This is a genomic window from Alkalihalobacillus sp. MEB130 (assembly GCF_032335535.1).
Classification (GTDB): Bacteria; Bacillota; Bacilli; order Bacillales; family Bacillaceae_D; genus Halalkalibacter.
This window is the reverse complement of record NZ_JAOANA010000017.1, coordinates 1-57,671: the sequence shown is the minus strand read 5'-3', so window position 1 is coordinate 57,671 and position 57,671 is coordinate 1. Positions and strand designations below refer to the sequence as shown.

The 57,671-nt window shown below is 37.1% G+C and carries 58 protein-coding genes and 1 pseudogene (1 of these 59 running past the window's edge); 47 read left to right on the top strand and 12 right to left on the bottom strand.

Annotation, left to right across the window (positions count from 1 at the left end; translation table 11 throughout):
- Positions 1-2,773: the 3' portion of an SNF2 helicase associated domain-containing protein gene (locus N0O92_RS16720; protein ID WP_315615804.1), read on the top strand. Its footprint begins 410 nt before the window's first position; only the last 2,773 of its 3,183 coding nucleotides appear in the window; its start codon lies beyond the left edge, outside the window; it ends in the stop codon at positions 2,771-2,773.
- A gap of 448 nt (positions 2,774-3,221) precedes the next feature.
- Positions 3,222-4,889 carry a dihydroxy-acid dehydratase gene (gene ilvD / locus N0O92_RS16715; RefSeq protein ID WP_315615803.1) on the top strand — a complete coding sequence of 556 codons (1,668 nt, stop codon included), beginning with the start codon at positions 3,222-3,224 and terminating at the stop codon, positions 4,887-4,889.
- A 169-nt stretch (positions 4,890-5,058) separates the two neighbouring features.
- On the opposite strand, the gene N0O92_RS16710 is transcribed toward ilvD, so the two are convergent.
- The gene (locus tag N0O92_RS16710) at positions 5,059-5,325 is read right to left on the bottom strand and encodes a DUF1292 domain-containing protein (protein WP_315615802.1); all 267 of its coding nucleotides are present in this window, start codon (positions 5,323-5,325) and stop codon (positions 5,059-5,061) included.
- 250 nt (positions 5,326-5,575) lie between these two features.
- Between N0O92_RS16710 and N0O92_RS16705 the strand changes: the two genes are divergently transcribed.
- The gene (locus tag N0O92_RS16705; RefSeq protein ID WP_315615801.1) at positions 5,576-6,676 is read left to right on the top strand and encodes a 5-methyltetrahydropteroyltriglutamate--homocysteine S-methyltransferase; all 1,101 of its coding nucleotides are present in this window, start codon (positions 5,576-5,578) and stop codon (positions 6,674-6,676) included.
- 218 nt (positions 6,677-6,894) lie between these two features.
- Here the strand turns inward: N0O92_RS16705 and N0O92_RS16700 are convergent, their stop codons facing one another.
- The gene (locus N0O92_RS16700) at positions 6,895-7,176 is read right to left on the bottom strand and encodes a hypothetical protein (RefSeq protein ID WP_315615800.1); all 282 of its coding nucleotides are present in this window, start codon (positions 7,174-7,176) and stop codon (positions 6,895-6,897) included.
- 340 nt (positions 7,177-7,516) lie between these two features.
- Between N0O92_RS16700 and N0O92_RS16695 the strand changes: the two genes are divergently transcribed.
- The 3 genes from N0O92_RS16695 to N0O92_RS16685 all read left to right on the top strand — a co-directional run bounded on the left by N0O92_RS16695 (position 7,517) and on the right by N0O92_RS16685 (position 8,470).
- Positions 7,517-7,825 carry a hypothetical protein gene (locus N0O92_RS16695; protein WP_315615799.1) on the top strand — a complete coding sequence of 103 codons (309 nt, stop codon included), beginning with the start codon at positions 7,517-7,519 and terminating at the stop codon, positions 7,823-7,825.
- A gap of 272 nt (positions 7,826-8,097) precedes the next feature.
- The gene (locus N0O92_RS16690; RefSeq protein WP_315615798.1) at positions 8,098-8,259 is read left to right on the top strand and encodes a hypothetical protein; all 162 of its coding nucleotides are present in this window, start codon (positions 8,098-8,100) and stop codon (positions 8,257-8,259) included.
- Positions 8,252-8,470 carry a type II toxin-antitoxin system PemK/MazF family toxin gene (locus N0O92_RS16685; protein ID WP_315615797.1) on the top strand — a complete coding sequence of 73 codons (219 nt, stop codon included), beginning with the start codon at positions 8,252-8,254 and terminating at the stop codon, positions 8,468-8,470. Before N0O92_RS16690 ends, N0O92_RS16685 begins: the two co-directional genes overlap by 8 nt.
- A gap of 426 nt (positions 8,471-8,896) precedes the next feature.
- Here the strand turns inward: N0O92_RS16685 and N0O92_RS16680 are convergent, their stop codons facing one another.
- Positions 8,897-9,259 (bottom strand): TetR family transcriptional regulator C-terminal domain-containing protein, encoded by a 363-nt coding sequence (locus tag N0O92_RS16680; protein ID WP_315615796.1) that lies wholly within the window; start codon positions 9,257-9,259, stop codon positions 8,897-8,899.
- A 125-nt stretch (positions 9,260-9,384) separates the two neighbouring features.
- On the opposite strand from N0O92_RS16680, the gene N0O92_RS23850 reads away from it, so the two are divergent.
- The 17 genes from N0O92_RS23850 (at position 9,385) to N0O92_RS16595 (ending at position 25,343) form a co-directional block, all read left to right on the top strand.
- Positions 9,385-9,561, top strand: a complete 177-nt coding sequence (locus N0O92_RS23850; RefSeq protein ID WP_396334537.1) for a hypothetical protein — start codon at positions 9,385-9,387, stop codon at positions 9,559-9,561.
- Positions 9,562-9,754: 193 nt separating this feature from the next.
- Positions 9,755-10,699 carry an ABC transporter ATP-binding protein gene (locus N0O92_RS16670; protein ID WP_315615795.1) on the top strand — a complete coding sequence of 315 codons (945 nt, stop codon included), beginning with the start codon at positions 9,755-9,757 and terminating at the stop codon, positions 10,697-10,699.
- A gap of 3 nt (positions 10,700-10,702) precedes the next feature.
- Entirely contained in the window at positions 10,703-11,437 is a 735-nt protein-coding gene (locus N0O92_RS16665) for an ABC transporter permease (RefSeq protein ID WP_315615794.1), read from the top strand.
- On the top strand, positions 11,434-12,120 hold the full coding sequence (locus tag N0O92_RS16660) for an ABC transporter permease (RefSeq protein WP_315615793.1): 687 nt from the start codon (positions 11,434-11,436) through the stop codon (positions 12,118-12,120). The genes N0O92_RS16665 and N0O92_RS16660 overlap by 4 nt, the downstream gene beginning before the upstream one ends.
- Before the next feature lie 81 nt (positions 12,121-12,201).
- On the top strand, positions 12,202-13,296 hold the full coding sequence (locus tag N0O92_RS16655) for a sensor histidine kinase (protein WP_315615792.1): 1,095 nt from the start codon (positions 12,202-12,204) through the stop codon (positions 13,294-13,296).
- A 24-nt stretch (positions 13,297-13,320) separates the two neighbouring features.
- Entirely contained in the window at positions 13,321-13,929 is a 609-nt protein-coding gene (locus N0O92_RS16650; protein ID WP_315615791.1) for a response regulator transcription factor, read from the top strand.
- 139 nt (positions 13,930-14,068) lie between these two features.
- Positions 14,069-14,788 carry a polysaccharide deacetylase family protein gene (locus N0O92_RS16645; protein ID WP_315615790.1) on the top strand — a complete coding sequence of 240 codons (720 nt, stop codon included), beginning with the start codon at positions 14,069-14,071 and terminating at the stop codon, positions 14,786-14,788.
- 291 nt (positions 14,789-15,079) lie between these two features.
- Positions 15,080-15,469, top strand: coding sequence for a cytochrome b5 domain-containing protein (locus tag N0O92_RS16640; RefSeq protein WP_315615788.1), 390 nt, complete (start codon positions 15,080-15,082; stop codon positions 15,467-15,469).
- Positions 15,470-15,879: 410 nt separating this feature from the next.
- Positions 15,880-16,086, top strand: coding sequence for a hypothetical protein (locus tag N0O92_RS16635; protein ID WP_315615787.1), 207 nt, complete (start codon positions 15,880-15,882; stop codon positions 16,084-16,086).
- 724 nt (positions 16,087-16,810) lie between these two features.
- Entirely contained in the window at positions 16,811-17,452 is a 642-nt protein-coding gene (locus N0O92_RS16630) for a GntR family transcriptional regulator (RefSeq protein WP_315615786.1), read from the top strand.
- A 238-nt stretch (positions 17,453-17,690) separates the two neighbouring features.
- Positions 17,691-18,575: a DUF6282 family protein gene (locus N0O92_RS16625; protein WP_315615785.1), complete on the top strand. Its 885-nt coding sequence runs from the start codon at positions 17,691-17,693 to the stop codon at positions 18,573-18,575.
- Between the two features lie 19 nt (positions 18,576-18,594).
- Positions 18,595-19,323 carry a PIG-L deacetylase family protein gene (locus tag N0O92_RS16620; protein WP_315615784.1) on the top strand — a complete coding sequence of 243 codons (729 nt, stop codon included), beginning with the start codon at positions 18,595-18,597 and terminating at the stop codon, positions 19,321-19,323.
- Positions 19,323-20,021, top strand: coding sequence for a 4-carboxy-4-hydroxy-2-oxoadipate aldolase/oxaloacetate decarboxylase (locus tag N0O92_RS16615; RefSeq protein ID WP_315615783.1), 699 nt, complete (start codon positions 19,323-19,325; stop codon positions 20,019-20,021). The genes N0O92_RS16620 and N0O92_RS16615 overlap by 1 nt, the downstream gene beginning before the upstream one ends.
- 21 nt (positions 20,022-20,042) lie before the next feature.
- A complete protein-coding gene (locus N0O92_RS16610) occupies positions 20,043-21,023 on the top strand; it encodes a TAXI family TRAP transporter solute-binding subunit (protein WP_315615782.1) in 981 nt (326 codons plus the stop codon).
- A gap of 80 nt (positions 21,024-21,103) precedes the next feature.
- Positions 21,104-21,982, top strand: a complete 879-nt coding sequence (locus N0O92_RS16605; RefSeq protein ID WP_315615781.1) for a DUF1932 domain-containing protein — start codon at positions 21,104-21,106, stop codon at positions 21,980-21,982.
- A gap of 19 nt (positions 21,983-22,001) precedes the next feature.
- Complete coding sequence (locus N0O92_RS16600) at positions 22,002-23,888, top strand: TRAP transporter permease (protein WP_315615780.1); 1,887 nt, start codon at positions 22,002-22,004, stop codon at positions 23,886-23,888.
- Between the two features lie 699 nt (positions 23,889-24,587).
- Positions 24,588-25,343 (top strand): GntR family transcriptional regulator, encoded by a 756-nt coding sequence (locus N0O92_RS16595; RefSeq protein WP_315615779.1) that lies wholly within the window; start codon positions 24,588-24,590, stop codon positions 25,341-25,343.
- A 47-nt stretch (positions 25,344-25,390) separates the two neighbouring features.
- Here the strand turns inward: N0O92_RS16595 and N0O92_RS16590 are convergent, their stop codons facing one another.
- Positions 25,391-27,034 (bottom strand): SLC13 family permease, encoded by a 1,644-nt coding sequence (locus N0O92_RS16590; protein WP_315615778.1) that lies wholly within the window; start codon positions 27,032-27,034, stop codon positions 25,391-25,393.
- Positions 27,035-27,476: 442 nt separating this feature from the next.
- On the opposite strand from N0O92_RS16590, the gene ttdA reads away from it, so the two are divergent.
- The 5 genes from ttdA to N0O92_RS16565 all read left to right on the top strand — a co-directional run bounded on the left by ttdA (position 27,477) and on the right by N0O92_RS16565 (position 30,840).
- Complete coding sequence (gene ttdA / locus N0O92_RS16585; protein ID WP_315615777.1) at positions 27,477-28,415, top strand: L(+)-tartrate dehydratase subunit alpha; 939 nt, start codon at positions 27,477-27,479, stop codon at positions 28,413-28,415.
- On the top strand, positions 28,412-29,023 hold the full coding sequence (gene ttdB / locus N0O92_RS16580) for a L(+)-tartrate dehydratase subunit beta (RefSeq protein ID WP_315615775.1): 612 nt from the start codon (positions 28,412-28,414) through the stop codon (positions 29,021-29,023). Before ttdA ends, ttdB begins: the two co-directional genes overlap by 4 nt.
- Before the next feature lie 19 nt (positions 29,024-29,042).
- Positions 29,043-29,840, top strand: a complete 798-nt coding sequence (locus N0O92_RS16575; protein ID WP_315615774.1) for a fumarylacetoacetate hydrolase family protein — start codon at positions 29,043-29,045, stop codon at positions 29,838-29,840.
- A 413-nt stretch (positions 29,841-30,253) separates the two neighbouring features.
- On the top strand, positions 30,254-30,631 hold the full coding sequence (locus N0O92_RS16570; protein WP_315615773.1) for a YmaF family protein: 378 nt from the start codon (positions 30,254-30,256) through the stop codon (positions 30,629-30,631).
- A gap of 116 nt (positions 30,632-30,747) precedes the next feature.
- Positions 30,748-30,840, top strand: coding sequence for a YjcZ family sporulation protein (locus N0O92_RS16565; RefSeq protein WP_315615764.1), 93 nt, complete (start codon positions 30,748-30,750; stop codon positions 30,838-30,840).
- Positions 30,841-31,110: 270 nt separating this feature from the next.
- Here the strand turns inward: N0O92_RS16565 and N0O92_RS16560 are convergent, their stop codons facing one another.
- Positions 31,111-31,302 (bottom strand): hypothetical protein, encoded by a 192-nt coding sequence (locus tag N0O92_RS16560; RefSeq protein ID WP_315615772.1) that lies wholly within the window; start codon positions 31,300-31,302, stop codon positions 31,111-31,113.
- A 502-nt stretch (positions 31,303-31,804) separates the two neighbouring features.
- Here N0O92_RS16560 and N0O92_RS16555 point away from each other — a divergent pair.
- Together N0O92_RS16555 and N0O92_RS16550 are read left to right on the top strand one after the other, a co-directional pair.
- On the top strand, positions 31,805-32,623 hold the full coding sequence (locus tag N0O92_RS16555) for a MerR family transcriptional regulator (RefSeq protein ID WP_315615771.1): 819 nt from the start codon (positions 31,805-31,807) through the stop codon (positions 32,621-32,623).
- 74 nt (positions 32,624-32,697) lie between these two features.
- Positions 32,698-33,903 carry an MFS transporter gene (locus N0O92_RS16550; protein ID WP_315615770.1) on the top strand — a complete coding sequence of 402 codons (1,206 nt, stop codon included), beginning with the start codon at positions 32,698-32,700 and terminating at the stop codon, positions 33,901-33,903.
- Between the two features lie 225 nt (positions 33,904-34,128).
- Here N0O92_RS16550 and N0O92_RS16545 read toward each other — a convergent pair whose 3' ends face one another.
- From N0O92_RS16545 to N0O92_RS16535, 3 genes are read right to left on the bottom strand one after another with little or no spacing between them, the layout of a single operon-like run.
- Positions 34,129-34,314 carry a hypothetical protein gene (locus N0O92_RS16545; protein WP_315615769.1) on the bottom strand — a complete coding sequence of 62 codons (186 nt, stop codon included), beginning with the start codon at positions 34,312-34,314 and terminating at the stop codon, positions 34,129-34,131.
- Positions 34,315-34,336: 22 nt separating this feature from the next.
- Positions 34,337-34,519, bottom strand: a complete 183-nt coding sequence (locus N0O92_RS16540) for a hypothetical protein (protein WP_315615768.1) — start codon at positions 34,517-34,519, stop codon at positions 34,337-34,339.
- A 20-nt stretch (positions 34,520-34,539) separates the two neighbouring features.
- Entirely contained in the window at positions 34,540-35,346 is an 807-nt protein-coding gene (locus N0O92_RS16535; protein ID WP_315615767.1) for an MFS transporter, read from the bottom strand.
- 177 nt (positions 35,347-35,523) lie between these two features.
- On the opposite strand from N0O92_RS16535, the gene N0O92_RS16530 reads away from it, so the two are divergent.
- The 4 genes from N0O92_RS16530 to N0O92_RS16515 all read left to right on the top strand — a co-directional run bounded on the left by N0O92_RS16530 (position 35,524) and on the right by N0O92_RS16515 (position 37,250).
- Positions 35,524-35,676 (top strand): MerR family DNA-binding transcriptional regulator, encoded by a 153-nt coding sequence (locus N0O92_RS16530; protein ID WP_315615766.1) that lies wholly within the window; start codon positions 35,524-35,526, stop codon positions 35,674-35,676.
- A gap of 51 nt (positions 35,677-35,727) precedes the next feature.
- Entirely contained in the window at positions 35,728-36,282 is a 555-nt protein-coding gene (locus N0O92_RS16525) for a MerR family transcriptional regulator (RefSeq protein WP_315615765.1), read from the top strand.
- Between the two features lie 381 nt (positions 36,283-36,663).
- Positions 36,664-37,041 (top strand): YmaF family protein, encoded by a 378-nt coding sequence (locus N0O92_RS16520; RefSeq protein ID WP_315615773.1) that lies wholly within the window; start codon positions 36,664-36,666, stop codon positions 37,039-37,041.
- A gap of 116 nt (positions 37,042-37,157) precedes the next feature.
- On the top strand, positions 37,158-37,250 hold the full coding sequence (locus N0O92_RS16515; RefSeq protein ID WP_315615764.1) for a YjcZ family sporulation protein: 93 nt from the start codon (positions 37,158-37,160) through the stop codon (positions 37,248-37,250).
- Between the two features lie 243 nt (positions 37,251-37,493).
- Here the strand turns inward: N0O92_RS16515 and N0O92_RS16510 are convergent, their stop codons facing one another.
- On the bottom strand, positions 37,494-38,702 hold the full coding sequence (locus N0O92_RS16510) for a helix-turn-helix domain-containing protein (RefSeq protein ID WP_315615763.1): 1,209 nt from the start codon (positions 38,700-38,702) through the stop codon (positions 37,494-37,496).
- Between the two features lie 196 nt (positions 38,703-38,898).
- Here N0O92_RS16510 and N0O92_RS16505 point away from each other — a divergent pair, with 196 nt between their 5' ends.
- The 3 genes from N0O92_RS16505 (at position 38,899) to N0O92_RS16495 (ending at position 45,747) form a co-directional block, all read left to right on the top strand.
- Positions 38,899-40,296, top strand: a complete 1,398-nt coding sequence (locus tag N0O92_RS16505) for an MFS transporter (RefSeq protein WP_315615762.1) — start codon at positions 38,899-38,901, stop codon at positions 40,294-40,296.
- A gap of 237 nt (positions 40,297-40,533) precedes the next feature.
- Complete coding sequence (locus N0O92_RS16500; protein ID WP_315615761.1) at positions 40,534-43,434, top strand: alpha-L-rhamnosidase; 2,901 nt, start codon at positions 40,534-40,536, stop codon at positions 43,432-43,434.
- Between the two features lie 66 nt (positions 43,435-43,500).
- Entirely contained in the window at positions 43,501-45,747 is a 2,247-nt protein-coding gene (locus N0O92_RS16495; RefSeq protein ID WP_315615760.1) for a glycoside hydrolase family 3 protein, read from the top strand.
- Between the two features lie 101 nt (positions 45,748-45,848).
- On the opposite strand, the gene N0O92_RS16490 is transcribed toward N0O92_RS16495, so the two are convergent.
- The gene (locus N0O92_RS16490) at positions 45,849-46,238 is read right to left on the bottom strand and encodes a cytochrome b5 domain-containing protein (RefSeq protein ID WP_315615759.1); all 390 of its coding nucleotides are present in this window, start codon (positions 46,236-46,238) and stop codon (positions 45,849-45,851) included.
- Positions 46,239-47,155: 917 nt separating this feature from the next.
- Here N0O92_RS16490 and N0O92_RS16485 point away from each other — a divergent pair.
- The 3 genes from N0O92_RS16485 (at position 47,156) to N0O92_RS16475 (ending at position 48,719) form a co-directional block, all read left to right on the top strand.
- Positions 47,156-47,587, top strand: coding sequence for a hypothetical protein (locus tag N0O92_RS16485; protein WP_315615758.1), 432 nt, complete (start codon positions 47,156-47,158; stop codon positions 47,585-47,587).
- A 43-nt stretch (positions 47,588-47,630) separates the two neighbouring features.
- A complete protein-coding gene (locus tag N0O92_RS16480; RefSeq protein WP_315615757.1) occupies positions 47,631-48,095 on the top strand; it encodes a UPF0158 family protein in 465 nt (154 codons plus the stop codon).
- 375 nt (positions 48,096-48,470) lie between these two features.
- Positions 48,471-48,719, top strand: coding sequence for a hypothetical protein (locus N0O92_RS16475; RefSeq protein WP_315615756.1), 249 nt, complete (start codon positions 48,471-48,473; stop codon positions 48,717-48,719).
- A gap of 208 nt (positions 48,720-48,927) precedes the next feature.
- On the opposite strand, the gene N0O92_RS16470 is transcribed toward N0O92_RS16475, so the two are convergent.
- Complete coding sequence (locus tag N0O92_RS16470) at positions 48,928-49,716, bottom strand: histidinol-phosphatase HisJ family protein (protein WP_315615837.1); 789 nt, start codon at positions 49,714-49,716, stop codon at positions 48,928-48,930.
- A 306-nt stretch (positions 49,717-50,022) separates the two neighbouring features.
- On the opposite strand from N0O92_RS16470, the gene N0O92_RS16465 reads away from it, so the two are divergent.
- The 6 genes from N0O92_RS16465 (at position 50,023) to N0O92_RS16440 (ending at position 55,737) form a co-directional block, all read left to right on the top strand.
- Positions 50,023-52,029, top strand: a complete 2,007-nt coding sequence (locus N0O92_RS16465) for a BglG family transcription antiterminator (protein WP_315615755.1) — start codon at positions 50,023-50,025, stop codon at positions 52,027-52,029.
- Positions 52,019-52,468 (top strand): PTS sugar transporter subunit IIA, encoded by a 450-nt coding sequence (locus N0O92_RS16460; protein WP_315615754.1) that lies wholly within the window; start codon positions 52,019-52,021, stop codon positions 52,466-52,468. Before N0O92_RS16465 ends, N0O92_RS16460 begins: the two co-directional genes overlap by 11 nt.
- A gap of 25 nt (positions 52,469-52,493) precedes the next feature.
- Positions 52,494-52,805 (top strand): PTS fructose transporter subunit IIB, encoded by a 312-nt coding sequence (locus N0O92_RS16455; protein WP_315615753.1) that lies wholly within the window; start codon positions 52,494-52,496, stop codon positions 52,803-52,805.
- A 35-nt stretch (positions 52,806-52,840) separates the two neighbouring features.
- Positions 52,841-53,896, top strand: coding sequence for a PTS fructose transporter subunit IIC (locus N0O92_RS16450; protein WP_315615752.1), 1,056 nt, complete (start codon positions 52,841-52,843; stop codon positions 53,894-53,896).
- A 96-nt stretch (positions 53,897-53,992) separates the two neighbouring features.
- Positions 53,993-55,276 carry a class II D-tagatose-bisphosphate aldolase non-catalytic subunit gene (locus tag N0O92_RS16445; RefSeq protein WP_315615751.1) on the top strand — a complete coding sequence of 428 codons (1,284 nt, stop codon included), beginning with the start codon at positions 53,993-53,995 and terminating at the stop codon, positions 55,274-55,276.
- 176 nt (positions 55,277-55,452) lie between these two features.
- On the top strand, positions 55,453-55,737 hold the full coding sequence (locus N0O92_RS16440; protein ID WP_315615750.1) for a phosphocarrier protein HPr: 285 nt from the start codon (positions 55,453-55,455) through the stop codon (positions 55,735-55,737).
- 209 nt (positions 55,738-55,946) lie between these two features.
- On the opposite strand, the pseudogene N0O92_RS16435 reads toward N0O92_RS16440, so the two are convergent.
- Positions 55,947-56,365: pseudogene (locus tag N0O92_RS16435) on the bottom strand (class II fructose-bisphosphate aldolase); the annotation flags it as partial.
- 348 nt (positions 56,366-56,713) lie between these two features.
- Here N0O92_RS16435 and N0O92_RS16425 point away from each other — a divergent pair.
- Positions 56,714-57,151, top strand: a complete 438-nt coding sequence (locus N0O92_RS16425; protein ID WP_315615747.1) for a hypothetical protein — start codon at positions 56,714-56,716, stop codon at positions 57,149-57,151.
- Positions 57,152-57,671: the final 520 nt, after the last annotated feature.

Genomic DNA, 57,671 nt, shown 5'->3' with positions numbered 1-57,671 from the left:
GGAAGTTCTGAATGTCAGGTTTACCATTAAACCTGTTTTGATCGGAAGAAATCAGCTCTTCCTTGGAATGGAAGTTGAGATCGGGAAGACCAAAGTACAAAACATACGAGAGTTTCTAGAAAATGTGAAACAAGGTAAACCTAGTGTAGGTATCTATGACCCGAGCATTCACTGTTTCTCCGAGGAAACAGATGCCGTTATACAACAGCTTATTAAGATTATTCATGATGAAAAAGCCTTTCTCGAAGCAATGCCTGCTGATACGAATCAGACATTACTGATTCCGCCATCCTCTAGGGAGGACCTTATCGCTTTATTCTCAAAAGCCCCATTCATTTCGCTTATGCATGATGGTCATGCATTTGAACGATTCAAACTGGTGGAAGGGGCACCTCCTATCCAGTTTACACTTAAAGAAACCGAGGGTCTCGATTATCAATTGGCAATCAAAGGGTTTGAGCGAATGAGTGTTTTACCACTTTATCGTTTGGTGTTGTGTGGAGGGGACGTGTTTTTGCTAGAGGAAAAAGATTGCGATCGATTATTTGAGTTAAAACAAATGCTATCGTCCCCAGATAAAAATATCGTTCCAATTCCACAGGGAAAAATTGAACTTTTTCTTACAGAAATTGTGCCTGGTCTGAAAAAAATTGGTGAGGTCCACCTTTCAAAAGTGGTGTCTCAGAAGTTGTTGAAAGCCCCACTTGTTGCCAAGCTCTACTTGGATCGTTTGAGAAATCGACTTCTTGCAGGACTGGAATTTCATTATGACAATATTCTGATTCAACCATTAGAAAGTCGAGACATTGCTAGAGGACCGATGGTGATTAGAGATGTGGAAAAAGAAGGGGAAATCTTGCAATTAATGGAGCAAAGCGGGTTTTCCAAAACAGATGGTGGTTATTTCATGCAAAATGAAATGCTTGAGTACGAATTTTTATACCATGTCGTTCCGAAGCTTAAACAACAAGTCCAAATTTATGCGACAACGGCTGTGCGAAACCGTATCTTTAAAAAGAATGCTTTTCCAAAAATAAGAGTGAAGGTCAATCAAAAAGATAGAACCAATTGGCTGGCATTTACATTCGAGATGAACGGGGTGGCAGACAAGGAGATTAAGGAGATTTTAGCGGCATTAGAGGAGAAGCGTAAATATTACCGCCTTCAAAATGGGTCGTTATTGTCGCTGGAGACAAGGGAAATGGAAGAAATTCAACATTTCTTGAATGCCGTTCCGTCTCAAGATCAAGATTGGGAAGCTAGTCTGAATGTGCCTATCATACAAGGGCTCAAATTTCTTGATTCAATAGGGAACAGCGATGTTTATAAGCCAGAGGAATCATTTCGTCAATTTCTTAATCAGCTGCAGAATCCTGGAAACGTAGAATATGAGGTACCTCAAAACTTAGATTCTGTATTACGAGACTATCAAAAAAGCGGGTATCAATGGATGAAGACACTTGCAAGCTATGGCTTTGGAGGTGTTCTGGCCGATGACATGGGGCTGGGGAAAACAGTGCAGAGCATTACCTTCATCGTTTCAGAGCTTCCGCGTATTCGCGAAAGCGGCAAACCTGTGCTCATTGTTTGTCCATCGTCCTTAACGTATAACTGGTTGAGTGAACTCATGAGATTTGCACCGGAACTAGAGGCGGTTGTGATCGATGGAAAGAAAGAAGAAAGAGAACGGCTTCTAACGGATACGAAAGAAGATATCATTATTACGTCCTATCCGTTACTCCGGCAGGATATCAATTGGTATGAAAGGCAACTGTTTCATACGGTTTTCTTTGACGAAGCTCAGACGTTTAAAAACCCGGTAACCCAAACCGCTCGAGCTGTTAAAAGACTTAAGGCCGAACAGCGGTTTGGATTGACGGGAACACCGGTGGAAAATTCAATTGAAGAACTTTGGTCGATTTATCATGTCGTCTTTCCACAGCTATTCCAAGGGTTAAAGCAGTACAGTGAGCTAACGAGGAAACAAATTTCTACAAGAGTTCGCCCGTTTCTACTGCGTAGAATGAAAGAGGATGTGCTTTCTGAGTTACCTGAGAAAGAGGAATCACTTGTATCAGCTGAACTGTTCCCTGAGCAAAAGAAGCTCTATATGGCATACTTAGCAAAGCTCAGGCACGAAACCGTCAAGCACCTCGATAAGGATACGCTGCGAAAAAATAGGATAAAAATATTAGCAGGAATCACGAGGTTGCGTCAAATTTGTTGTCATCCTGCTTTGTTTGTAGACGGCTATAAGGGAAGCTCAGCGAAATTCGAGCAGCTTCTGCAAATGGTTGAAGAATCGAGGCTTTCTGGAAATAGAGTGCTGATCTTCTCCCAATTCACAAAAATGCTTGAGATAATTGGCAGAGAGCTCACATTAAGAGGGCATACGTATTTCTATCTAGATGGGCAAACTCCGTCAGATAAACGGTTGGATCTTTGCAATCGATTTAATGATGGGAAGAGAGAGCTATTCCTGATTTCCTTGAAAGCAGGGGGAACAGGATTGAACCTAACAGGAGCGGATACCGTGATCTTATATGATCTTTGGTGGAATCCGGCGGTCGAGGAACAAGCAGCAGATCGAGTGCACAGAATGGGACAGAACAAAAGGGTGAAGGTGATAAAGCTAGTGGCTCGTGGAACGATTGAAGAAAAGATGAATGAGCTACAAGAGAAAAAGAGAGATCTGATTGCGGAGGTTGTGGATTCACAAGAACAAGGATCAGTTGCCTTAACGGAAGAGGATATTCGAGAGATATTAATGTAGAGTTTGGTAAAAAGGCAGGGGTAACCCTGTCTTGTTTATGTTAGTCCTGACCTGATTTAAAAAAGGGATTATTTTTTATTCCATAAAGAAAAATTAGAAATCTTGAAAGCGTGTGAGGTTGGACAAATATGTTACGCTAAGTAATTTTTAATCTATCCATATTCCATTCAGGATTGAAACATAGGAAGAAGGTGATCTGAACCCGTGATTCACGCCATCGCTAGTAATAGAGTGGTTCTTGACAGTCCGGTTCATAAACAATAATATAGTAGATAAGATCATTTTTTCTATACTAGGTAGACGTTCAAAACACGACTTGGTGAGTTGAAGAGTAAACCGACAATTTTTTAATAAACAATAGTTTTCAGTGCCTATTGTTATTAAAAGATTGTCGGTTTTTTTATTAAATAAATCTACCAATCTAATCATCTTAAGGGAGGAAGACAAAGTGAACAATCAATCTAAAATTCGCAGTAACGTATTTAGTGATATAAATCGAGCGCCCAATCGTGCCATGATCCGGGCAATGGGAGTAACAGATGAAGACTTTGAAAAGCCCTTTGTTGGAATAGCCAGTACGTGGAGTGAGGTAACTCCGTGTAATATGCATATTGATGAGTTAGCGAGGAAAGCAAAAGAAGGAGCTTTAAAAGGCGGAGGAACTCCTTTTATCTTTAATACCATTACCGTTTCTGATGGGATTTCAATGGGGACGCAAGGCATGCGATATTCATTGCCAAGCAGGGAAGTTATAGCTGATTCCATTGAAACCGTCATGGGAGCACAAAGTTATGACGGGGTTGTAGCTATTGGTGGGTGTGATAAGAATATGCCTGGGTGTATGATTGCCATAGGTCGTTTAAATTTACCGGCTGTTTTTGTTTATGGAGGTACAATTCGAGCTGGAAAGGCAGATGGAAAGGATTTAGATATTGTTTCTGCTTTTGAGGCAGTAGGGAAATATAACAATGGAGATATTGACCGTCAGGAGCTTCATAAAATTGAGTGTCATGCTTGCCCAGGGGCTGGATCTTGTGGAGGAATGTATACAGCTAATACAATGGCCTCAGCGATCGAAGCAATGGGGATGAGTTTGCCTGGCAGTTCATCCAATCCAGCAGAATCAGCTGAAAAAATGCAAGATTGTCTAGACGCTGGTAAAGCGGTAATGAATTTATTAGATAAAGGCATTTACCCGAAGGATATTATGACGAAAAAAGCTTTTGAGAATGCAATTACAGTCGTCATGGCCCTTGGGGGATCAACCAATGCGGTTCTTCATTTGTTAGCACTGGCTCACACGATAGATGTTGATCTTGACTTAGATGATTTCGAACGAATTCGTCAACAAGTGCCTCATATTGCTGATTTAAAACCAAGTGGACGTTATGTAATGGAGGACTTATCTAAAGTTGGCGGTGTGCCGGCTGTCATGAAGCTCCTACTTGAAAAAGGACTGCTGCACGGCGATTGTTTAACAGTGACGGGCAAAACGCTCGAGGAAAATCTGGCTGAGGTTCCTCACTTAACAGAGGGTCAGAAAATTATTTCCTTTGATAACCCGAAACGTGAAACAGGACCTCTCGTAATATTAAAAGGAAATTTAGCACCAGAAGGCGCATTGGCAAAGATGTCAGGTTTGAAAATTAAAAGGATTACAGGACCTGCTCGTGTATTCGATTCAGAGAAGTTGGCCACTGATGCGGTCTTAAAGAATGAAATTCATCCAGGAGATGTCATTGTTATCCGCTATGTTGGACCAAAGGGTGGACCAGGAATGGCTGAGATGTTATCGATTACGGCTATCGTAGTCGGAAAAGGCTTAGGTGAAAAAGTAGGGTTAATCACAGATGGCCGCTTCTCGGGCGGGACTCATGGATTAGTCGTAGGTCACTTATCTCCTGAAGCGCAAGTAGGTGGGCCTATTGCCTTAATTCAAGAAGGAGATTTAATTACGATTGATAGCGAAACACAGGAGCTTGCGGTGAATGTGTCAGAAGAAGAATTCCAAGAAAGAGCTAAGGATTGGACTCCTCCAGAACAAAATTTAAGAGGGATTTTGAAGAAATATGCTAGATCCGTTTCTTCTGCGTCTAAGGGAGCTATCACAGATTAAGTGACGAGTCCTCAGGACAGGCCCTCGCCCCAAAAGTAACATTTCTACCAAAAAGGTGGATAACCTCCTGTTTATACAGAGGGTTATCCACCTTTTGTTACATAGGAAGCGTTCGGGATTGGTGAAAAAGATTCTTGCACAGGTCCTCATGCTCTTCCTCCTGTATGGATTAATCTTCTTTCATTATTTCATCAAGAGCTGCGGAAACTTTATCGAATTCCTCGTCGCTTTCAATAGCTGCAAAGTCACCATCTTCGTCTACCTTTAAAAAGAAGATATCGATGTTTTCCCCTTCATCTTCTTGAAGGTCCTCGACAAAACTAACGGCAATGTATTGTGTTCCTTCTAAATTAATCTCCGCTAGCACTTCAACTTCCTGTTCTTGATCATTCTCGTCACTAATCGTGAAAATTTCGCCTACTTCAATTTTAGCCATGCTATCGCCCCTTTTCTGTCAAAAAAACAAACTGAATAAAAATATACATACTTATCTTTATTCCCAAAGAGCCAAAGATTCATGCATAGGTTGCAACGCTAGTGAGGAGAACTCGGCAAATTATCAAGCCTCTTCTATATAGTTTTTTGTTATAACAGACTATTAATTTTAGTAGTTACGCTATGTTTTAGCTCCCGTGCTATGATACAGACACAAATAAAAAATAGCTACAGAAAAGGGAGATGTAGAGATGACCGTAAAAACAAAAGCGCCATTTCGTGCTGACCATGTAGGAAGTTTTTTAAGACCTGAACGTTTAAAAGAGGCGCGATTAAAAAAACAAAGAAATGAAATAACAGCTGAGCAACTACGAGCAATTGAAGATGAGGAAATTATTCGCTTAGTTGAGAAGCAAAAGGAGATTGGATTACAGGCAGTCACAGACGGGGAGCTAAGACGTGCATGGTGGCACTTTGATTTTCTTGCTGAACTAGAAGGTGTCGAACTATTCGAAACAGAGTCTGGTATTCAGTTTAAAGGAGTTCAAACAAAGGCCCATGGTATTAAGGTTTCTGGAAAAGTGGACTTCACAAATCATCCGATGATTGAAGACTATAAATTCTTACATAATATTGCTGGTGAACATGTAGCGAAATATACGATTCCAAGTCCGAACATGTTATTTTTCAGAGGACAAATTGAAGAATCTGCTTACAAAAATGATGCTGAATTATTTGACGATCTAATTGTAACCTATCAAAAAGCAATTCAAGCCTTTTATGATGCAGGGTGCCGTTACCTTCAATTAGACGACACATCATGGTCTGTCTTCTTTTCTGAAGAGGGACAAAAACTAATTGCTGCTAAGGGACAAAAGCCTGAAACACTTGCTACATTATTTGCGCGGGCGATTAATGAATCAATCGCTAAAAAGCCAGATGATATGGTGATTACGATGCATATTTGCCGTGGGAACTTTAAATCAACCTATGTAGCCAGTGGTGGTTATGATAATGTCGCTGAAACCATTTTTGGAGGTTTGAATGTGGATGGGCTGTTCTTAGAGTTTGATGATGGGCGTTCAGGCGGGTTTGAACCGTTACGTTATGTGAAACGTGATGACCTTCAGCTTGTACTTGGTCTCATCACATCTAAATTTGGTGAACTAGAAAACCCTGAAAGTGTAAAAGCACGAATTAAGGAAGCAGCTGAATATGTTGGTTTAGATCAAATCTGTTTAAGCCCGCAATGTGGCTTTGCTTCAACGGAAGAGGGCAACCTCTTAACTGAAGAGCAACAATGGGAAAAGGTCCGTCATGTGGTTCAGATCGCAGAGGATATTTGGAAGTGAAAAGGAATTTCTAGTCAATATTGTGCCGACTTAGCTCATTGTTTCGAGGCTGTCTCAAAGGTGAAAGTACTAACCTTTGAGACAGCCTCTTACTTTTTAGGAAGTTAAACAGTTTGGAGAGAGCATCAGCCTTTTCGGACAATATCACGGCGACTCGCAAAAAAAACAGGAGCGAGCATCTGATGCCCCTCCTGTCTTCCGATCAATTTGGTAAAAAGTTAACTAGTTGCTCCTGTTATTTTATTTACAGCATCTTGAATAGTTGCAATGAGGTTGTTCATGCTTTCTTTAATTGATTCTGTTACTTGTGTTTGTTCTTCGATGGCCTCTGTTTGACTTTGGATGGACTCGTTCATATTAGAAACTTCATCTGTTAAGCCAGAAAGAGCGAAAAAGAGAACGCCAATCCCAATGGCAGCAACAATCAGCCACATCCAGCCTTGATTGTACCAAGGCTTTTTATTATTTGAATGTCTCGTTTCGTTTGTATTATGATCCATATCAATCACACCTTTGTTAAATTGATTAGGAGCGCTCGTCATCTGTTTTTTATATACCCTCAATTGATCTATATAAACACCTCTCCAAGAATAGAAGAGGTGGTATTGTCTCTATATCTTATTCGATCCTAGAAAAAAGTATAGTGAATCCACGACATCTACATTCTTCTTGTAGAGTTTTACACTGTTTACAAGCTGTATTTTAAAGTTTCTGAGATTGTTGTAGAATCGGTTATAGTTTCCAGTAGCTCGCTGTCATATGCCTAATTTACCAATAGGATAAGCTCTTATCCCGTCCTTGTTCAATAGGATATAGAAGATCTTAGGAAAAGGTGATGATATGTTTGTACATGCAAGTCACAGATTTGCTCCAGTAGCACCGGCGGGGTACGGGTATGGTCAAAATTGGCACCACCCTGCCTTTTATCCAGGTTATTATGGGAATGGATATGTTGGACATTATCCGGGGTATCACTATGGACAGGAGCAGCAACAATGGCAGCACGGATATGAGCAACCTCAATATGAAGCATTAGCTGAGCCAAAGCCTGCTCAAAAGAAGAATGTTCATGATTATCACACGCAGCATGGATACGCGTTCGGACAAGGTTCGGGTCAGTTCCCAGATTACTATAATCATAACTACTAAGTTAAAAGGAATGAGGGCTGATTAACGAAGGTTCTTGTTCCTTTTTTTTGTGAAAATGACGAATCGAAAAGCGAGCCAAGTCGTGTTCGAAGGGGAAGGTTGTTAAGAATATGGGGAGAGTAGCTCAAAATCGTTTGGTTTTGTTGAGGAGGAGTGAGAGTGAGAGGGTGAAATTAGAGTAGAGTATGGGGCCCTCGCTGTAGTTTTATTGAAATTTATTTCTATTGTATAATTGAATTAAGTAAATTTAATATTAGATGAGGTGGTTCATGATGACTGCTGATGAGATTATGGAAGCGATTGAAGAAATGGATAACGGAGAACGAATCAAATTACTTAATAAGTTGTTTGATACTTATTTTGATAGCAGACCGCCAAAAGAACAAATTATTAAAGAGAAAGAAGAAATGTTTTGGGGAAAAGAAGATGAATAAAACAGGAAAACGTGGTGAGGTTTGGACGGTTGAGATAAATGGAAAGAGAAGACCAGTCGTAATTGTAAGCAATGATAACGTAATAGTAGAATTAGATCATTTAATAGCGACTGTTACAAGTCAACATGTAAGAAATGAATTTGATGTTGTGATTGAATACTGGGAAAAGCAGGATTGGAAAAACCGTCTATTGTTAGATGTTCAAAATTAAACACCGTGCATTTTAAAGAGTTACTATTTAAAATCGGAAAGTTACATGATCATGATCTAGAGAGAGTATTGACATCTATTCGAAACTACTTTTAATTGTTTGTGTATGTCGTAGAGAACAGCCCGCCAGTTCCATTAAAGTAGGTTAAGTTAATAAAGAATTAATTACTCAGAGATGTTGATCAACGTTTCTGAGTTTTTTATTTATTAATTACGGGGAGTGAAAGAATTCACTAAAGCTAACGACCAGAAGCGTTGAATAAGCTAAATGCAATTCTATAAAATAATGAAAGAAAAAACCGGCGAGAAATGCAGGAAAAATGTCCTTCATAAAGCCGATGAAAGACAAACCGGTGAGAAATGCAGGGGAAATGTCTTTCATAAAGCCGATGAAAGACGAAACCGGTGAACAGCAAAAAACAATGTATCACTTCATTCCAATTCCGTTGATAACCGTGTCTATAGCCGTTTTATAAAGAGCCTCTTTAGCTTCTTCGGTGTTGAACGCTAATAATGCTGTGTCGTATAACCCGGAAATGAGTGCTAGTAGAATGTTACTTATCTCTTCAGCATGTAAATCCGGATTAAATTCTCCATTATGAATACCCTCTTGAATGATCTCCGAAATGACATCCAATTCAGGTTTGAACAGTTCTACGACAAAAGATTTTTCTTTCTTTGTTGTTATCATATACTCTGCTAATGATTTGAGTAACGGGTTGTGAGCTTCTAAACTACATAACCGTGCCCACAAGTGTAACTTTTCAGTAGCTCTCTCTTCTTTTACCATCAGTTTTTCCAATTCTGGAAGAACTGCCTCATTGGTATCATGGGCGAGTCACTTTTGTTGGTGATGCTCTTCATGCCACCAACCCGATGCTAGGAATTGGGGCATCATGGGCTTTAGAAGATGGGATGTATTTAGCAAAAATGTTAAAGGAACATGGATATCGAGATGCCTTTTATTATTTTGAGAATGACCGCAAACCACTGATTGAACCTGTAAAAAAGGCAGCCGTTAATGTACTTGATAAAATATTTGAACTAAGAGGAATGACAAATACCATTTATGATAATCGTATTGAGTGGTAAAAGATAGAAGCGATAAGGAGACGAAGAGTATGTATATTCCTATACATGCTCTTTTTATCGTTTTTTCAGAAGGTAAAGCGCAAGAATCATCACCAGGGGGCTGACCCCTTTCTAAACGTTACATTTGTAACTACTCGATTGATACATCCCCCATTTATGATAATACTATCGAGGATCGCAAGGAGGAGAAAACATGGCAATTGTGCATATGAAAAATATAGTGAAGCGTTACGGCTCACATGTAGCTTTAGATCATGTCGATTTAGATATAGGAGAAGGAGAAATCCTCGGTCTTTTAGGACCGAATGGGGCAGGTAAAACAACGTTGATCCATGCTTTAGCTGGAATAGTTGGCTTCGATTCTGGAGAAATAAATGTATTTGGTAAAGAGCAGCAAACGAACTTAATGGATATTAAACGGCAAATCGGACTCGTCACACAGGAAATTACTTTGTTTACCGACTTAAGTGCACGAGAAAACTTAGAGTTCTTTGGGGGCATTTATGGTCTTAAGGGGGAAACGTTAAAAGAGCGAATAGATGAAACGTTAGCGTTTGTTGGGCTCACAGAGCATGCGAGTAAGCTTCCTACGAAATTTTCCGGTGGGATGCAAAGAAGGCTTAATATCGCCTGTGCCCTTGTGCACGAACCAAAATTTTTGATTATGGATGAGCCAACAGTGGGGATTGACCCTCAATCCCGTAATCATATTTTAGAAGCGATTCGCAAATTAAACGAGCAAGGCACCACCATTCTGTACACGACTCACTATATGGAAGAAGTTCAAAACCTTGCAACGCGCGTGGTGATTATGGATCAAGGACATGTCATTGCGGATGGAACTATCCCTGAGTTAGTACGTAAAATTCAGCATGAAGAAAAAATAAAACTGGAAGTAGCGGAGCCATCAGACATGCTCTTAGAAAAGCTACGGAAGCTAGAAGGGGTTAAACAAGTATCTCTGCATGGGAAGGAAATACACATTATTTCTCAAGTTGGCGCAGGTAATCTCGATCGTGCCCTTTCGATCGCCAAGGACTTTGGTGGGATTCTGTCTGTATCCGCAGAAAAACCAACCTTGGAGGATGTATTTTTAACCTTAACAGGAAAACGCCTCCGCGATAGGGAGGAGGAATAAACGATGGTCATACGCTCAAGTTATTATATGTTTCGCAGGCTGTTTCGTAATTATATTGGCATGTCGATTTTGTTACTGCTACCTATCGCTCTAATCACAGTACTAGGACTGATAGCCGACAATGCCGTAGATGATACATTGGGCATACCTATGAAAGATCAAGTAGCGGTGTCGATGATGCTTAGTTTCCTTTTGTTCGGCGGATTTTTCACGATGGAATATGTGAAGGAAGATCTCCTTTCTTCTATGAAGTGGAGAATGTATTCCTTACCTTATCCGTCCCATAAACATGCCTATTCTATTTTAATTTCCTGTACGCTTTTTAATGTATTGCAGAGCTTTCTCATCGTCCTTTACACACTATTTGTTTATGACGTTAACTGGGGGAACTTAGTCTTCGTTTTCATCATTTTACTAACCGTCGCAACGGTGGTGCAATTTGTGTTTATTAACTTCGTATTAGGAGTGAATCATTATAAAACAGCAGAGCGTTTAGGTACGGGATTTGGACTGGCCTGCCTTATGGTCTCTGAAATGTGGTTTCCTCTCCCGGAAGGGCCCTTTTTCCAGTTTCTATCTATGTACAGTAATCCATTTGCCCTTGGTCAAAATATGATTTTAGCTACAATCACAGGTGAGAATATCGACAAAGCCATTATCAGTTTCATCATTTTACTAGTATCGGCTATCGTTTTGGCAATCTCGGGAGCTTATTTCGGAAGGCGGAAACTTTCATGACCGTATTTCAATTTGTTTTCAAACGTTTTTTTCGTAAAAAATCCAATAGTATCTTTTTACTCGTTCTTCCCATCGGAGCTATCTTTCTTCCGGTGGGAGAATGGCCTCCCATACCGCTTGGATTTCACTATTATGGCATCATCATCATGTTCATTGCTTCACGTCTTGCGGCAATCATCATGGAGGACCGGGCCAACAAGACACTTTTACGACTCAGTGTAGCACCAATCACCCATTTTCAGTACTTGTTGCAAAACTTATTGGCTTATACCGGCATTTTAACTGCTGTCAATCTCGTGTTTGTCATGTTAGGGGTGATGGTTCATGGAGAAAGTGTACCATCTCCAAGCTTACTTTTTATTATTTATACCGTTTACTCTATTACTGCTTTGGGATTTTCTTTAGCATGGTATGCGATATTCCGAAACAAGGAGGCCGCCTTTAGTATATTAGGAGGCATTATCATCCTTATGGCAATGCTAGGTGGAGTCTTGTGGCCTGTGGAAATAATGCCTGAGTCGCTGCAGCGAGCAGTGATGCTGTTGCCAACCTATTGGGTAGCAGAGGCAACGCTCCTCCTATCATACGGGGCACCATCAGAGGAACTCGTTGTCCCGTTGGTAGTCATGTTCCTTTTTTGTATCGCATTCCTATTGTTAGGCAGCAGGAGAAGACTTATGTAGCTGAATGAATTAGGGGAAAAATTGGATAACTCCTCTAGTTATTTTGGTAAGATAGAGGTATGAGTGTAAGGACGTGTTTAGATGAGTATCAATTGGGAAAAATGGACACCAGAATTGGCAATTACGATATGTCGTATATTCGGATTACTTTTCCTTAGTTTGTTGTGGCTGCAAGTTGACGGCAACAAAGGAGGAGTAATCCTTCTGCTATTTCTTGCGATCCTGGCATTGGCTCGTTGGCGGCTGCCACTGCCAGGATGGACCGTTCTTATAGATCAGACAGTCTGCTTGATTTTTGTTATTTATTTTCCGTTTGCGGCCTTTGCATTGGCATTTCCTCTGTTTGAAACCTTGCTTAAGAGGCAGCCTTGGTTTGCTTTACCAGTGTTCATTTTTACTATTTTATATCCTGAAACGTCTATCCTGTTAGTTGTCACTTTCATCCAAGCAGGACTGTCTGGGGCAATCCTTGGCGGGTGGGATCAGGACACGAATAGATATCAAAGGGAATCCGATCGACAAAGGCGCGATCATTACGAATTGGAAAATCTAAAAGAAGAGCTTCTTATCGCTAATGCGCAAGGGACACGTATGGCAGAGTTGACAGAACGAAACCGAATCGCACAACAACTCCATGATGATGTTGGGCATGAGCTCACAGCATCTGTTCTTGCCTTACAAGCCTTTGAAGAGCTATGGAAAGAAAATGATCCAGATGCAAAAGAAATGTTTGCCCAAGCACAGCAGCGTCTATCCAAAAGTGCTGTCTACTTGAGAGAAACGGTTCATAACATTAAACCTGTTAAGGAGCTAGGGATAGAGGGAATGCATGAAATCAGTGACCAATTCACCCTATGTCCTGTGAAACTTAACGTATACGGGGATACAGGAAGAGTTCCTGTCCATTTATGGGGTATTCTTTATCCTACGTTGAAAGAAGCGTTAACGAATGTTATTCGCCACGCCCAGCCAACATTGGTAGAAATTTCTTTAGACATTAGCCCTCATATTTTGAGATTATCTGTTTCTAACGATGGGGTCACAAAGGATAAAGGGGATCGAGGAACGGGGGTCGGTTTAAGAAATCTTCGTCACCGGGCAAAGGCAGTGGGGGGAAGTATCTCCTTGGATACGAGCGATGGTTTCCTTTTAATCTGTGTCCTTCCTATAGAATAAACAGGATAACGGAGGTTTTCCTTTATGAAAATTTTGATCGTTGATGATGATGATTTAGTTTGTAAAAGTTTGAAAGTGCTCCTCTCCCGAGAAAAAGACATGGAAGTCATCGGCACGGCTCTCAATGGTGCTGAAGCGATAAATGCTTGCCGGAAGGAGTTACCGAACATGGTTTTAATGGATATCCAAATGCCAGTCATGGATGGTATTCAAGCAACAAGACAAATTAAATCAGAATGGCCCGATGTTCATGTGATGATGTTAACGACCTTTAAGGATGAAAAAAATATTCGCCTTGCCATTCTAGCAGGAGCTGCTGGATATTTAGTAAAGTCTACAGAGGTAAAAAGTATGTCTCAGAAAATAAGAGCACTAGTGTCCGGCTCTACTGTATTAGATGCAGATGTACTAAAACAACTGACCCAGCCTGTAGGAAGGGAAGAACTAGAGCAACTGACCCCGCGAGAACAAGACATTGCTGCACTAGTAGCCCAAGGCCTTTCCAATAAAGAAATAGCAGAGCAGCTCTATATAAGCGAAGGGACAGTACGCAATACCTTGTCGATCATTTTAGAAAAAGTCCAACTCCGCGATCGAACACAACTAGCCATCTACTATTTGAAAAATAATTAAAGAAGACTATTGCTTACGTGAAAATAGCAGAAAAGCACTTGAAAGTAAGTTTCCAGGTGCTTTCCATTCTCTTTATGGATAACCACTTGGTAACCTCACGTGTACTGAGGGGAGAATATAGTTTAAATATGGGGGACATATGAAAAAAATAATAAAAAGAAGTAGCATTGCAATCATATTATTGATCGTTGTAAGTTATTTAGTAAATGAATTATCTCAATCAAGAGAGTTCCAATTCTTTGGTGGTTTAGTTACTAGTGTCGAAACAAACGAAAAAGTAGTATCCTTAACCTTTGACGATGGTCCTGGGGTACATACACATGAAATATTAGATATATTAAAAAAACATGATGTGAAAGGTACGTTCTACTTAACAGGATATGAAATTGAAAAATATGTTGACGATGCGAAAAAAATTGTGCAAGAAGGACATGAAATTGGCAATCACTCCTATTCCCATCAAAGAATGGTTTTTAAATCTCCATCTTTTATTAAAGAAGAAGTAGATAAAACAGATGAGTTAATACGACAAATCGGTTATGAGGGAGAAATCACTTTCCGCCCACCTTTCGGAAAAAGGCTAGTGTTTTTACCATATTATCTATCCAAGCAAGATAGGAAGACGATTTACATGAATATAGAGCCTGATTCTTATCCCGAAATTGCTGCAGATGCAAATGAAATTGTAAACCATGTCGTAGAAAAGATAGAACCTGGTTCCATTATTTTATTGCATGTTATGTATGAAAGTAGAAGAGAGTCACTCGATTCAGTAGAAGGTATTATTACTTCGTTAAAAGAGGAAGGGTATACATTTGTAACAATCTCGGAACTATTAAAATATGAAGTAGAAGAATGAATTTGTAACGGAAGCGTTTCTGTCGTAGGCAGGAACGTTTTCTTTAGTTTAGCAAGAGGTAGATCTTAAAATGATCTTATTGTTGCACAGGAGAGGGATACTGGACTTCTCTCTTAAAAGTGTCCACTTTCTTGACAGAAGTCCATTAGTCTATTTGACAAAAAAGTGACCACATTTTTAATAAAAAATGAACACTTCGTTAATTGTACCAAAATCCCTTTTAGTGAGGGGAGATAACATTTAACATATAACTATATATAAAATAGCTTTAACAATTGAGGGGGCAAGAGGATGAAAAAATTTAAAGGGTTATTAGTATTGTCAATTACGGCTTTTGTTTTAGCAGCTTGTGGTGGGGACACAACAACTGCAGAACCAGATACGTCGACATTGGAAGAAAGTACAGAGGAAAATACTACAGAAGAAACAGACGCTTCAGCAGTTGAAGAAGGTCAAGTATTCACAGTGGAAGAACTTAGTGAGTATAATGGGCAAGATGGAAACCCTGCTTATGTAGCGGTTGACGGAGTCGTTTACGATGTTTCAGATATTGGAGCTTGGGAAGGTGGAGAACACTTTGGTGGAGTAATGGCTGGTGCTGACAACACAGAAAAAATTTCAGCATCTCCACACGGCACTTCTGTATTGGAAAACTTACCAATCGTCGGTACACTTGAATAACAATAAGAATGAAACAAGACACCTAGTTACGATTCAAAGAATCGTAACTGGGTGTCTTTGTTTATAGTGGCGGGAGAGCCTTATTGCGATCCGGTGTTGTCTATAGTCTTGAGTGTTGGAGAAGTTCGTTAAAGCAATAAACATTAGGGTTTGCAACTGGTAACTTTTAGTTCCGCTCTAGCTCTCGTTCGTAAATATCGATTACTAATAACAACAATTTTTTTCTGCAAACTCTTTACTTTTCTTACTTTTACCCATAACTTAATATCATCGTCCACTTTTAACTTATTGAACTTATCTAAACACCTGAAGATATTAAAGGGAAAAAAATCAAAGGGATGGAGAGAGAAACTGCAAATTAGGATGATCCAATTATTAGGCGGTGCACCTGTACCGATGGCAGTGGAGAAGTGTATACGTCATTGCAACAGGGGATTATTGATGGATCTGAAAATAATGAATTTGTTTTGGTGACTGCTGGTCATGGGGAAGTGGCTAAGATATTCTTTCCGGCTCCTTTGGTACGTCTAAAACTAATCAAGCAAGGCAGGTACTTTGGGTATAACCTTAACGATTCTGTAGGGTGCCGTCACTCCCCGAAGTTATTAGGGTTATAGCTTAGGAATTAATTTAATCTTCACTAACGAGGGCGTTGCTGCAACAAGGACAACGCTCTTTTTATTGTCCTACCGGAGCAGATTAATAATCATGAATGGAGAGAGTAGGAACTAAATGAAATAAATCCATACTGTAATTGGGATTGCTATTATAGTCATAGGGGCTTCTAAATTAAGTATTACAATAAATAATGAAATCATTCAAAACATAATGCTGAAAATGATAGGTTTTTTTGTTTTGATAGTTGGTGCTATTTACCTTAAAAAAAGTTGCAAAGTTTTGGAAGGCAAAAACGAGAAAACATTTAGTTGAGTAAGAGTATTAATTATCTCTTTTCAACAAAGGAAAGCAATCATACAAGAAGCCGACACTTCTCTTTTTCACAAACTGGTGAGTGAAACAAATGGGGCAGCATTAATTGAAGAGTAAGTTTTAAAGGACTCTTTTTTATAGAGCCCTTTTTAATTTTCAGAGTGCCTACCTCCGTTAAAATAACAGGGGCAAACTTATAGTGTTACAAATGAACTATCTATTTTGTTTTCATAATTAAATTGGAAGATTTGTTTAATTTTGTAATAAGTTTCGTCGAGTTCCTAGGAGGTTGAGCAAAAGTCGATGTGTTTGGTCATATGAAAAGCTAAAAGGTCTACTTGATTGTTCAACAATATTGTTTTAGTATTGAGCTAGATACAACTAAAAAATATTAGTAATGGAGTTGTAGTCATGAGCAGACCAATGGAGAACGCATATCGTTTTATAAAGGATAAAATATTAGATGGGACATATATGCCGTCTCAAAAAATAACGGAAACAGAACTTTCTGAGATTATAGGGGTAAGTAGAAATACAGTTAAAAAGGCTCTTTTGAAATTGGAACAAGAAAACCTTGTAAATATAGAAAGTAATAAAGGTGCTTTTATCAAGTCATTTACGTTAGAAGAAGTTATGAATTACCTTGAGATTAGAGAGGTTCTTGAAGGGGTAGTGGCTAGAACGGCAGTTAAGAATATAAATGAGTCAGAGCTTGATAAGATGGAAGAGATCTTGGTTATGATGGGGGATCATTTAAAAAATAATCGCTTTGATGCTTACTCTAGTTTAAATAAGGAGTTTCATAATATCATTTATCAAGCATCTAAAAATATTCAAGCTGTGGAAATGATAAGTGTTATCAAGAATCAGTTGCTGAGATATCACTTTAGAACGATATTAGTACCAGGTAGAAATACTAGTTCTTACGAGGAACATCAAAATATCTTTAAGGCTTTTAAAGAACAAGATGAAGTTGCAGCAGAAAAATATATAAGAATTCATATAGCCAATGTTCGAGAAACAGTTAAAAATAATTTCACGTATCTAATATGAAATTACAAGGTGAGGGAAAAACCTCACCTTTTTTAACTACACCATGTAAGAGCGTTTACATAGATGAGGAACGTTTAAAAATAGATAAAAAACATCATTGTTGAACAATTTTGTAAAAAACCCGATTTTTAATTGACAAAATATTCTTATTAAAATACAATAAAGTTAATCAAGATTGTTCAACAATATTGATCATTGTTAGTGAACTTCAAAAAAGAGGAAAGTAGGGGATGTTTTTATGGGAATTGATTTACTAAAAGGGGCCTATGATCTTCACGTCCATAGTGGACCGGATGTAGCTAATAGAAAGCTAGATGACTTTGAAATGGCAGAGAGGCTTAGCAAAATTGGAATGAAAGGTTATGGAATCAAATCCCATTACTTTTGTACTGCTGAAAGGGCTAGGCTAGTTAATAAGTTATATCCTGATTTTCATCCAATTGGTGCAATTGCGTTGAATAATTCTGTTGGAGGAATTAATCCTCTCGCTGTGGAACTTGCAGCACGTGATGGTGCAAAAATAGTATGGATGCCTACCGTTGATTCAACAAACGAGCAAGATTACTTTAAAAAAGGAAATCATAAAAAATTGCCGTTTTGGGCTAAATTACAAAAAGAACTAATGGACCAAGGGAAAGTGCAATCGAGTATTTCTATTTTAGAAGGAGATCAATTAATAAAAGAAGCTTATGATGTCTTAGATATTATTAAAAACCACAATATCATTCTAGCAACTGGGCATTTAGGAAAAGAGGAAACGTTCGTATTAGTAAAGGCAGCTAGTGATATGGGAATCAAGAAGATCATCCTAACTCATCCTAACTTTCCATCAACAAGATATACAAAAGAAGAACAAAAAGAGCTTGCTAGTTTAGGTGCGTATATGGAATTTTGCTTTACAACACCTCACTCAGGAAAGACTACGTGGGAAGAAGTGTACGAAGAAATTAGGTTTGTAGGTGCAGAAAAATGCATTCTTTCTACTGATTTAGGTCAACCTACAGCTTTATACCCAGATGAAGGGTTACAAATGTTTGTAAATAATTTACTTGAAAATGGTTTTAGTGAAGATGAAATTAGACAAATGACTGTTAAGAATACAACGTTCTTAGTAGAAGGATAAAAAAGAGAGGGGAATTTAAATGGTTGATAAAAATAGCAATCTATTAGTTGTAAGCGCTCACGCAGCAGATTTTGTTTGGAGAGGCGGCGGAGTAATCGCTAAATATGCAAAACATGCAAATGTTTCGCTTGTCATTTTAAGTTATGGCGCAAGAGGTGAGTCGAATGATCTGTGGAATATCGAGGGGCAAACGCTAGAAAATGTGAAAGAAGTTAGACATGGTGAAATTGAAAAGGCCGCGAATCACTTAGGGGTAAAGGATATTGAAATCTGGGATTTTCAAGACTATCATATGGAAATAAACGCTGAACGAGTGGAAAGACTTGTTAAGAAAATAAGAGAAGTTAGACCTACAGATATTTTGACACATGGTCCTAGGGATGCATTTAACCCTGATCACGAAGCAGTTTCGAAATACGTATTTGATGCTAGTGTTCTATCAACCTCTAATGGAGTTAGAATAGAGGGGTATCCAGCGGCTAAGCAAGCTCGATTGTTTGGATTTGAACCACATCAATCAGAGATTAGTGATTTCAAACCAGAGGTCATTGTTGATATTACTGAGACATACGAGCAAAAAGCTGCCGCAATGAATTGTTTTGAGGCACAACCACATTTAATTGATTATTATGCTTCAAAAGCGAAACTTAGAGGAAATCATGCAAGAAGATGTTCTGGTAATAAAGAATATCGTTATGCAGAAGCCTTCACGAGGTTCTTCCCGTATGTTGGAGGTGAGTTTAAATAATGGAAAAGTTCGTAATCAAAAATATTAAAAGACCAGAAAAGAATATAGTTGAGGAATACAAACGTCTGGATGTTTCTACTGTATATGAAGCTCAAGGGAAAAAGGGGTTAATTAATCATGAAATTCAACCAGTCCAGAATAATTCGTTTATTTGTGGACCTGCTGTAACGGCAGTATGCTATGCTGGAGATAATCTAATGATTCACGCAGCGATTGAAGTGTGTCAACCTGGGGACATACTGGTTGTAACAACGATTGGAGAAAGCACTTCAGGAATGATAGGTGAGCTAATCGTAATGGCGTTACAAAAACGAGGAGTGAAAGGACTTATTATTGATTCTGGTATAAGGGATGTTGCAAGAATTAGAGAATTAGGTTTTCCAGTGTGGTCAAAAGCTATTTCGTCTGAAGGAACTACAAAAAACAGAGGAGGAGCTGTGAATGCGGCAGCTATTTGTGGAGGCTGTTTAATTGAGCCAGGAGACCTTATTCTTGCAGATGATGATGGGGTTGTTAATGTTAAAAAGAAAGATTTAGAAACTACTTTAGAATTGTCTAAAAAAAGAATGCAAAAAGAAGAAATGACAAAAGAGAAGATAAATAACGGTGAATTAAGCTTAGATTTTTACGGATTAAGAGAGATGTTAGAAAAAGAAAATGTAGTTTACTATGATTCTTATCAAGAACAAGTAAAGTAGCAATTTTTAGGGGGAGTTTATATGCGAGTTTTAAAACGTTTGAGTGCTCTAGTAGTATCAGCCATTGTTTTAACTTTACTTGCAGCGTGTGGTTCAGAAGAAGGGAGCGGTGGAAATAGTGGGGGATCTACGGTTGTTATTGGAACAGCTGGATCCTCAGGTACGTTCTATGCAGTAGGTGCTGGAATGTCCCAAATAATCAATAATCACTCTGAAAAATTGACAGCGGTTTCACAGGGTACAAATGGAGCAACGGAAAATGTACGTCTACTTAAAGCTGGTACCGTTCAAGTTGGATTTGGAAACTGGGATGCCTTACATTTTGGATATAATGGTGAGGGTCCATTTGCAGGTGAGAAACAAGGAACGATGTCTTTAATGAACCTTTATTTAAGTGGCGGACAAATGGTTGTTCGTGAATCATCAGATATTGTGAGCTTTGAAGATTTAAGAGGAAAAAGAATTAATTTAGGGCCTCCAGGCTCTACAATTACAGATATGTCCATTATTATTTTAAAAGAACATGGGATTGACCCCGAAGAAGATATAAGACCTTATTACTTAGATTTTGCTGAAGGTGGAAGAATGTTAAGAGACGGCGATCTGGACGCTACATTTTTTGTTGCTGGAATTCCAACAGCTGGAGTAATTGATCTATCTTCTAGTTCAGAAATTAGACTACTCTCGTTAGATGACGAGATGAGAGAAAGTATCATTGAACAATACCCTTATTATGATCGACTCACAATTCCTGCTGGAACTTATAATGGAGTCGATTACGATGTGGAAACGCTTCAACTTTGGACATCTTTAATGGTTCATGAAGATTTACCAGATGAGATAGCTTATGAACTAGTAAGTACACTAGTAGAGAACCTTGATGAGTTTAAGGAAGTGCACAGTGTCGGGGCGGATTTCTCTTTAGAGAATGCAGTATTAGCTCCGATTCCGCTTCACCCGGGTGCTGAAAAGTTTTATAAAGAAAAAGGTGTAATGGAGTAAAGAACAAGAACTGGTCAAAACAATACCCCTTTATTTCTTTTTAGAAGAAGGGGTATTGTACTCAAAAGGAGGAAAATTGAATGAAAGTTGGATTTATTGGTTTCGGAGAGGCGGCCTATCATATATCTAGTGGTCTACTAGAGGACGGGGTAGAACAGATTTATGCGTTTGATGTAAATGTAGACCATCCTTCTTTTGGATCAATTATTAAAAAAAGAGTAGAAGAACTTAAGGTAGATCTTGCAACTACATTAGAAGATCTCATTAAACATACGGACGTTGTCATTTGTGCAACAAGTGCTAAATTTGCGAAATCAATTGCCAAAGAAGCTGTACCGTTTTTAACAGATAAACAGATTTACGTTGACATGAATGCGACTTCGCCAATGGTAAAAGAAGAAATTGCCGACATTATTCAAGATCAATGTCAGTTTGTTGATGCTGCTGTTGTAGAATCTATTCCGAACTTTAAACATAAGGTTCCTATTTTGGTAAGTGGGAAAGGTGCATCGGGATTTATCCAATTAAGCAAAAAAATAGGTATGAATGTAACGGTAATAAATGATCAGCCTGGAAGTGCTTCAGCAATCAAGATGGCACGTAGTACATTTATGAAAGGGTTTACAGCTTTATTGTTGGAAACACTATCGATTAGTAACAAATATAATGTGGATGAATTAATTATGGAATCAATAAACGAATCCATAACTTCAAAGCCTTTAAAAATTACAGCAAATAACCTACTGACTAGAACTGCTATACACGCAGAAAGAAGAGTGGCAGAGATGGATGAAGTCATCAAAACGTTAGATCAGTCAAATGTTGACTCAATCATGTCACAGGCTACGAAAGAAAAGCTGATGTATCTTGTTCACCTAGAAGTAAATAAATACTTTGATTTCGAACAGCCTCACCATTATGCGGAAGTAGTAGATGCTATAAATAATTTAGATACGTAAATGAAAGGAGGAAGGTAGTATGGGGAAAAGCTTAGATGTAAGGAGAAATTTCTTTTCAGTTGAAAAGGTGATTCTATTTTTAGCTATATCCTTAGCGTTGTTTCACTTGTATACCGCATCTTTCGGTATACTACCAGGATATTTTCAATCAGCCATTCACTGGGCCATTATCGCGAGTGTGTTATTTCTAGTAAAACCATTAAAGTTTAAATACTCGAAGTTAATAGATATACCATTAATTCTAATAAGTTGGTACATATCCTATTATCTGATTACTGTACAGAGTGAGCTAGTGATGAGAGCTGGCGCGTACACCAACTTTGAAGTTTTATTGGGCATTTTAGCTATTCTAATTGCACTTGAAGCTGGTCGTAGAACGGTTGGCACCATTCTCCCTATAGTTTGTCTAGCTTTTCTTGCATATGCTCTATTTGGAAACTATTTTCCTGGGATGTTCCAAACGGCTAACTTCTCCATAAGTAGAATAGCACCTTATTTATATACAGGAAGTGACGGATTATATGGTCAAGTTATTTTGGTTTCGGCCCAATTCATCTTCTTGTTTTTACTATTCGGTGCAGTTTTAAAGTTAACAGGGGCAGGGAACTTCTTCGTTGATTTAGCTTACGCATTGGCCGGTAAGGTATCAGGTGGCCCAGCTCAAGCTGCCATTCTTTCAAGTATGTTAATGGGAACGGTAAATGGAAGTGGTGCAGCGAATGTTGTCACAACTGGAACATTTACGATACCGTTAATGAAAAAGGTAGGTTATAAACCTAAATTTGCAGGTGCAGTTGAAGCAGTTGCTTCAAATGGAGGGCAAATTATGCCACCTGTCATGGGAGCGGTCGCATTCTTAATGGCTGAGATCACTGGTCTTCCGTATATCGATATACTAAAGGCAGCGTTAATTCCAGCTATTCTTTATTTTGTTACATTATCAAGTTCTGTTTATTTCATTGCGAAAAAGAATAATTTTAAAGGCTTGAAGAAAAGTGAATTACCTAGTTTCAGAAAAACACTTTTCAGTGGTTGGGTTTATCTTCTGCCATTAGCGGTACTAGTCTTTTTATTAGTGCAAGGCTTCAGTCCACAAAGATCAGCGTTCTATTCCATTATTTTGGCTTTTGTAATCGGTTTTATAAAAGATCGTACAAACATGACCTTACCAAACATTCGATCAGCTACTCGTGATGCAGCTACAGGGATCATGCCGATTGCAGCAGCGTGTTTACTTGCTGGTATTATCATGGGTGTAATTCAGTTAACCGGCTTAGGTATTAAAATCAGCAGCATTTTAGAGACTATCTCTGGTGGTAACTTAATACTAGCTTTAGTATTAACCATGCTAACAAGTATTCTTTTAGGAATGGGCTTGCCAACGTCTGCTGCTTACTTAATTTTGGCTGTATTGGTAGCACCAGCACTTGTAAATATGGGTATCCCGCTCATTGCAGCACATTTATTCATTCTTTATTTTGGAGCATTATCAACGATTACTCCACCTGTTGCGCTCTCGGTGTTTGGAGCTGCAGGTATAGCTGGCTCTGACGTATGGGAAACGGGGATTGAATCTGTTAAATTAGCATCAGCTGGATTTATCATTCCCTTTATCTTTGCATATAACGATGTCTTATTATTAAATGGTACGATAAGTGAGATAACAATTTCAGTAAGTACTGCTTTGTTGGGGTGTTTAGCTTTGTCCGTCTCGGTAACAGGTTGGTGTATCATTCCGGTTGGATTTATACGAAGAACCGTATTTTTAGTTAGCGCGATCTTCCTGATCATTCCATCACCATTTTATTGGAGTATGATTGGATTTGTCGTCATTTCATTATTAGTTCTAAATCTAATATCTACCAAAAACAAACATCAATCTTTTTCACTTTCCGAAGGAGCTTGAGTAGTTAAACAAAAATAGCTGAATGGGGACAGACCCATCAGCTATTTTGTTTTTGACTGTACTGGCACGGGTTCTATGGCTGCTTTTAAGATAAAATGGAACGCAGAACAGTCCCGCTGAATCCTTTCTTGGTACTCAGTAGAAGGATACTGCGCAGTAAAGTTCTTTCTTTTAAAGGAATTTGTGAAAGAATGTACTAAAGCTAACGACCAGAAGCGTTGAATAAGCTAAATGCAATTCATATAACTGACGAAAGACAAAACCGGTGAGAAATGCAAGGGAAGTGTCCTTCATAAAGCCGATGAAAGACAAAACCGATTAGGAATACCGGCGAATGTCTTTCATAAGTCTAATATGAATTATTTTGTTGGAGATAGTTTCTTAATAACCTATAGGCACCAATGGTAGAACAATATTAATTTTACAATTCCTGCAAATTTCAACGATACTTCGCAGCAACGTTTTGAATTTCGTTAAATGTTGAAGTTGAAGTAAAGGAGCTGTTGAAAAAGGATTTCCTTTTAAAATAGCTTTTTGTGTTGAGCTAACGGGCAGGGCGCTTTAAGTATCTTTATTTCTTAAAATTTTGAGATATACGACATTCTTGGTAAAATATATACGTAGTTATTTGGCTAACGATACTAGAGGTAAGGTATACTTCTTCTAATTAAAATTCATTAAGGTTAGATAGGTGTAATGATGGAAAAAGATAAACAGTTTTCAGAGCTGAATGAGTCGGACTTAAATAAAGAATTAAAACTATATATAACCACCCTCAAAGAACTTGAGAATTATCGGTTACCTCAACGGGCCTATCATATAATAAGATTGGCAATCCGTGATTTAATTCTTACTCCGGGAAGGACGATACTTGAGCGTGAAATGGCAGAAACGTTAGAAATGAGTCGGACACCGGTGCGAGAGGCGCTTGTCCGTTTGGAAACAGAAGGAATGGTCCATCTTATCCCCAGGAGAGGGTTCATTGTAGAGCCTATTGTAAAAGATGATCTTAGGGATATCTATGAAATTGTTGAAACGATGGATGGATTGGCCGTAGAAAAAGCTACTGAAAAAATAGCAGAGCATGAACTTAAGCAGCTAGAACAATTCATTGAACGGCAAGAACAGACGCTTCAGGAGGGTAATTTAAAAAAGTGGGCTATATTAGACGATGAATTCCATAATCTTATTATAAAGTACGCAAAAAATAAACGCCTCAATTCTGTGATTGATATTCATTCTGATCAACTTTATCGTGCTCGATTATTTACGATTAATCATCGACCTACGCCTCATAAATCAATTATAGAGCATAAAGCTATAGTTGCTTGTATAAAGGCTGGCGATGGATTAGCTGCAAGAATGGTTATGCAATCGCACCGAAAGCGAGCTCGTCAGGAAATACTAGAAGCACTAGATAGAATAGATGATTTAGAAAAAGTTGAAGAGTCTTAAGAAAGCCAGTCTCCAAAATTTATGGATACTGGCTTTTTCTCTGTTTATTACATTAGTCCATCAAAGATAAGAGGTACAACAGTTGATACAATAATAATAGATAATATAATAGCTAACAGATTCAACCAAATACCTGTTTTAGCCATTGTCGCCATTCTAATATACCCTGATGCAAAAGCTATTGCATTCGGAGGTGCTGCAACAGGAAGCATAAATGCAAAAGTTGCTCCCATACAGGCCGCGATCATTAAAATGATTGGGTCCATCCCTAAAGCGGTGGCCCCAGCTGCGACAATTGGATAAACCATTGTTGATGTAGCTGTATTGGATGTAAACTCAGTAAGGATGGTAATTCCTCCAATGATTAATGCGAGTGTTAACCAAAGAGGAACATCAGTGAAGTTTATGAGTTGACTACCAATCCATTGGTCTAATTCTGATTTTGTTATTCCGGCAGCGATTGCTAAACCTCCACCGAAAAGCCATAAAATACCCCATGGTAGTTTCTTTACCGTATCCCAATCTAGTAGATTACCATCTTGATTTTTAGCTGGAATTAAAAATAAAATAACTGCTCCCATTAAGGCGATAATAGTGTCGTCGATTCCAGGTATAAAACTTTGTAATAAGAAACTACGTGTTACCCATGCGATAGCAACGAGAGTAAATATAGTCAGGACAATTTTTTCTTCATAACTAATTTGCCCAAGTGCTTTTTGTTCATCTTTTATAATAGTACGCCCCCCAGAAATATTTTGAGTCTTCATAGGGAATGCCACTTTTACGAGATACAGCCAAACAAGAGGAACGAGTACCACAACTAAAGGTACTCCAAAGAGCATCCAGTGGGCAAATGAAATTTGAACGTCATATAAGTTGTTAACAGTTGCGGCTAAAATTGTATTTGCTGGTGCTCCAATTAGCGTTCCAAACCCACCTAGTGTGGCTGCGTAAGCTGTACCTAACATTAAAGCAGTACCAAATTGAAAGTTGCCTGGACTTGTCAAAACCAGAGAGTCCTTTTTCTTCATAGAATCTGCAACATGTTTTGTTACGGCAATAGCCATCGGTACCATCATCATTGTGGTTGCTGTGTTCGAAATCCACATAGATAAAAATGCAGTAGCGCACATAAAGCCTAGAATAATCATATTAGGATTTGTACCGATTAAAGAGATGATACTAAGAGCTATTCGTCTGTGTAAGTTCCATTTTTCCATTGTTAACGCTATCATAAAACTTCCGACGAAAAGAAAGATTAATGGGTCTCCATAGGAGGAAGAAACCTCTCCGGTGCTCATAATCCCCGTCAGAGGAAATAAAATCAATGGCAATAAGGAAGTCAGTGGGATAGGAACGGCCTCTGTTACCCACCATGCCGCTACCCAAGCGACAATTGCTAAAGTAGTGATTGCTTCGTTTGACATACCTTGAGGAGAAATAAGCAATTGAATCAGAATGAACAAGGCTGGTCCGGTTATTAAACCGATAATTTGGGGCTTATTATAATTTCTTTTTTCTGGATTAGGCTTATTTTCTTTGCTTGTTATTGTTTGATTAATAGAAGAAGGTTGATTTCTAGCGTTTGAAGAATCTGCCATCATTTGAACCCCTAGTAGGCTTTTTGTTAATTGTTTTACCTGGTCATTCCACCTCCACATTTGGTTCCAAAATGCCTTTACGTTAGTCATAATCATTCCCCTCTCACTTATTAATGTTACCGCTTACATCAATCTCGCTAAAACATAGATTGTGTGAATCACTATTCTGAATGTTACAGTAATGAATACGTTATTGTCAATATGTTTTAAGGAACTCATGAAATTAACATCTAATATTAGGTAAAATAGATGTATTTAGATAATTTTTATGAATATTTAAAAAACCATTGACAAATAACGTATACGTTAATTAAGATTTAATCAAAGGATTTAACATTTGCTTTTTTAAGGAGAAAAGCAAAAGAGGAGGTCTTATTTTAAAAAGACGATTAAATATTATGCTTAAGTCAACGAATGGTCTGCAATAAGAATTGTGCGTTATGTCTGATCTTCAGTATTAAGATAATAAACTTTGGAATAGAAGTGATTTCTTCTATTTCCTAGCCTAAAAAATAGAAGAGGAGAGTTATTTATGGATAACACACAACAAATTGAAAAAATGAACGAGGCTTTGAATAAAACGCAGCAAGTAGAAAAAATGACGGATCTGATGGCAAAGTTTGTTTCCGTAGTTAGCTATAAACTTCCTGATGATGTAGAAAATAAATTGAAAGAGTTAAGTGAAGAGGAAAATAACCCTCTTGCGAAGATCATTTACAAAACTATGAAAAAAAACCAAGAACTTGCTTATGAGTTAAAAAGACCTTCCTGTCAGGATACAGGTGTTCTTCAGTTCTTCGTGAAGTGCGGAGAGAAATTTCCTTTAGTTGGACAGTTAGATAAAATTCTAAAAAATAGTGTATATAAATCAACAAAAGAAACCCCCTTGCGTCATAATTCTGTAGAAACATTCGATGAATATAATACTGGGGAGAACATTGGTGATGGATCGCCTAGTATCTTTTGGGAAATTGAAGAAGATAGTGACAAAGTCGAAATCTATACGTATATGGCAGGAGGAGGATGTACACTTCCAGGAGTAGCAACAGTTCTAATGCCGGGTGAAGGCTATGAAGGGGTAGTCAAATTTGTACTTGATAGGATGACTAGTTATGGAGTTAATGCCTGTCCTCCTCTTCTTGTTGGTGTAGGTGTGGGAACTTCAGTTGAAACAGCAGCTCTAAACTCAAAAAAGGCACTTATGAGACCTGTTGGAAGTCATAATGAAAATGCAAACGCAGCTAAGATGGAAAGGTTACTTGAGGATGGAATTAACGCGATTGGCCTTGGACCTCAGGGGCTTAAGGGGTCTAAATCTGTGATGGGTGTTAATGTTGTAAATACGGCAAGGCATCCTTCTACTATTGGAGTTGCTGTTAATACAGGATGCTGGTCTCATAGAAGAGGAAAGATTACATTTGATAGTAATTTGAACTATGAAATTAGTACACATGAGGGGGTAACACTATGAGTGAAAAGATTTTAACTACACCAATTAAAGATGAAGATCTAAAAGATATACGAGTTGGGGATATTATCTATCTAAGTGGAACTCTAGTTACGTGCAGGGACGTTGCCCATAGGAGACTCATTGAAGAAAAAATTCCTTTACCAGTTGATCTAAGGGGAAAAGCAATTTTTCATGCGGGACCTATTGTTAGAGACCTTGGAGATGAAAAGTATGAGATTGTATCTATTGGGCCAACAACTAGTATGAGAATGGAAAAGTTCGAAAAGGAATTTATCGAAGAAACAGGTGTTAAACTCATTGTTGGAAAAGGGGGAATGGGGAAGAACACAGAAGAAGGGTGCAGAACTCATAAAGCACTTCATCTTGTTTTTCCAGCTGGAAATGCCGTTTATGCAGCAAAGAAGGTTGAAAAAATTAAAGAAGTTCACTGGAAAGACCTCGGAATGCCTGAATCTCTTTGGGTATGTGAAGTAAAAGAATTCGGTCCGCTCATCGTTTCCATTGATGCAGAAGGAAATAATATTTATGAGGAAAATAAGATAGAGTTCAATAAAAGAAAAGAAGAACAATATGAGTTAATCAGCCAGCAGGTAAGGTTCATCAAGTAAATAATGGAGTTGATGGGTAATGCAGGTGCTAAAGAAAACAAAAACGGTCGTTCGCTACCAGCGGCATAACGGTAATATTTATTACGGAATTGTTGAAGACGGCGATATTTTTCAACTATCAAGTGATTTTGCTGATATAGTAAACAATAAACTAACTTATGATGGTTCTATAGTTAAATATAATGAAGTGAAAATATTAGAGCCAGTAGTCCCATCAAAAATCATTAATTTCGGCTGGACTTATGCTGAACATGCAGAAGAAACGGGGGGGAAGGCCAATCTTAAAGAGCCGTTTTTGTTTTTGAAACCGCCAACTTCTATTATTCCGGATCAAGGGGAAATTACACTTCCAGGCAATGATTTATCCAAGCAAGTAGAGATGGAAGGTGAAGTAGCGCTGGTTATTGGGAAACGAGGGAAAAATATAAAGGAAGAAGAAGCCTTGGATTATGTTTTTGGCTGTACGATTTTTAACGATGTGACAGCAAGAGATCTTACAAAAGCGGATCCCCAATTTACGCGTGGAAAAGGTTTTGATACGTTTGGTCCGTTGGGTCCTTGTATAGTAGAAGGGATAGATCCAACTAATTTGCAGATAGTTACGACTTTAAATGGCAAAGTCGTTCAAGAGGGTAACACGAATCAAATGTCATTGTCCATTCCATACCTAATTAGTTGGATTTCTCAGGTTATGACGCTTGAACCAGGTGATGTGTTAGCTACTGGTTCGCCATCTGGAAGTTGTCCAATGAAATCAGGAGATGTTGTTGTTGTTGAAGTAGAGCAGATAGGTAAACTTTGTAACTATGTAAAATAAAAAATACTTTATCAACAGACTAATGGGTACTAACTAAACCCAAATACCCTTATCAGAAGTCAGAGTTATGTAAACAATAGTTAATAAAACTTATTGAACAAACAGGGGCGTTCCTTCAAAGTAGTTGGAGCGTTCTTTTCTAATACTCTCCATATTTGAGTAATTTGTAAATTTAATAGTGTAAAGGGCATTTATTTAAGCGGTCACTTCAAGGTGATCGTTTTTCGTAAATAGCGGGTACTGCGCAGCTGGGGTACAGTTCAACGGTTTGGCTCTTCTGGTTTGAATCATTATCTCAACAAAAATTTTCCCAAATTGGGTATCTATCTACACTTCTCTATGTACATGAATCCACTCTTTTTTTCTCTCTTGCTCATAAGATACAGGAGTAAATAGAAAGGGTGATCAAAAAAATGACAGATGTACCAGTAACAGGATTTATGTATCATTCTGATGATGGTAGTTCAGAACACTCTCATAATCTCTATATAACTACATGGGATGGGCGACCTGTTCATAGCCATGAATTTAGAGGAGTAACATCTTTTGATGTAGGGCATGATCATCGTTATGTAGGAACAACTGAACCAGCACCAAGCGGAGTTCAACATACCCATCGTTATTTTACTTTTACATCGTTTGATGCAGAACACAGACATGTTATTCGTGGGACAACAGGACCAGCGGTTTCTCTACCTGAGGGAGGCCACTACCATGAATTTAGTGGAGTAACTACAGTTGATGGTGAAACTCCACATAGACATAGATATAGTGGTAGAACTAGTTTATAAGATCCCCAAGAATTTTATGCTTTTCACTTAGTGATAGTACACAAGCAATAATCAGATAAAAACATACCTTGATAGTGTGTAGTGATACTACACAATATTATTAAGGAGGTAATACAATGAGCGGCTATGCAGGAACAGGCTTTGCGTTAATCGTTGTACTGTTCATTTTACTAATCATCGTAGGTACAGCGTTTGTTAGTGCATATTAAAAAAACGTAAAACAACTTTGTAATTGAAAACAGTCAGCACAAATGTGTTGGCTGTTTTCGTATTACTACGTTATTAATTAAGTAATCGTCTCTTCGTCGTATTTGACGGATGCTGTGAAGTGATCTTTTAGGAATAGAAAAAAGAAATTGAAATAAGAAAAAGAGCATTTTTCTGCTCTTCTAAGTTGTAAAAGCAAAATGAATTATTTCATTTTGCTAATATTTGTTATTGTTGTATCTGATTTTTAATGAAGTTGTTTAGTTAATCTTTTAGAAAAAACGTCGTAAAAGGAGAAGGGAAGTTATTAAGAAGAAGGGAATAAATATTCTTCTAAAGGGCGATGTTCGAAGAAATAATCCTCTTCGTTGATTAACACCATCGATATATCCTGTATGAATTCCACCATAAACATCTCTAACTTCAACCATTTGTCCTTGATACGCCATGGCCAGCTGATCCATTAAATATGTCACCTCCATTTCAATAGGGTACTATACAGTATGTTTTAGTTAAATGAAGGAGTAGACTAACCTCTTGGTATAAAAATACATTTTTAAACAGTAAAAAAATGGAGAAAGGAATATGTGGTAAAAGTTAAATGTTAGAAATGCAAAAGTGAAGTGGAATTGAAAAAGCACATAAATAAATATCAATGCGGCGCAAGAATTAAAGTAATGCACAGTACAACAACACTGGGAATCGTAATTAACTAAGAGGGGCGATCGCATTAAATGTGATCGTCTTTCTTAGTTGCGGATACTGTGTAACAATGACTTTAATTTTTAGGTCTTTTTGGAATGTCAAAAACAAAAGAATGTAAACTAGGTTAATTCAATATGAGAATTTAATAATAACAATGATAAATGAGATAAAAAATTAATGCTAATGGAGTTTCTTCTTTTTGAGAACGCAAAATCGGGTATCATAGTGTTAATAAAGAGAATGTAGAGAAGGGATATCAAAATGAAAAATATGTTTTCAATAGGAGAAATGGCCAAACTTCATAACATAACCATGAAAACACTAAGATATTATGATGAGATTGGGCTGCTCAAGCCTATTCAGATTGATTTAAACAATGGCTATAGATACTATTCAACTGAACAGTTTGAACAATTAAACACGATTCAGTATTTAAAGGAGTTAGGTTTTTCTCTAAAAGAGATAAAAGGGCATCTAGATCATAGGGATATTAATGGATTCCTGGATTTATTAGAGAAACAAAAGATACTAACAGAAAATAAAATTAGAGAATTAGAGCGGGTTAAACGAAAATTTCAGAATCGAATTAAGGATATTAAAGTAGCAAGAGAAGTAGAGGAGTTAGGAATAGTCTCGATAAACTCAATGGAGGAAAGGAAGATAGTTAGGTTAATGGGGAATATTGATTCCGAGCGTGAAGTGGAGATTTCGTTAAGACAATTAGAGAATTTGGCAAATATGAAATCCTCTATTTTTATTGGTGGGGTAGGGCTTACGGTAGGTTTAAATGACTTAAAAGAGCAAAAGTTTAATGAATATAACTCTATTTTTATCTTAACCGAAGAAGAAGTGGTTCTAAGCCCATTACTCACCACTTTTCAGAAAGGAAAATATGCCACCATCTACTTTCGGGGAGGCCATAACGACTCATCTCCTTATTATAGAGTGTTACTAGATTCCATCAAGGAAAACGGTCTTCAAATGATAGGAGATTCTATTGAAAGAACGATTATTGACCATTATATTTCCAAAAGTAAAGAAGATTACCTTACAGAAATACAAATTCCAGTTAGTTATTGACCTTCCCCTTAAGGGAAGGTTTATTATTTGTATAGATTTTTAATCGAGAAAAACTGATACGTAAGGAGAGAAAAATGGTGAATATAGATAATAAGATTTGGTCCATGTCGTTCATTTTCGTTGTAATGGCTAATGCTTTAGTCTTTATGATTTTCGAAATGCTGTTACCTACCCTGCCTTTATTTGTGACAGCTTTAGGAGGAGGGGCGAGTCAAGTCGGCTTAGTTACAGGTATTTTTATGCTATCGGCGATTACAATCCGCCCATTTGCAGGACTTCTCGCAACTAAATATGATAAAAAAGTTCTTTTAATTTTGGGTGTTATAATAATGACCTTATCAACAGGTGCTTATTATCTTGCTGGTAATATCTCAACGTTATTACTCATTCGTGTTATTCACGGGGCTGGTTTCGGATTAGCAACAACTTACTTTGCAACACTTGCTGCTGAAATTATTCCTAACAAACGTCGAGGAGAGGGGATTGGTTATTTTGGTGTTGGTGAAACGGTCGCGATCTCTATAGGTCCAATGATTGGAATTATAACGCTGGAGATATATGACTTTCAAAGGTTATTCTTTGGAGGAATGGCCGTTCTTTCCCTAGCTGTGTTCATGGTAATTTTCATAAAGAGAGCGCCTAGAGGAAAGGAGTTAGACAAACAAGAGAATGTAAAAGTTAAGCTATTTGAAAAGCGAGTTCTATTACCTGCGATACTCATTTTTCTAGTTGGAATTGCGGCAGGAGGGATTATGTCTTTCTTTGCTTTATACGCAATAGAGAAAGGTTTTACTCAAGTAGGCTTGTTTTTCTTTTTGATTGCGGCAGCGGGTTTTGTCATTAGATTAATTTCAGGAAAGCTATTTGATTTATACGGACCTTCTATTATTCTTATTCCAGGCTCCATTATGTCGATTTTTGGATTGCTTTTTCTATATGTAGCAGTTAGCGATAGTATGTTTCTAATAGCCGCGATATTTTATGGGTTTGGATTTGGTGCTATCTTTCCAGCTGTTCAAACATGGTGTTTGAACTTAGTCGAGGAACATGAGCATGAGAATGCGATGGCTACCTTTTTCAACTTCTTTGATCTAGGTATAGGGGGAGGCTCCTTTATTCTTGGATTTGTCGCTACAGTTGCTTCTTATCAAGCAGTCTATCTTCTTGCATCGATTGTGTTTGGTTTATTTCTTGCTATATATCTTATTTATTTAACAGTAAAACGGCAATCAACTATGAATAGTGTCAAAAATGAACAAGGTAGTAGTAACAACCTATAAATAGTTATTAAACTTTAGTCGAACAATAGCTGTTATTTATATATGATCCTTTACTGCACAGTACAACGATACTGGCAAATAGAATAACCCTCTAAAGAGACGATTGCTTTCAAAAGGTGGTCGTCTTTTCGTATTTGACACATACTATACAACAAGTGTCTTCACCTTAACTATAAAACCTAAAAAAGACCACTCTATCTGAAAGTGGTCTATCCTGCAGGTAAATTAGTAGTTAGACTTGTATTTTCTAAACGTCTGTCCTCTCCATAAAATCGAAAGCGCAATAACTAATCCAACAATAGAAAAAGACAAAATGACTAATTGAATATCAAATCCTCTAGAAACGAGTAAAGTTACACTTGCATAGGCAAGCGGATCAAACCCGTTCATGGCTAAAAAGACAATACTCATGACCCTTCCCATAATGCGGGGATCAGTATCTTCTTGTGCTGAAGTGAAAAAATGGGATGGATACAAATGTCATGGTAAATCCTATTAAGAACGCTAACGCCGTTAAAATAGACAAATTAGGAATTTGACTAAAAGCGATAGCGACTATTAATGTTGCAATTAAGCCTATAATCGATGTTAATCCCCTACGGCGTATTTTGATCATACCGATTACTGCTGTACTTATTAGCATCCCAACCCTAAAGCAGCGTCAATGTAACTAAGATTAATGGGAGTCCCTCCATACGTTTCCACTAAAATTGCGATTGCAATGGATATCGCTCCGAAGGCAAAAAAGTTTAACGTTATTAAAATTAGGATACCTGTCATTAAAAATCTACTTGCTTTTACATAGGAAAGCCCTTCTATGAGATCTTTAAATGGTGTTTGTTTTATTGTATTGACTACAGGACCTTCCTTCAAGAAAGGTGGAAACATAAAAAAGGCAGACAACAGAACAATAATAGATGAGACTAAATAACCTGTTGTTACGCCACCGAATTCCATGACACTCCCAGAGATAATAGGGCCAATAACAAAGCCAATCTGCCCCAACCCCTGAATAATAGCATTAGCTTGTTTTATTTGGTTTTTTTGTACTATTTTCGGGATTAATGATGTCCCAGCTGGTCCAGAAAATGCATCTAATGTTCCAAAAATGGACCCCAAAATGATTAGATACAGAAATGTTAATTGATTTACATTGTGCAATAAAAATATGATAACTAGCAGAAATCCTTGAATGGAACTCGTACTAAACATGATTGTCGTCTTCTTGAATTTATCAGCAAGAACCCCTCCAAATGTCATCATGAGAATACGTGGCACAGTAATGGCAATAAGAATTATGCCCAATGAACTAGCAGAATGTAAATCAGAAATGACAAACCACGTTGTTGTCATAAAAAACATACTAAATCCTATTAGCGCCAAAAAGCTACCAATAAATAGAAATATAAAAGTGCGATTCCGAAACAATGATTGTGGTTCCATAGATAACCATCCTCTCAAACTTAGTATAGAACCAATCATAAATTGTGACGTAATGTCGTAAGCAAACATATCTACTAAAAATAGCCTGTTTTAAATTCGTTAATATGTATTACGATTAACAAGTGTATTGATTGTGACCTTACGTAACAGTTTATAATTCAGTAAGGTGGTGTTAGCATGGAAATGACAATTGGTCAGTTTGCAAAATTAGTAGGTTCAACGGTAAGAACGCTAAGATACTACGATAAAATTGAGTTACTAACTCCAAAAAAATTAAATAAAAATGGTCGAAAAGTATATACACGATTAGACTGGGAACTTTTTCATTAAATAATGATTTTAAAACATTTTGGTTTATCATTAAATGAAATAAAAGAACAAATGACTAATCAAAAGTTTAATAATCGAGAGTTGTTGCAGGTACAGAAGCAGTTAATTGAAAAAAAGCAATCGGATCTAAATGATAAGTTAGAGGTAATCACGAGAATGGAGAGACTGTACAACATTGAAGGTATCTCTGAGGAAGAATTAAATGATTTTGCTTTTATAATGCTTGATTTATTTAGGCGGGAAAAATCACAAATTCAAATATGGGAAGAACATTTTACAGATGACAAAGAGATCATGAAACAAATAAACTTGCTTCATGATCCTGTATACAAGGAGAAAATGGATAGAGAGATATGGTATTTAATTCAAGCGATTAGAAATGCAATTCATTATAATGATGCTACTAGCAGAAAAAAAGTACAAGAAATTCTTTACGAAATGAATAACCTATTCCCTGCAAGTAGAAACTTTTTAAACCTTGTGGATGATGAACATTTTTTAGCTAAGTACAATCATGAGTTTACTAATTATTTTCCTGAAAACATAGCTAGCTATATTTATAAAGAATTGAAAACATATTATGATGATAACGATAATAATGAGTAGGATAAGACAGGTGACTGAAAAGCAAATGACTCTCAAGAGTGGAGCGACAGAACCGTCCCGCTGCTTCCTTAAGAGAGGCGTTATTTAGCTAACGGGATCTATATTTAACAAGGAAAATGAAATCAACAGAACCTAGTTAACAATACTGGAACTAAAAAAGAATATTTAAGCGGTCACTTCAAAGTGATCGTTTTTCGTATATGGCGGGTACTGCCAGCTGGGGTACAGTCAAACGGTTTGGCTCTTCTGGTTTGGAACATTATCTCAACAAAAATTTCCCCAAATTGGGTATCTATCACACTTCTCTATGTACATGAATCCACTCTTTTTTTCTCTATTGCTCATAAGATACAGGAGTAAATAGAAAGGGTGATTGAAAAAATGACAGATGTACCAGTAACAGGATTTATGTATCATTCTGATGATGGTAGTTCAGAACACTCGCATAATCTTTATATAACTACATGGGATGGGCGACCTGTTCATAGCCATGAATTTAGAGGAGTAACGTCTTTTGATGTAGGGCATGATCATCGTTATGTAGGAACAACTGAACCAGCACCAAGCGGAGTTCAACATACCCATCGTTATTTTACTTTTACATCGTTTGATGCAGAACACAGACATGTTATTCGTGGGACAACAGGACCAGCGGTTTCTCTACCTGAGGGAGGCCACTACCATGAATTTAGTGGAGTAACTACAGTTGATGGTGAAACTCCACATAGACATAGATATAGTGGTAGAACTAGTTTATAAGATCCCCAAGAATTTTATGCTTTTCACTTAGTGATAGTACACAAGCAATAATCAGATAAAAACATACCTTGATAGTGTGTAGTGATACTACACAATATTATTAAGGAGGTAATACAATGAGCGGCTATGCAGGAACAGGCTTTGCGTTAATCGTTGTACTGTTCATTTTACTAATCATCGTAGGTACAGCGTTTGTTAGTGCATATTAAAAAAACGTAAAACAACTTTGTAACTGAAAACAGTCAATGGATGCAAGGGGACGGTTCTCTTGCTCCTTTTATAAGAAAATAGAGCGCAAGAACCGTCCCGCTGCTCCCGCTGCTTCTCCAAGGGGAGCGAGGGGAAGGATCTCTTGCTTTTTTGTTTATTTTTTACCAACCAACCATGAACAAGCGGCCTCAGCCTCCTCGAATATGGGGCTAGGTCGCTTGTTCACAATTAACGGTAAGTTATTAACCTTGAGATATATATTGTTTCGGCGTAATACCAGCCACTTTTTTAAAAACCCTAGAAAAATGACTTTGATCATGAAAATTTAATATACTAGCTATTTTTGATAAAGAGTAGTCAGAGTAAACTAATAGATTTTTCGCTTCATTAATTTTTAAACGTTGAATATATTCCCGAAGAGACATGCCTACCTCTTTATTGAATAGACGCGATAGATAGTTAGGATGAAGATTAATTAGTTCGGCTAAATGTTTTAAATGAACCTCCTCATAGAGGTGTAAGTAAATGTAACTAATGCATTCATTGATTGGTTTAGAGTAATTTTGTAATTTACTCAGGTGAACTCTTTCAGCTAAATCAACAAGGATATTCTCTAAAAATGTATTGATATGCTGTACATTTGTAAGCTCCTCTAAGTTTTGGATATATGAGTCACTTAAAGTGTATGCTAATTCGTAATGCAAGCCTCCTTCTATAGCAGCCCTCACAGCAACCGTAATAACAACAATTCCAATATTTTTTCGACTTCTTAAATAACTATTCTTTGAAAGGCTTCCTGCTTTTTCTTGAGGAAATGCTCTAAAGTTTTGAATGATTTCATTTTTGTTTCCCTCTTTAATATATTGAAAAAGTCTTTGCTCATACTTAATTGAATGATGAAAATTAGCTGATTCACGTTTATCAAACAAGGATAAAGTAGGATCTTCAACCTCTGTCTGGACAAGATTTAAATTGTAATTAATATCTGTTATGTTAAGGATTTCGCGATAAAGTAAAAAATATAGATCTTGAGCACACTCAAAGTTAATTCTTTCTGGAATCCTTTGTAACTTTTTATAATACAACGAGATTTGGTGTAACAATTCTTTATTAATTTGTAAGTGGACAAAGGATTCCAATATCATATCGTTGGAAATCGTTGGACTTATCGTTGGGCCTAGAATCATGAATCCAACTGGTAAATCCCCAGTGTTAATTTTAACGATAATGTAACATTCGGAGTGATCGGTTATTTTAATAATTGGAGGTCCTGTATGACACCCTTGAACCAATTTTTTGATTAAATCTTCTTTCTTATAAAGAGGGTTGACTGGAAAGCTAGTTGGAAATTCAACAATGACTCCCTCGGTGTCATAGTTAAAGAATATAGAAGGGATCTTATATGTTTTATAAATTAATTTACTTATGTATTTGAGGTTTTCAAATTCCATCTGTACTCTCCTTTATTATATTAAAAAAACACTCGACCATTATAACATTATGGTTAAAACGATACAAAAAATATTAATATTAAACAATAATATACTGAAATTAGTTTATATAATGAATTCATAAAGTAAGCACTTACTGATAAGGATGAAAGGTTTTAGTAACTTGTTTCTAAATTAAATAAAAGGGGTGTCTCAAATGATAAGAAATATTGAAAACGCTGTCGTCGAACCAGTTTCGAATGAGCCAAATGAAAAGTTGAAAGCGAAGGAGAAGTTCTCATACGGCGCTGGAAATCTAGCAGCCAATCTTTTATTAACCACAGCGAATGCATTTATTATTTTCTTCTATACGGAAATAGCAGGGATTGCTGTCGCGACTGTAGGGACAATGTTATTTATTGCTAGGTTCATTGATGGTGCGTCTGACATAGGTATGGGACTAGTAGTTGATAAGACTAAATCAAAATACGGAAAAGCCAGACCGTGGTTAAGGTGGTTAGCAATACCATATGGTCTAGCTATCATTCTATTATTTAGTTCACCTAACTTTGGTGAAACAGGGACAATTATTTATGCGTTTTTAACTTATATGTTTGCCGTTGGGATTATTTTCACTGCTATCTCAGTTCCATATAATACCATGATTGGTACGATGTCTCAAAATCAAGCTGAAAGAGGCCAATTAAGTGTTTTTAGAACCATTTTCGGTTTTGGTGGAGCACTTCTCGTAAATATGATTACTATTCCTTTAGTCGAAATGTTCGGTGGTGGTCAGTCAGGTTGGCAAATGGTAGCAATTGTTTATGCGATTGCAGGAGTCTTTCTTTATTTCATTTGCTTTAAGAATACTAAGGAAAGAGTAGTTGCAACTAGTCAGGCAACTAGAACAGATGGTGTACTTATTAAAGAAGGGTTTAAATCCCTTGTTAAAAATAAGTATTGGTTAATTGTAATCGCTATCATGATATTAGGGTTTATTAATGCAGGTTTAGGTGCAGTTAATATTTACTATGCACAATATATACTAGGTAACCCTGCGTTAGTTGGAGTAATCGGTATGGCTTCTTTTTTACCAATAATCGTCACAACAATATTTATTGCACCATTCCTTAAGAAGTTTGGAAATAGAAATGTTGCTATAGTGGGTGCGATCCTTTCTATCATTGGTTCTCTCATCATTGCCCTTAATCCGGCAAATATCGTTTTCGTTTTAACAGGATTAATTATTAGAGGGATTGGGGCTGCGCCACTAGTTGTTGTTGGTTTTGCAATGCTAGGTGACACAGTTGACTACGGAGAATATAAGCATGGTGTAAGGTCTGAAGGATTAACATTCAGTGCTGGGACGTTTGGAGAGAAAGTTGGTACAGGTATTGGAGGAATGTTATTAGGTTTGATTATGGGAGCTGGAGGCTACATTGGTGGTCAAGCAGAACAGACACAATCCGCTTTATTTTCCATTGAATTTCTGTTTATTTATCTTCCGGTCATATTTGCTTTCATTACAATCCTATTGCTCTGGTTTTATAAATTAGATAAGGAATATCCACAAATTTTGAAAGCGCTACAAGAGAGAAAGGCAAATTTAACTTAATAATAAGTCAAAGAGGTTGTTTCATTTGGAAAGTTGGACCGTATTTTGTAGTGAAACTACAGGCGGGAAAAACGTAAATGAGACAGCCTCTAATCTAGTCTCACTTATTACTTAAAGTTAAGTTCATCCAAAAGAAGTGAAGTTTTCACCATCTTTTTAAGTAAATGAACTCTATAATAAAAACTAAACAAAACTAATCGTTCTATTTTGAACGGTTACATTGATGAGGTGTAAACGATGAAAGTGTTTAAATTAAGAACCAATCATATTCAAAACCCGCTAGGATTTGATCTAACAAGATTGAGTTTGTCTTGGCTTACGGAATCGACTGTCTCAACCTATCAGGAAGCTGCACAAGTAGAGATTGCGCTAGATGCCACCTTTGATGAAATTATTTTTGATAGTGGGAAATCAAAAGAGATTGATAGTTTAAGTTATAGTCCCAATTTAACACTCCAACCGAGAACACGCTATTATTGGCGCGTGATGGTTTGGGGAAATGAAGGCGAAATGGCGATAAGTGATCATGCTTGGTTTGAAACGGGGAAAATGGAGGAAGCCTGGGAAGGAAAGTGGATTACTCCTGAATTAGAGAAAGATACTCATCCATTAATCAGAAAGAACTTCACTGTATCTGATGAGATTGTTTCAGCAAGAGCCTATCTATGTGGGCTAGGAATCTATCATTTTGAACTGAATGGTCAAAAAGTGGGAGAGGAGTACTTTGCACCAGGTTTTAATGCTTATGATTTTTGGCTTCAGTATCAAACATATGATGTAACAGACTTAATAAAAAACGGGGAAAATTCCATTGGTGTCATGATTGGAAATGGATGGTATAAAGGTCGGTTTGGCTTTGACGGGGGCTACTATAACTTGTATGGAGACAAGTTTGCCCTAATCGGTGAAATCATTGTGACATATAAGGATGGATCTGAAACCATCATTAAAACGGATGAAGGGTGGAAGAGTGCCTCAGCTCCTGTAACGTTTAGTGGGATTTACGATGGGGAAGTGTATGATGCTAACAAGGAAATCTCAGGTTGGTCACAACCATCTTTTGACGATCATAGTTGGCAGGGGACGACTTTAACTAAGGTCGAGTCAGAAAGACTTCAAGCGCGCCTAAGCTTACCTGTAAAAATCATGGAAGAAAGAAAACCGATTGATGTGATCCATACACCAGCTGGAGAAACGGTCCTAGATATGGGGCAAGTTATGACAGGTTGGGTTCGCTTTAAAACAAATGCATCGAAGGGAGCGACGCTGAACCTTCAATATGGTGAAATTCTGCAAGATGGGTGCTTTTATAGAGAAAATTTACGGACAGCGAAAGCTGAATATACGTATATCTCAGATGGAAGTGAGCGTGAAGTTCAGCCTTATTTTACATTTTATGGATTTCGTTACGTCAAACTGTCTGGGTTTGAAGGAGATATTAACTTAGACGATTTCGTTGGTTGCGTTATCTATAGTGAGATAGAGGAAACAGGTAATATTGAAACTTCCCATCCTCTAGTTAATAAATTGTTTCAAAATGCATATTGGGGTCAGAAAGGGAATTTTCTAGATGTACCAACAGATTGTCCACAACGAGACGAACGAATGGGGTGGACGGGGGATGCACAAATTTTTAGTTCAACTGCTTGTTTTAATATGTATTCACCTGCCTTCTTCCACAAATTTATGTTTGATTTGCGAGAAGAACAAAAGAGATTAGAAGGATCAGTACCTTTCATTGTACCGACCATTAAACCTGAGAATGATCCTGGCTTTGTAACTGGGCATGGGTCATCAGTTTGGGGAGATGCTGCGACTGTAATCCCTTGGACATTATATATGCATTATGGCGATAAGGAATTGCTTCGCGAACACTTCAAAACGATGAAGGACTGGGTTGATTTCATAAAAAGACAGGATGATGAAACAGGGTCTACACGCTTATGGCAAAAAGGGTTTCATTTCGGTGACTGGCTTGCACTCGACGGAAGGGATCCAAACGGCATGATGGGAGGAACGGATTCATTCTATATCGCATCAGCATACTACAGCTACTCCGCCTCATTAGTTGCTAAAGCGGCAAATGTACTAGGTTTAACTGAGATAGCTAAGGAATACAAAACGCTTTCTGATGAAGTGAAAGAAGCCATCAATAAAGAATACTTTACCCCTAATGGTCGGAGTGCCATTCATACTCAGACAGCCATGATTGTCGCTCTTGAAATGGATTTAGTTTCCAGCGACTATCGTCATCGACTGATTAAAGACCTGAAAGATAAGCTGGGGCAAGATAATATGCATTTAAATACTGGTTTTGTTGGGACTCCGTATTTTTGTAACGTTCTCTCTGAAAATGGAGCAGCTGATTATGCCTATACTCTTTTGTTAAATGAGGACTATCCGAGCTGGTTATATGCTGTGAAGCTTGGTGCGACAACCATTTGGGAAAGATGGAACTCAGTTCTTCCAGATGGAAAGATTAGCGGAACAGGAATGAACTCCCTCAATCACTACGCCTATGGATCGATTGCTGAATGGATGTATCGTCACATGTGTGGAATTAACTTGTCAGAAGATATCCCGGGTTTTAAGAAGATCATATTTAATCCAAAACCAGATGGCCGGTTATCCTACGTAAAAGCAACATTGCATTCAGCTTGTGGACGGATTGAAAGTGGCTGGGAAATAACACAAGAAAATGAGTTGAGATTTACATTTAAAGTGCCGTTTAATAGTTTAGCTGACGTCGTTCTTCCGGTTGCAAATGACGAAACAGTAACGTTGAATGGGCAAAACTTATCGGGGTCTAGCTTTAAAACAGAAGAAGATCACGAACAAGTTCTAATTAAAGGATTGCCAATGGGAACGTATGAAATTGTCACATCTGCAATGAATTATGTATATCCATTTAGTGTGGCGAACAAACTGAGGGAATTACTAGAAACAGAAGATACGAAAAAGCAGGTATTTACCGTTTTCCCTGAATTCGAGCATAATCCATTCATCCGCCAACACTCTGAAAAAGAATTTAAAGAGCTTAGTCAGTTACCAATCACTTCTCATTTTGTGAACGAAGAGAAGCTACACCAACTAGATCAACTGCTTAAAAATGTTCGGATTCAACAATATCCTAACTAGTCACTTAAAGGGGATGAAAGCCCTTTTTATGATTTTTCTATAGTTTGGGAGAAAGAGGGAGAAGAGATGATTAAATATGTTAAAAATGAAAACGGGCCCATATTAGGATATTCAACAACATCAGGCATGAAGATTATTAAAGAGAATGGTCTATTGTTTAAAGACTTAAATAAAAGTGGGAAATTAGAGCCCTATAAGGATTGGCGTTTGCCAGCAGAGGAACGAGCAAAAGATTTAGCGTCCAAAATGACGGTAGAACAAATTGCTGGATTAATGCTTTATAGCAGCCATCAATCAATTCCTGCTGCATCAAGAGGCTTTTTTGCTAGCTCCTATAACGGCAAACATTTTGAAGAAAGCGGAGCAAAGCCGTGGGATTTGTCGGATCAACAAAAAGAATTTTTAGTGAAAGATCACTTACGTCATGTCTTGATTACGACTGTTCAAACACCTGAGATTGCTGCTCGTTGGAGTAATGAAATACAGGCGTTAGCAGAAGGAGTGGGAATGGGGATTCCTGTAAACAATAGTTCGGATCCTCGTCATGGCTCGGATTCTAGCAAAGAATTTAATGAGGGAGCTGGAGGAACGATCTCGATGTGGCCAGAACCATTAGGGCTCGCTGCTACATTTAATCCTAAGTTAGTCCAAAGGTTTGGAGAAGTTGCAGCAAAAGAATACCGTGCTCTTGGGTTAACGACCGCCCTATCCCCGCAAATTGATATTGCAACAGATCCACGCTGGAATCGTTTCAATGGTACTTTCGGCGAAGATTCGCAGTTGGCTCGTGATCTGGGAAGAGCCTATATTGATGGATTCCAAACGTCTGAAGAAGAGCAAGAAATTGCTGATGGATGGGGGTATGAAAGTGTCAATGCCATGGTTAAGCACTGGCCAGGCGGAGGATCTGGAGAAGCTGGTAGAGACGCACACTGGGGTTTTGGAAAATATGCCGTGTACCCAGGCGAGAATTTTAATGAGCATCTCATTCCATTTATTGACGGTGCCTTTAAATTAAAAGGGAAAACAAAATCAGCCTCAGCAGTTATGCCATATTATACAATTTCTTTTAATCAAGCCACTGGTGCTGGTGAGAATGTAGGAAACTCTTACAATTCCTATTTAATTAACGAGTTGCTTAGGTCTACTTATGAGTACGATGGGGTCGTATGTACGGATTGGTTGATTACAGCCGATCAGCCAGAAACGGTTGATCAATTTGCTGGAAAACCATGGGGGGTAGAGACGTTATCAGTTGCAGAACGTCACTACAAGCTGCTCATGGCTGGGGTCGATCAATTTGGTGGAAATAATCAGGTTGAACCTGTGCTTGAGGCATATGAAATGGGTGTAAAAGAGCATGGTGAAGCCTTTATGCGTAAACGTCTTGAGCGTTCAGCAGTCAGACTGCTTAAAAACATTTTCCGCTTAGGATTGTTTGAGAATCCTTATTTAGTTGTGAAGGAGACGGTTGACATCGTTGGAAATCCACAATTTATGGCTGAGGGTTATGAGGCGCAATTGCAGTCTATTGTCATGTTAAAAAATAAAGAGAACCTTCTTCCTATACAAAAAGGAAAAACAGTCTATATCCCAAAACGTTTTTACCCAGAGAAAGCCGATTGGTTTGGCAATTTGATTCCTAGCAAGACAGACTTTTCGGTCAATTTAGACGTTGTTCAGAAATATTATCAAGTTACGGACAATCCTGAAGAAGCTGATTTTGCACTCATACCTATATTTGGACCAGACTCTGGAAGTGGGTACAGTTCAGCTGATCGCGAAGCGGGAGGAACAGGATATGTGCCAATTAGTTTACAATATAAGCCTTACACAGCTGAATTGGCGAGAAGTAAGAGTATAGCAGGGGACCCTGATGAGGTCGTCAACCGTACTTATAAAGGAAAAACGATTACAACGAGCAATGAATTAGATGTAGATTTAGTGTTACAAACAAAGGAATTAATGAAGGGAAAGCCGGTAATAGTGTCCATGCTATTATCCAACCCAGCCATTGTTCAAGAATTTGAAAGTGAAGTAGATAGCCTCCTCGTCCACTTTGGTGTGCAGGATCAGGCTATCATGGATGTACTCTCAGGTGAAGTTGAACCTTCTGGCTTGCTGCCCATGCAAATGCCTGCTGATATGAAAACAGTAGAAGAACAGCATGAGGATAGAGCCCATGATATGGTCTGTCATCAGGATGAGAGCGGAAATGTATATGATTTTGGATTTGGCTTGAATTGGAGTGGCGTGATAGATGATGAACGAACTAAAATCTATAAAAAGGGCTTAAAAGAAATAAATTTGTAAATAAGTCTTAAGAGGCGATTTGATGGAGTATGGTAAATAAACAAAGACACCTAGTTACGATTATTTGAATCGTAACTAGGTGTCTTGTTTCATTCTTAATGTTACTCAAGTGTACCGACGATTGGTAAGTTTTCCAATACAGAAGTGCCGTGTGGAGATGCTGAAATTTTTTCTGTGTTGTCAGCACCAGCCATTACTCCACCAAAGTGTTCTCCACCTTCCCAAGCTCCAATATCTGAAACATCGTAAACGACTCCGTCAACCGCTACATAAGCAGGGTTTCCATCTTGCCCATTATACTCACTAAGTTCTTCTACTGTGAATACTTGACCTTCTTCAACTGCTGAAGCGTCTGTTTCTTCTGTAGTATTTTCCTCTGTACTTTCTTCCGGTGTCGACGTATCTGGTTCTTCGGTTGTTGTGTCCCCACCACAAGCTGCTAAAACAAAAGCCGTCATTGACAATACTAATAAACCTTTAAATTTTTTCATGTTCTTGCCCCCTACATTTTTAAAAACTTTTTTATATAGTTATATGTTAAATGTTATCTCACCTCACTAAAAGAGATTTTGATTACATTTAACGTAATGTTCACTTTCCGTTAAAAATGTGGTCACTTTCTTGTCAAATAAACTAATGGTAGAATGAAAAAAATGGATATTACTCGAGGAGATTTCAAGTGAAATATAGTGGGATTTGTGAAATACCGTACTTAAACGGAAGTTTATGTTGAATAAGAACGATGAAAAGCTATGCTGCGTAGCCAACAATACTGTTCATAGGGATATTCACCTACTGTCACGATAACTAAGCCTAGTCCCTAATCCCTTTTGAACGATAAGGAGGGATTGGGCTTTTTAACTTAAAATCGTTGATGTTCTTATTTTCGTAAACGCACGTTGACTCAAGTGTAAATATCCGTGACTAGCACTTGTTTTACGGGGGTAATTTCATAGTTAGGAAGGATGAGTTTCGTCATAGACGGGGCTCTTGAGGGGTGATTCAACCGTAAATGAGAGTTACTGGGTTATGTTGAAGTGCAAGAAAAACTTAAATGATCTAATAAAAAGAACCAAAGATTTATCATCTCGGGTTCTGTAAATATGTACAATTATAGTTTCGAATAGATTTTGTCGTACCTAGGTACGAGTAATCCCTATTCTAAATAAAGTCGGCGAACCTTGGTTCGAAAACTATTATTATATTTCTACCCTAGTACATACAAATCTAAATGTCAAGTAGGTGAAGGGTCATGAAAAGATCTGTTCAAAGTATATCAGTGAATATCTTTTTGATGAAAGTGGTACCAAATCCGTTAAGCTTACTTTAATGAATGGTCTTTTTCTCATATAGAGGTCATCTTATCAATACACTTCAGTTGTAATAGAACAATTAAGGAGAGAAAAGGGTGCCGAAACTTAGAACGATGTATGTAATAAAAGAATACACACCATGTCCCACAAAAGAAAACGATGAAATATTTCCCAACGGTGTCTTTCACTTTAATATTTCTAACATAGTAAAAGACATTTATTCGGGAAAGTTGCTAGTATACGAAGAAAACATTAATGTAAAAGAATGGTTCTGTTCGCATTTACATAGTACAGCTTTGGATGAAAATCATTTGCCAACGGTTGATATAGAAAGACCTATTATTCAAGCTGAGATAAGACCGAATTTCTTTTCTATAATAGATGGAAATCATCGAATTGAAAAAGCATATCGTACAGGGGTACCGTCTATACGTTCTTATAAAATAGTAGGCGAGCAATTAATCCCCTATATCATTACCACACACGGCTACCGCACATTTGTAGAATATTGGAATTCAAAGTTATAAGTATAAATGATTTAGATTGATCAAAAGCCGGGAGGGAAAGATTATGCTAGTGAAACTAGAAGACATATTAGAAGGAATGGAAATGCAATCGGAGGAGAGTCATGCTTATCTTAATCTTGAAACAGGAGAAGTCGTTTATGTTTCAAGAGAGGCACTACTTATAGCGGAAGATGGTGAAGAGTATGATCATTTACCTGTTTGGCAACAAGAGGAAGCACAGCAAGCATATGAAATAGTCGAAAGTTTTGGTAAGTATGTAACTCTTCCTACAAGCTTTGATATACATGAATATGACATGCTAGAGAGGTTTTGTTACAGTCTTTCTGATGAAAAAAAACAAGACTTGTTGCTTCATGCTATAAGAGGAAAGGGAGCATTTCGACGTTTTAAAGACACTCTACATAGGTTAGGAATGATTCAACAATGGTATGAGTACCGTGATGAGAGGTACAAAGAATTAGCAAGAGAGTTTTGTCAAAGTAATAAGATTGACTATATTGAAGAGTAGTGTGCAACTTAAAGAACCTTTGTGAGATTGATAAATAAAATAATTTACAACTACCTCATCCTTCCATTCTCTTGAAAAAATAACGAAAGCACAGTCCCATATTAATTTTGACCCAATGCCGTTTAAATACGGTATTTTTTGTATTAGAAAACGGTTAGTTTAATTCCTTGAATGCTCGTGAATGTTCTAATACATGAGAAAATTAATGCAGTATATCGATATATTATCGAAAAATTAAGGGGTAGTGACAGGGACTTTTGTTATAAAGGGAAATTTCCTGATTTGTCCGTTGCATAAAAGGAATAATATTGTGATTGAGATTTTCTAAGAATACCTTATGGTAAAATAAAGTAATTAAGTTTTGGAGGTGGCATTATGAAGTGGGAAGAGGTTCAAAAGATTTATCCCGATCAATATGTATTACTAAACATTTTAGAGTCACATATTGATGGGGATAAAAAGTATGTTGATGAAGTAGCTTTAATTAGACCTATACCTGACGCGCAAGAAGCCACAAATGAATTACTCCGAGCAATGCCAGGAACACTTGTGTACCATACGAAAAACGAGGAAATTGTAATTGAGATTAGACGGCGAGCAGCCTTTAGAGGAGTCTCAACATGAAGATAGATTTTGTTGATGATCTATTGCAAACATCGTTAACAATAACAGATTTTATACTTTAATGATATTCTTGCGTATCATAAAGATCTGAGAGAAGCAATCATCAAAAATAAAGGCCTATATACTTACGCATAGGCCTTTGTTGCTGTAGAGGGACGAAGATTTCTGGTTCTACTGTATTGAATAAGCAGGGAGATTTCAAACAATCTTACACCTTAATAGCAATCGGATTTCTTTTCTCAAAAGAGAAAATATAGTTAAAACCACATTCTTTTGCTAGTTCAATTCCTTCTTTTACATATGATCCAATTGAATCGGATTCATGAGAATCTGAACCTATAGTCAAGATCTCTCCTCCTAATTTTTTGTATAGTTTAATTACGTCAATTGATGGCAACGTTTCATTTAAAGAAGTTCTAAGCCCAGATGTATTAATTTCAATACCAATATTTCTTTCGACTATTTTAGATAAAATAACTTCTATTATCTCTCTGTGCTCGATGAAATTGTATGTTCCATACACTTTATGAGCATAGCGTTTCATTAAATCTAAATGGGCGACTATGTCTATATCAGCCTCCTTAACCATCTCATAAACTTCTTGAAAATATTCCATATATGCGTTTTCCTGTTGCACCTCTAAGCGCTTTCGTAATTTATTATTACTAATGTTATGAACAGAGCCTAAAATGACATCAAGTTCTAATGGTTTTAATGTTTTAGAGTATTGTTCTTTTAACAAATGAGGTTCACAAATTTCAATCCCTTTCTTGATCTTAATTTGCCCTTCAAACTTGAGCTGGCACGACTTTAAATCAGAAAGGTAGTTGTTAAAATCTATATGACCATACGTAGGTGTTTTAGGATTAAGGGAAAAGTGTTCAGTAAAGCAAATTTCATTAATCCCTTTTCCGATTGCAGCTTTACAAACCTCTTCCATAACAGCTTGGGAATCAAATGAATGATTCGTATGATTATGGAAATCTAAAAAATACATCACCTAAATTACCTCCTGTGTTATAAGCCTTTTAATCTTTTAAGTGTTATAACTCTAATATACAATGAAGAAAAGCTCAATACTTTATTCAGAAAATTTCAATAAGTCACATTTGTTCATGAGTGAAGTTGCAACAGCTTGTTATATTTAAGCGCTTACATATTTGCTATAGTTTAATTACAGAAACATACTTCAAGATTTAAGAGGATTAAGTAAGTACTAATTAAAATAAATACCAAATTGCAATTTCGAGTGCCTTACAGCCTAATCCTTTATTTAAGTGAATCTCTTTGCAGGGAGGGAAGAATGAATAGTCTAACGAAGCGCCAAAAAAAGTTAGTTAACTTATTAGTTAGTGAATCTGATTATAAAACGATTGAATTCTACTCTAAAAAAATGGGGGTTTCTGAAAGAACCGTTCATAACGATTTAGGGAATATAAAATTGTTTCTACATGATCAAAATATAGTGCTTCAAAAGAAGCCAGGTTCAGGAATTAAGTTAAATGCTAATCAAGACGAAAAGATATTGATAATTAACGGTGTGAATGAGAATAAGGAAAATTTTGACCCTCTATCAATAGAGATGAGAAGAATTAATATTTTTTCAAAACTTTTTTACTCACAGCAAACACTATCACTTCAAAAGCTTTCTGAGGAATATATGGTAAGCAAAACATCGATTGTGAAAGATTTAGATAAAATCGAGGAATGGATTAATCAATTTGGAATCAAACTTGTTCGAGATCGCGAAGGTACAAGAATAGTAGGGAATGAAATAGCAATTAGAAACGCAATAGCTAACATTGTTACTAATTTGTTGGCGATAGATTTTAAGGAAGAAGATAAAGAACAGGGTATTAAAAGTAGGTTAGATAGATCTTCATATTTAGGGTTATCTAAAATGTTTGATAAACAAGAAATAACAACCGTGGAAACTATGATCGCTAAAGCAGAAAAAAAGCTAAAGTATAAAATAAGCGAGCCGTATTATACAAATTTATTAACCCATATTCTTATCTTATTAAAAAGAGTAAGAAGTGGTAATCAACTTTATGCAAATAAGAGGCAAGTGAAAATAGGTGAACATCTATCAACGGAAACTTATTTAATTGCAGAGTCTATGGCTCGTCAAATTAGCGAGGAGTTTCAAATTGAGGTAATACAAAGTGAAATTATTTATATCAATCAATATTTGATGAGTTCAGGTGTTGAAAAAGAAATGTTAATCAATAACACGCAACAGTTTATCGATAATGTCGATGATCATATTAAAAATTTAGTTGATGAATTAATATCACTTTCTTCTAAAACTTCAAATATTGATTTAAGTAATGACCAAGAACTTTACCTAGGTTTACTTATGCACTTCAAGCCAATGGTCAATCGGTTGAAATATTCAATCAAAATTAACAATCCATTACTGGAGGAGATAAAAAGTGAATATTCGGCAACATTCGGACTTACATGGCTCGTTTGCTCTAACCTAGAAACTAGATATGGGTTAAAAGTGAATGAGGATGAAATTGGATATATTGCTCTTCATTTTCAAGCAGCTTTTGAAAGACTTGTGACGGCCAAAAAAGTTATTGTTGTCTGTCCAGGAGGAATGGGGACGTCTCAATTAATAGCCAATCGAATAAAGAGATATGTTCCACAAGTAGAAGTTAAAGAAGTAGTATCAATCAGTCACATAGAAAAAATAAATACAGATGATATTGATTTTATCATTTCTACCGTTCCTTTAGAAATAGATGCAAAACCAGTCATTGTCATCTCATCGTTGGTAAGTAAAACGGACATTAAAAATATCAATAATTTCTTTTCAGACTTTCTATTTACTACTCATAACAAAAAAATCAGTTGTTCCAATTTGGTGAAAGTAGTAGATAAAGATCTCATATACACAGAGTTAGATTTTGATAATAAACAAGATATTTTAGATTTTCTGTGTGAACAACTTGAAAAAAGAGGCTATGTGAATAGTGAATTTAAAGAATCTCTATTAAAGAGGGAGAACATAGCTCCTACATCACTTGGAAACTGCGTAGCGATTCCACACGGTGGCTATGAAAATGTGAATACACCAAAAGTGGTTATAGCTGTTCTAAATAATGATGTTAATTGGGGGAAAGATCCTGTAAAAATTATCTTTCTAATAGCCATGAATTTTAAAGAAGATGTAAGTGTGAAACACGTGTTATCAGACCTATATCAAGTATTCGATTCTGAATCAATGCTAGAAGAAATAGCGAATTGTAACAATGCGGATCAAGTGTTTCAGTTAATAAGGAGTGGAGAATATGGTCATTAACAGAAAGTTAGTCTGTCTAGATTTAAAAGCGAAAGATAAATTAGAAGCTATTAATGAATTAGGAGAGTTAGCGTATTCTATTGGGCGTGTTAAATCCAAAGATAAATATATAGAAGCTGTGATGAAAAGAGAAAGTGACTTTTCTACTGCTGTTGGCTATTCGATCGCTATTCCCCATGGAAAGTCAAATGAAGTAATAGAACCGTTTGTCGCGTTTGGTAGATTAAATGAAGGTATCGTATGGGAAGGGCCTGAGGCCCAAGAGGTGCGATTAGTTTTTTTAATAGGGGTCCCAGAGCACCATAGTGGGAATGTGCATTTACAAGTTTTAGCTAATATCAGTAGAAATCTTATGGATGCAAATTTCCGGAATCAGTTATTAACAGCTGGAAGTATTGATGAGGTCTCATCCGCGCTCCAAGCTGTTGAAATACAATAAAAGTGAAAAAGAGGAGATGGGAATAATGAATATTGTAGGGATTACGGCTTGTCCAACGGGAATTGCACATACATTTATGGCTCAATCGGCATTGGAGAAAACAGGAAAACAATTAGGACACCAAATTACTATTGAAACACAAGGTGCTATGGGGATTGAAAATGAATTAAAGAAAAAAGCCATTGCTGAAGCTGATGTTGTTATACTTGCTGTTGGTTGTTTAATAGAGAAAAAAGAGAGATTTGAAGGGAAAAAAGTACTGGAGGTTGGAGTTCAAGCTGCTATTTCGCATCCAAAGAAAGTGATTGAAGATGCTCTGAAATTAGTAAATAGCTAGGAAAGAACCTAATTAATTATAAAGGGGGAGAACAAATGAAAGAGGTGTTAAAACAGGTAAGGGATTACTTAATGTCAGGTGTATCTTACATGATCCCTGCTGTAGTTGTCGGTGGAATCTTTATTGCTGCTGCTCTTGCGACTGGAAGTCCTGGAGAAAGTGGAATGGAAGTAACAAGTCCTTTCATGGAAAATATATTATTGCTTGGTGTAGCGGGATTTACAATGATGGTGCCTATATTAGGTGGTTATATCGCTTATGGGATTGCGGGCAAACCCGCTTTAGTTCCAGGTATGATAGCAGGGTACGTAGCGAATATGCCTATTGGTGATTCTGAAGTAAAAGCAGGGTTTTTAGGAGCAATAATTCTTGGATTATTTGCAGGATTTATTGTTAAATGGATAAAGACTTGGAAGGTACCTAATATCTTAAGACCAGTAATGCCAATATTTATTATCCCAATTGTGAGTGTAGGAATTGTTGGTTTAACGTATCTTTACCTTCTGGCAAAACCGATGGGTATGATGATGACGAGTATGACAGAAGGTCTGTTAGGGATGACAGATGGTAGTTTAGTTCTTTTAGCTATCATTTTAGGATTTATGATTGCATTTGATATGGGAGGACCTGTTAATAAAGTTGCATGCTTATTCGCTTTTGGATTAATGGCAGAGGGTGTGTATACGATAATGGGTATCATTGCCATTGCAATATGTACTCCGCCACTTGGGATGGGGCTAGCAACTTTGCTAAATAAGAAAAAATATAGTGCTCAGGAAAAAGAAGCTGGTAAAGCTGCATTAGCGATGGGGACTATAGGGATAACCGAAGGTGCCATCCCATTTGCAGCGGCGGATCCATTACGAGTTATACCTTCAATCATGATAGGTTCTGCTACTGGTGCGGTCATTGGGGCGTTAGCAGTTGTAAATAACTATGCACCGCATGGAGGACCAATTGTATTACCAGTTATCGACAATCGACTTTGGTACGTTATAGCTATTTTAGCAGGTACAACTGTAACCGCTTTACTAGTAAATGCTCTGAAAAAAGAAAAGTCAAATGATTTATCGAATGAAGAAGTAGCGTAATGACCCTTTTTAAAAGCTAAACTGATGAACAATATGTGAAAAGCATATTGTTCATTCTATTTAAAGCTTGAGTACACAATTAGAGGAGGAATAATCATGCAAAAAGTTAACATTAATGAACTAGTAAAGGGAATGCTCTCATTACAAGATCAAGGAGAGTACGTAACGGCTTTAGGGATTGGACCGATGTCATCAAGTTTACTACAAGCGAGTTTTGAACTTGCAAAAGAAAAAGATTTTCCATTAATGTTTATTGCAAGTAGGAACCAAGTGGACTCAATGGAACTTGGTGGAGGGTACGTTTGTAACTGGGACCAAGCATCTTTTGTAGGGGCGATTGCCGATACATCCAAAAAGGTAGGGTTTGATGGGTTATATTACGTATGTAGAGACCACGGTGGTCCTTGGCAAAGAGACAACGAAAGAAATGCTCATTTAGATGAGAGTATAGCCATGGAGCTTGGAAAACAGTCGTATATTGAAGATATGAAACAAGGTTTTGATCTTCTTCATATTGATCCTACTAAGGATCCATTTGAAATGGGTAAAGTAATTCCTATGGAGACAGTTTTACAAAGAACAATCGAACTGATTGAATTCTGTGAAAATGAAAGAAAGAAACTAGGTTTACCTGAAATTGGCTACGAAGTTGGGACCGAGGAAACAAATGGTGGGTTAACTTCTACAGAAACGTATGAAACTTTTATAAAGAATTTGAATAAAGAACTAGAAGCTCGACAATTACCTACTCCAACGTTTATTGTTGGCCAAACTGGAACATTAGTTAAAAAGACAGAAAACGTCGGTAAATTTAATGGGGAGAGTGCAAAACAATTAGCGGATATCGCAAAGAAATATGGTGTCGGGTTAAAAGAACATAATGGTGATTATATTGACGACCATATTTTGCTCCAACATCTCCCATTAGGAATAACAGCAACCAATGTAGCTCCATTGTTTGGAACGGAAGAAACAAGGGCTTATCTAGAACTAATCAAAGTTGAAAAACAACTAGTGGAAGTAGGATTACTTAAAGTCCCTTCAAACCTAGAACAGGTGTTAAAAATACAAGCAATTAAAAGTGAGAGATGGAGAAAATGGATGGTTGGTGAACAAACAAAATTAGGTGTTGAGGAAGTACTAAATGACCAAGAGTTGACTGATCAAATATTAGATATAGCTGGTCATTATACCTTCAATGAAGAAGAAGTAAAACAAGAAATTGAACAGCTTTTCAATAACCTTAAAGAGTGTTCAATTGATGGAGATAGATTTGTTGTAAATCGTATAAAACGTTCAATTAACCAATATGTTGAGTGTTTCAATCTAGAGGGAAGCACTACGAAAATTTTAGAACAAGTAGAATATACTTTACTTTAGACTGGTTCTAACAAGTAATATATGCTAAAAACAGATTCTGATAAAAAGCACATTAATCTGTAGATGTATAAAACCATAAAACTTAGTATTCCAATAAGTTTAGTTATAAAATAAAATCAGAAATATAATTGATAAATTATCAAGTTATATTCAAAAAAAGTAAGGTGGTTGATAATATGGTAGAAAAAGTATTTAAAGTTATTGATAAGACAGGAATACATGCGCGTCCAGCCACAATACTAGTTCAAGTTGCAAGCAAGTATAATAGCGATGTCTCACTAGAATATCACGGTAAAAGTGTAAATTTAAAATCAATCATGGGTGTTATGTCTCTAGGTATTCCGGAAGGAGCTGAGATAAAAATTGAAGGCTCAGGTTCAGATGAAGAACAAGTAATTGAAGCAATTAGTGAAGCGATGGTGGAGGAAGGATTGGCGAAGGAATATAGAAAAGTCAAATAAATAAATATAACTAATTGTTAAACTTGTATCGTTAAGAGAGTAGCTTTTTCGATAAAGTTTGAGGTACATTCCTGCTCCTGTGTTTTTTGATAGGGGGCAGGATTTTTTGTTAAATAGAAATGGAGAAAAGAAAAAAACAAAAAAACAGCTCTCAAAAAGAAACGATTCTGTTCTTCATCAATTATTAATGTATACCCAAATTTGTCCCCCTAAGCTTTCCCCTTACTACCAAACAATCGAATCTTACTTCTTACAACTTCTTTCATAGCTTTTACGGGCTGCACCTTGATAGGCTCTTGGGTCAGTTGGCTTAGGGTTGGCTTGAAGATAGTTACGTACTGCATTCGTGTAGGCTACAATATTCTCTGTATTAACGTTAATTTTGCCGATCCCTGAAGAGTTGGCTTCTCTAATTTGGTCATTTGGAATCCCTGAGCCTCCGTGCAATACAACAGGTACATCAATGGCTTGCTCAACCTTCTTAATATTATGACAACGTATTTTAGGAGTTTTTTTTATATATACCATGGGCAGAACCATTAAACATAACGGAACTAAAGCCCGCTCGTATGCAATTCATAGCAACTTCAAAACTGCTCCCATGATCCAAATGAAGAGCGACTGGAACACTTACCTGGTCTAAAACAAGTTTTGCAATGATAATGAGCTTCTCTAGTCCAATACGAGGATGCAAGGGATGCAAGGGGACGGTTCTCTTGCTTCTTTTATAGTTCTTAAATGACTTTTGGCACAACCAGCCCATGCGATATTTCGCTTGTTCCTTTTCTGGAATATAAACTTCAGGATGGCTCCAACTTTCATACCCTCAATTTCAAACGATACAGCTTTGATTTCTTCAAAAATAAGCTACTAGAAGGTCTTGCTGTAATCAAAAGCTAAAATTTCTGTAAATACTGTAATAAAATGTAGAAATCTACCATAAAAGATAGTGAGGGTTTTTATTTGGGAGGTTATTATGCCAAAAAACTATCGTCTAGAACCTGGATATATTACAGTTCCCGAGGCCAATAAAGTTGTCCTAAATATGCTTCGAATTACTAATCAAGACGAAACATCTCATTACAAAAAAATACTGCAAGGAGCAAAAGAGGGATTATATGGTGGAAAGAAACATGGGGCACGAATGTATCAGGTTCGCTTAAAGGATATTAAAGAATATGCGTTACAATGTTTGGAAACGGAGCAATTACAGTTATATAAAATTGAAGTTGTCAAAAACTTGAGTAAAGTTGAAGCAGAAAAACATCTTCCTGTCGTTGATAATAGTACAGCCAAGAAAATTCAATATTACTTAAAGTACCTAATGGTATATGGAATTATTACGGAAGAGATGTTTGAAGAGGGTGAAAAGAATTTGGTTTTACGATTGAAAATGAAAAGGATTAAGTTATAGACTATTTATTTTTAAAAGTACTTCAACGGGTAAAAAATCGTTATTGATAGGTGGAATTGAGCAATCGTAAATAAATAATTTACATTGTCTTAACTCACTACCCCATCATTCCACCAACTGTTTTCGAATCTCTTGACAAATAACGAAAACACAATCCCATATTAATTTTGACCCAACGTCGTATAAATAAGGCGTTTTTTTGTATTTATAAACTGTTAGTTTAAATGTTTGAATGTTCGTGAATGGTCTAATTCATGAGAAAATGGTTTGTTGAAATCTTGTACACCTGTAATTCGCTTAGGTGAGCATATTGTTCAATTCATCCTAATTAGATAATTTCCTTGTTTTTTCATTCTTTGTTGGGTAGGAATTTGAAGAAAATGTAGGAGGATGTGTAAATGTCAAGCTAACGATGTACATTTTTGATCATTTAAGAATGTACAAAATTAATCATCATCTTTTTCTAAGTGGTCTTTAATTCTGTATGATGGACCAATAATGTTAACGACTGTTGCATGAT

Bases quoted from the DNA above. Each gene is read 5' to 3' on its own strand.
- N0O92_RS16710 (WP_315615802.1), bottom strand. From the start codon at position 5,325: ATGGCTAAAATTGAAGTAGGCGAAATTTTCACGATTAGTGACGAGAAT.
- N0O92_RS16705 (WP_315615801.1), top strand. From the start codon at position 5,576: ATGACCGTAAAAACAAAAGCGCCATTTCGTGCTGACCATGTAGGAAGT.
- N0O92_RS16700 (WP_315615800.1), bottom strand. From the start codon at position 7,176: ATGGATCATAATACAAACGAAACGAGACATTCAAATAATAAAAAGCCT.
- N0O92_RS16695 (WP_315615799.1), top strand. From the start codon at position 7,517: ATGTTTGTACATGCAAGTCACAGATTTGCTCCAGTAGCACCGGCGGGG.
- N0O92_RS16690 (WP_315615798.1), top strand. From the start codon at position 8,098: ATGACTGCTGATGAGATTATGGAAGCGATTGAAGAAATGGATAACGGA.
- N0O92_RS16685 (WP_315615797.1), top strand. From the start codon at position 8,252: ATGAATAAAACAGGAAAACGTGGTGAGGTTTGGACGGTTGAGATAAAT.
- N0O92_RS16680 (WP_315615796.1), bottom strand. From the start codon at position 9,259: ATGGTAAAAGAAGAGAGAGCTACTGAAAAGTTACACTTGTGGGCACGG.
- N0O92_RS23850 (WP_396334537.1), top strand. From the start codon at position 9,385: ATGTATTTAGCAAAAATGTTAAAGGAACATGGATATCGAGATGCCTTT.
- N0O92_RS16670 (WP_315615795.1), top strand. From the start codon at position 9,755: ATGGCAATTGTGCATATGAAAAATATAGTGAAGCGTTACGGCTCACAT.
- N0O92_RS16665 (WP_315615794.1), top strand. From the start codon at position 10,703: ATGGTCATACGCTCAAGTTATTATATGTTTCGCAGGCTGTTTCGTAAT.
- N0O92_RS16660 (WP_315615793.1), top strand. From the start codon at position 11,434: ATGACCGTATTTCAATTTGTTTTCAAACGTTTTTTTCGTAAAAAATCC.
- N0O92_RS16655 (WP_315615792.1), top strand. From the start codon at position 12,202: ATGAGTATCAATTGGGAAAAATGGACACCAGAATTGGCAATTACGATA.
- N0O92_RS16650 (WP_315615791.1), top strand. From the start codon at position 13,321: ATGAAAATTTTGATCGTTGATGATGATGATTTAGTTTGTAAAAGTTTG.
- N0O92_RS16645 (WP_315615790.1), top strand. From the start codon at position 14,069: ATGAAAAAAATAATAAAAAGAAGTAGCATTGCAATCATATTATTGATC.
- N0O92_RS16640 (WP_315615788.1), top strand. From the start codon at position 15,080: ATGAAAAAATTTAAAGGGTTATTAGTATTGTCAATTACGGCTTTTGTT.
- N0O92_RS16630 (WP_315615786.1), top strand. From the start codon at position 16,811: ATGAGCAGACCAATGGAGAACGCATATCGTTTTATAAAGGATAAAATA.
- N0O92_RS16625 (WP_315615785.1), top strand. From the start codon at position 17,691: ATGGGAATTGATTTACTAAAAGGGGCCTATGATCTTCACGTCCATAGT.
- N0O92_RS16620 (WP_315615784.1), top strand. From the start codon at position 18,595: ATGGTTGATAAAAATAGCAATCTATTAGTTGTAAGCGCTCACGCAGCA.
- N0O92_RS16615 (WP_315615783.1), top strand. From the start codon at position 19,323: ATGGAAAAGTTCGTAATCAAAAATATTAAAAGACCAGAAAAGAATATA.
- N0O92_RS16610 (WP_315615782.1), top strand. From the start codon at position 20,043: ATGCGAGTTTTAAAACGTTTGAGTGCTCTAGTAGTATCAGCCATTGTT.
- N0O92_RS16605 (WP_315615781.1), top strand. From the start codon at position 21,104: ATGAAAGTTGGATTTATTGGTTTCGGAGAGGCGGCCTATCATATATCT.
- N0O92_RS16600 (WP_315615780.1), top strand. From the start codon at position 22,002: ATGGGGAAAAGCTTAGATGTAAGGAGAAATTTCTTTTCAGTTGAAAAG.
- N0O92_RS16595 (WP_315615779.1), top strand. From the start codon at position 24,588: ATGGAAAAAGATAAACAGTTTTCAGAGCTGAATGAGTCGGACTTAAAT.
- N0O92_RS16590 (WP_315615778.1), bottom strand. From the start codon at position 27,034: ATGACTAACGTAAAGGCATTTTGGAACCAAATGTGGAGGTGGAATGAC.
- ttdA (WP_315615777.1), top strand. From the start codon at position 27,477: ATGGATAACACACAACAAATTGAAAAAATGAACGAGGCTTTGAATAAA.
- ttdB (WP_315615775.1), top strand. From the start codon at position 28,412: ATGAGTGAAAAGATTTTAACTACACCAATTAAAGATGAAGATCTAAAA.
- N0O92_RS16575 (WP_315615774.1), top strand. From the start codon at position 29,043: ATGCAGGTGCTAAAGAAAACAAAAACGGTCGTTCGCTACCAGCGGCAT.
- N0O92_RS16570 (WP_315615773.1), top strand. From the start codon at position 30,254: ATGACAGATGTACCAGTAACAGGATTTATGTATCATTCTGATGATGGT.
- N0O92_RS16565 (WP_315615764.1), top strand. From the start codon at position 30,748: ATGAGCGGCTATGCAGGAACAGGCTTTGCGTTAATCGTTGTACTGTTC.
- N0O92_RS16560 (WP_315615772.1), bottom strand. From the start codon at position 31,302: ATGGATCAGCTGGCCATGGCGTATCAAGGACAAATGGTTGAAGTTAGA.
- N0O92_RS16555 (WP_315615771.1), top strand. From the start codon at position 31,805: ATGAAAAATATGTTTTCAATAGGAGAAATGGCCAAACTTCATAACATA.
- N0O92_RS16550 (WP_315615770.1), top strand. From the start codon at position 32,698: ATGGTGAATATAGATAATAAGATTTGGTCCATGTCGTTCATTTTCGTT.
- N0O92_RS16545 (WP_315615769.1), bottom strand. From the start codon at position 34,314: ATGAGTATTGTCTTTTTAGCCATGAACGGGTTTGATCCGCTTGCCTAT.
- N0O92_RS16540 (WP_315615768.1), bottom strand. From the start codon at position 34,519: ATGATCAAAATACGCCGTAGGGGATTAACATCGATTATAGGCTTAATT.
- N0O92_RS16535 (WP_315615767.1), bottom strand. From the start codon at position 35,346: ATGGAACCACAATCATTGTTTCGGAATCGCACTTTTATATTTCTATTT.
- N0O92_RS16530 (WP_315615766.1), top strand. From the start codon at position 35,524: ATGGAAATGACAATTGGTCAGTTTGCAAAATTAGTAGGTTCAACGGTA.
- N0O92_RS16525 (WP_315615765.1), top strand. From the start codon at position 35,728: ATGACTAATCAAAAGTTTAATAATCGAGAGTTGTTGCAGGTACAGAAG.
- N0O92_RS16520 (WP_315615773.1), top strand. From the start codon at position 36,664: ATGACAGATGTACCAGTAACAGGATTTATGTATCATTCTGATGATGGT.
- N0O92_RS16515 (WP_315615764.1), top strand. From the start codon at position 37,158: ATGAGCGGCTATGCAGGAACAGGCTTTGCGTTAATCGTTGTACTGTTC.
- N0O92_RS16510 (WP_315615763.1), bottom strand. From the start codon at position 38,702: ATGGAATTTGAAAACCTCAAATACATAAGTAAATTAATTTATAAAACA.
- N0O92_RS16505 (WP_315615762.1), top strand. From the start codon at position 38,899: ATGATAAGAAATATTGAAAACGCTGTCGTCGAACCAGTTTCGAATGAG.
- N0O92_RS16500 (WP_315615761.1), top strand. From the start codon at position 40,534: ATGAAAGTGTTTAAATTAAGAACCAATCATATTCAAAACCCGCTAGGA.
- N0O92_RS16495 (WP_315615760.1), top strand. From the start codon at position 43,501: ATGATTAAATATGTTAAAAATGAAAACGGGCCCATATTAGGATATTCA.
- N0O92_RS16490 (WP_315615759.1), bottom strand. From the start codon at position 46,238: ATGAAAAAATTTAAAGGTTTATTAGTATTGTCAATGACGGCTTTTGTT.
- N0O92_RS16480 (WP_315615757.1), top strand. From the start codon at position 47,631: ATGCTAGTGAAACTAGAAGACATATTAGAAGGAATGGAAATGCAATCG.
- N0O92_RS16475 (WP_315615756.1), top strand. From the start codon at position 48,471: ATGAAGTGGGAAGAGGTTCAAAAGATTTATCCCGATCAATATGTATTA.
- N0O92_RS16470 (WP_315615837.1), bottom strand. From the start codon at position 49,716: ATGTATTTTTTAGATTTCCATAATCATACGAATCATTCATTTGATTCC.
- N0O92_RS16465 (WP_315615755.1), top strand. From the start codon at position 50,023: ATGAATAGTCTAACGAAGCGCCAAAAAAAGTTAGTTAACTTATTAGTT.
- N0O92_RS16460 (WP_315615754.1), top strand. From the start codon at position 52,019: ATGGTCATTAACAGAAAGTTAGTCTGTCTAGATTTAAAAGCGAAAGAT.
- N0O92_RS16455 (WP_315615753.1), top strand. From the start codon at position 52,494: ATGAATATTGTAGGGATTACGGCTTGTCCAACGGGAATTGCACATACA.
- N0O92_RS16450 (WP_315615752.1), top strand. From the start codon at position 52,841: ATGAAAGAGGTGTTAAAACAGGTAAGGGATTACTTAATGTCAGGTGTA.
- N0O92_RS16445 (WP_315615751.1), top strand. From the start codon at position 53,993: ATGCAAAAAGTTAACATTAATGAACTAGTAAAGGGAATGCTCTCATTA.
- N0O92_RS16440 (WP_315615750.1), top strand. From the start codon at position 55,453: ATGGTAGAAAAAGTATTTAAAGTTATTGATAAGACAGGAATACATGCG.
- N0O92_RS16425 (WP_315615747.1), top strand. From the start codon at position 56,714: ATGCCAAAAAACTATCGTCTAGAACCTGGATATATTACAGTTCCCGAG.